The sequence below is a fragment of the Enterococcus sp. 6D12_DIV0197 genome, from assembly GCF_002174385.1.
GTDB lineage: Bacteria > Bacillota > Bacilli > Lactobacillales > Enterococcaceae > Enterococcus_D > Enterococcus_D casseliflavus.
Map to the genome: position 1 here is coordinate 2,556,072 of NZ_NIBN01000001.1, position 57,671 is coordinate 2,613,742.

The 57,671-nt window shown below is 42.5% G+C and carries 42 protein-coding genes and 1 riboswitch; of the genes, 8 read left to right on the forward strand and 34 right to left on the reverse strand.

The window, feature by feature from the left end; translation table 11 throughout:
* Positions 1–581: 581 nt before the first annotated feature.
* Positions 582–2,318 (reverse strand): ABC transporter ATP-binding protein, encoded by a 1,737-nt coding sequence (locus tag A5867_RS11900; protein WP_034858408.1) that lies wholly within the window; start codon positions 2,316–2,318, stop codon positions 582–584.
* A 244-nt stretch (positions 2,319–2,562) separates the two neighbouring features.
* On the opposite strand from A5867_RS11900, the gene A5867_RS11910 reads away from it, so the two are divergent.
* Positions 2,563–3,297: an HAD family hydrolase gene (locus tag A5867_RS11910; protein WP_087627686.1), complete on the forward strand. Its 735-nt coding sequence runs from the start codon at positions 2,563–2,565 to the stop codon at positions 3,295–3,297.
* Between the two features lie 47 nt (positions 3,298–3,344).
* Here the strand turns inward: A5867_RS11910 and A5867_RS11915 are convergent, their stop codons facing one another.
* Genes A5867_RS11915 through A5867_RS11925 form a run of 3 tightly spaced genes read right to left on the reverse strand, consistent with a single transcriptional unit; the run spans position 3,345 to position 10,778 of the window.
* Positions 3,345–6,509 carry a DEAD/DEAH box helicase gene (locus A5867_RS11915; RefSeq protein ID WP_087627687.1) on the reverse strand — a complete coding sequence of 1,055 codons (3,165 nt, stop codon included), beginning with the start codon at positions 6,507–6,509 and terminating at the stop codon, positions 3,345–3,347.
* Between the two features lie 16 nt (positions 6,510–6,525).
* On the reverse strand, positions 6,526–9,654 hold the full coding sequence (locus A5867_RS11920) for an AAA family ATPase (protein ID WP_087627688.1): 3,129 nt from the start codon (positions 9,652–9,654) through the stop codon (positions 6,526–6,528).
* A gap of 2 nt (positions 9,655–9,656) precedes the next feature.
* The gene (locus A5867_RS11925) at positions 9,657–10,778 is read right to left on the reverse strand and encodes an exonuclease SbcCD subunit D (RefSeq protein ID WP_087627689.1); all 1,122 of its coding nucleotides are present in this window, start codon (positions 10,776–10,778) and stop codon (positions 9,657–9,659) included.
* A 254-nt stretch (positions 10,779–11,032) separates the two neighbouring features.
* Between A5867_RS11925 and anmK the strand changes: the two genes are divergently transcribed.
* From anmK to A5867_RS11940, 3 genes are all read left to right on the forward strand, one after another.
* A complete protein-coding gene (anmK, locus tag A5867_RS11930; RefSeq protein WP_087627690.1) occupies positions 11,033–12,193 on the forward strand; it encodes an anhydro-N-acetylmuramic acid kinase AnmK in 1,161 nt (386 codons plus the stop codon).
* Between the two features lie 21 nt (positions 12,194–12,214).
* Positions 12,215–13,510, forward strand: coding sequence for a PTS sugar transporter subunit IIC (locus A5867_RS11935; RefSeq protein ID WP_016610823.1), 1,296 nt, complete (start codon positions 12,215–12,217; stop codon positions 13,508–13,510).
* A 117-nt stretch (positions 13,511–13,627) separates the two neighbouring features.
* Positions 13,628–14,719, forward strand: a complete 1,092-nt coding sequence (locus A5867_RS11940; RefSeq protein ID WP_087627691.1) for a MupG family TIM beta-alpha barrel fold protein — start codon at positions 13,628–13,630, stop codon at positions 14,717–14,719.
* Between the two features lie 53 nt (positions 14,720–14,772).
* On the opposite strand, the gene A5867_RS11945 is transcribed toward A5867_RS11940, so the two are convergent.
* Positions 14,773–15,408 (reverse strand): 1-acyl-sn-glycerol-3-phosphate acyltransferase, encoded by a 636-nt coding sequence (locus A5867_RS11945; protein WP_005229679.1) that lies wholly within the window; start codon positions 15,406–15,408, stop codon positions 14,773–14,775.
* Between the two features lie 137 nt (positions 15,409–15,545).
* Here A5867_RS11945 and A5867_RS11950 point away from each other — a divergent pair, with 137 nt between their 5' ends.
* Positions 15,546–16,280 carry a tRNA1(Val) (adenine(37)-N6)-methyltransferase gene (locus A5867_RS11950; protein WP_087627692.1) on the forward strand — a complete coding sequence of 245 codons (735 nt, stop codon included), beginning with the start codon at positions 15,546–15,548 and terminating at the stop codon, positions 16,278–16,280.
* A complete protein-coding gene (locus tag A5867_RS11955) occupies positions 16,270–16,548 on the forward strand; it encodes a GIY-YIG nuclease family protein (protein ID WP_005229675.1) in 279 nt (92 codons plus the stop codon). The genes A5867_RS11950 and A5867_RS11955 overlap by 11 nt, the downstream gene beginning before the upstream one ends.
* An 85-nt stretch (positions 16,549–16,633) precedes the next feature.
* On the opposite strand, the gene A5867_RS11960 is transcribed toward A5867_RS11955, so the two are convergent.
* The gene (locus A5867_RS11960) at positions 16,634–17,326 is read right to left on the reverse strand and encodes a hypothetical protein (RefSeq protein ID WP_087627693.1); all 693 of its coding nucleotides are present in this window, start codon (positions 17,324–17,326) and stop codon (positions 16,634–16,636) included.
* A gap of 231 nt (positions 17,327–17,557) precedes the next feature.
* Positions 17,558–17,630: riboswitch (Fluoride riboswitch) on the forward strand.
* A 92-nt stretch (positions 17,631–17,722) separates the two neighbouring features.
* Between A5867_RS11960 and A5867_RS11970 the strand changes: the two genes are divergently transcribed.
* Positions 17,723–18,934, forward strand: coding sequence for a chloride channel protein (locus A5867_RS11970; RefSeq protein ID WP_087627694.1), 1,212 nt, complete (start codon positions 17,723–17,725; stop codon positions 18,932–18,934).
* A 59-nt stretch (positions 18,935–18,993) separates the two neighbouring features.
* On the opposite strand, the gene efp is transcribed toward A5867_RS11970, so the two are convergent.
* From efp to parE, 18 genes are all read right to left on the reverse strand, one after another.
* Positions 18,994–19,554 (reverse strand): elongation factor P, encoded by a 561-nt coding sequence (efp, locus tag A5867_RS11975; protein ID WP_005229668.1) that lies wholly within the window; start codon positions 19,552–19,554, stop codon positions 18,994–18,996.
* 74 nt (positions 19,555–19,628) lie between these two features.
* Entirely contained in the window at positions 19,629–20,588 is a 960-nt protein-coding gene (locus tag A5867_RS11980) for a cation diffusion facilitator family transporter (protein WP_016610815.1), read from the reverse strand.
* 82 nt (positions 20,589–20,670) lie between these two features.
* Entirely contained in the window at positions 20,671–21,240 is a 570-nt protein-coding gene (locus A5867_RS11985; protein ID WP_005229664.1) for a DUF2179 domain-containing protein, read from the reverse strand.
* A gap of 362 nt (positions 21,241–21,602) precedes the next feature.
* Positions 21,603–24,602, reverse strand: a complete 3,000-nt coding sequence (locus A5867_RS11990; protein ID WP_087627695.1) for a WxL domain-containing protein — start codon at positions 24,600–24,602, stop codon at positions 21,603–21,605.
* 424 nt (positions 24,603–25,026) lie between these two features.
* The gene (locus A5867_RS11995) at positions 25,027–25,788 is read right to left on the reverse strand and encodes a hypothetical protein (RefSeq protein WP_087627696.1); all 762 of its coding nucleotides are present in this window, start codon (positions 25,786–25,788) and stop codon (positions 25,027–25,029) included.
* Between the two features lie 81 nt (positions 25,789–25,869).
* Positions 25,870–28,323 (reverse strand): glycogen/starch/alpha-glucan phosphorylase, encoded by a 2,454-nt coding sequence (locus tag A5867_RS12000; RefSeq protein WP_087627697.1) that lies wholly within the window; start codon positions 28,321–28,323, stop codon positions 25,870–25,872.
* A gap of 117 nt (positions 28,324–28,440) precedes the next feature.
* Positions 28,441–29,874 carry a glycogen synthase GlgA gene (glgA, locus tag A5867_RS12005; RefSeq protein WP_010749405.1) on the reverse strand — a complete coding sequence of 478 codons (1,434 nt, stop codon included), beginning with the start codon at positions 29,872–29,874 and terminating at the stop codon, positions 28,441–28,443.
* The gene (gene glgD / locus A5867_RS12010) at positions 29,871–31,022 is read right to left on the reverse strand and encodes a glucose-1-phosphate adenylyltransferase subunit GlgD (RefSeq protein WP_016610808.1); all 1,152 of its coding nucleotides are present in this window, start codon (positions 31,020–31,022) and stop codon (positions 29,871–29,873) included. Before glgD ends, glgA begins: the two co-directional genes overlap by 4 nt.
* Positions 31,012–32,154, reverse strand: coding sequence for a glucose-1-phosphate adenylyltransferase (locus tag A5867_RS12015; protein ID WP_016610807.1), 1,143 nt, complete (start codon positions 32,152–32,154; stop codon positions 31,012–31,014). The genes glgD and A5867_RS12015 overlap by 11 nt, the downstream gene beginning before the upstream one ends.
* Positions 32,155–32,185: 31 nt before the next feature.
* Positions 32,186–34,132 carry a 1,4-alpha-glucan branching protein GlgB gene (gene glgB, locus A5867_RS12020; protein WP_087628179.1) on the reverse strand — a complete coding sequence of 649 codons (1,947 nt, stop codon included), beginning with the start codon at positions 34,130–34,132 and terminating at the stop codon, positions 32,186–32,188.
* A gap of 178 nt (positions 34,133–34,310) precedes the next feature.
* Positions 34,311–34,718: a hypothetical protein gene (locus A5867_RS12025; protein WP_005229650.1), complete on the reverse strand. Its 408-nt coding sequence runs from the start codon at positions 34,716–34,718 to the stop codon at positions 34,311–34,313.
* Positions 34,719–34,816: 98 nt separating this feature from the next.
* Positions 34,817–35,263 (reverse strand): hypothetical protein, encoded by a 447-nt coding sequence (locus A5867_RS12030; RefSeq protein ID WP_087627698.1) that lies wholly within the window; start codon positions 35,261–35,263, stop codon positions 34,817–34,819.
* Positions 35,264–35,460: 197 nt separating this feature from the next.
* Complete coding sequence (locus A5867_RS12035) at positions 35,461–36,270, reverse strand: DUF1803 domain-containing protein (protein WP_087627699.1); 810 nt, start codon at positions 36,268–36,270, stop codon at positions 35,461–35,463.
* 88 nt (positions 36,271–36,358) lie between these two features.
* The gene (locus A5867_RS12040; RefSeq protein WP_087627700.1) at positions 36,359–37,288 is read right to left on the reverse strand and encodes a manganese-dependent inorganic pyrophosphatase; all 930 of its coding nucleotides are present in this window, start codon (positions 37,286–37,288) and stop codon (positions 36,359–36,361) included.
* A 94-nt stretch (positions 37,289–37,382) separates the two neighbouring features.
* Positions 37,383–38,138: a pyruvate formate-lyase-activating protein gene (pflA, locus tag A5867_RS12045; protein ID WP_008379682.1), complete on the reverse strand. Its 756-nt coding sequence runs from the start codon at positions 38,136–38,138 to the stop codon at positions 37,383–37,385.
* A gap of 104 nt (positions 38,139–38,242) precedes the next feature.
* On the reverse strand, positions 38,243–40,471 hold the full coding sequence (gene pflB, locus A5867_RS12050) for a formate C-acetyltransferase (protein WP_008379680.1): 2,229 nt from the start codon (positions 40,469–40,471) through the stop codon (positions 38,243–38,245).
* Between the two features lie 329 nt (positions 40,472–40,800).
* Positions 40,801–43,263 carry a DNA topoisomerase IV subunit A gene (gene parC / locus A5867_RS12055; RefSeq protein WP_087627701.1) on the reverse strand — a complete coding sequence of 821 codons (2,463 nt, stop codon included), beginning with the start codon at positions 43,261–43,263 and terminating at the stop codon, positions 40,801–40,803.
* Between the two features lie 11 nt (positions 43,264–43,274).
* Complete coding sequence (gene parE, locus A5867_RS12060; protein ID WP_087627702.1) at positions 43,275–45,302, reverse strand: DNA topoisomerase IV subunit B; 2,028 nt, start codon at positions 45,300–45,302, stop codon at positions 43,275–43,277.
* A gap of 284 nt (positions 45,303–45,586) precedes the next feature.
* Here parE and plsY point away from each other — a divergent pair, with 284 nt between their 5' ends.
* Positions 45,587–46,225: a glycerol-3-phosphate 1-O-acyltransferase PlsY gene (plsY, locus tag A5867_RS12065; protein ID WP_015510003.1), complete on the forward strand. Its 639-nt coding sequence runs from the start codon at positions 45,587–45,589 to the stop codon at positions 46,223–46,225.
* Between the two features lie 52 nt (positions 46,226–46,277).
* Here plsY and A5867_RS12070 read toward each other — a convergent pair whose 3' ends face one another.
* The 10 genes from A5867_RS12070 to dprA form a co-directional block, all read right to left on the reverse strand.
* Positions 46,278–47,153, reverse strand: coding sequence for an aldose 1-epimerase family protein (locus A5867_RS12070; protein WP_087627703.1), 876 nt, complete (start codon positions 47,151–47,153; stop codon positions 46,278–46,280).
* An 11-nt stretch (positions 47,154–47,164) separates the two neighbouring features.
* Positions 47,165–47,956, reverse strand: coding sequence for a GTP-sensing pleiotropic transcriptional regulator CodY (gene codY, locus A5867_RS12075; protein ID WP_005236817.1), 792 nt, complete (start codon positions 47,954–47,956; stop codon positions 47,165–47,167).
* Between the two features lie 13 nt (positions 47,957–47,969).
* Positions 47,970–49,367 (reverse strand): ATP-dependent protease ATPase subunit HslU, encoded by a 1,398-nt coding sequence (hslU, locus tag A5867_RS12080; RefSeq protein ID WP_005236820.1) that lies wholly within the window; start codon positions 49,365–49,367, stop codon positions 47,970–47,972.
* 14 nt (positions 49,368–49,381) lie between these two features.
* A complete protein-coding gene (hslV, locus tag A5867_RS12085) occupies positions 49,382–49,924 on the reverse strand; it encodes an ATP-dependent protease subunit HslV (RefSeq protein WP_005229630.1) in 543 nt (180 codons plus the stop codon).
* A gap of 22 nt (positions 49,925–49,946) precedes the next feature.
* The gene (gene xerC, locus A5867_RS12090) at positions 49,947–50,846 is read right to left on the reverse strand and encodes a tyrosine recombinase XerC (RefSeq protein WP_034872208.1); all 900 of its coding nucleotides are present in this window, start codon (positions 50,844–50,846) and stop codon (positions 49,947–49,949) included.
* A gap of 235 nt (positions 50,847–51,081) precedes the next feature.
* Positions 51,082–52,518: an SPFH domain-containing protein gene (locus tag A5867_RS12095; RefSeq protein WP_087627704.1), complete on the reverse strand. Its 1,437-nt coding sequence runs from the start codon at positions 52,516–52,518 to the stop codon at positions 51,082–51,084.
* A 13-nt stretch (positions 52,519–52,531) separates the two neighbouring features.
* The gene (locus A5867_RS12100) at positions 52,532–52,957 is read right to left on the reverse strand and encodes a hypothetical protein (protein WP_010749390.1); all 426 of its coding nucleotides are present in this window, start codon (positions 52,955–52,957) and stop codon (positions 52,532–52,534) included.
* 119 nt (positions 52,958–53,076) lie between these two features.
* Complete coding sequence (gene trmFO, locus A5867_RS12105; RefSeq protein WP_005229622.1) at positions 53,077–54,378, reverse strand: FADH(2)-oxidizing methylenetetrahydrofolate--tRNA-(uracil(54)-C(5))-methyltransferase TrmFO; 1,302 nt, start codon at positions 54,376–54,378, stop codon at positions 53,077–53,079.
* A gap of 151 nt (positions 54,379–54,529) precedes the next feature.
* On the reverse strand, positions 54,530–56,608 hold the full coding sequence (topA, locus tag A5867_RS12110) for a type I DNA topoisomerase (protein ID WP_005229621.1): 2,079 nt from the start codon (positions 56,606–56,608) through the stop codon (positions 54,530–54,532).
* Between the two features lie 142 nt (positions 56,609–56,750).
* A complete protein-coding gene (gene dprA, locus A5867_RS12115) occupies positions 56,751–57,629 on the reverse strand; it encodes a DNA-processing protein DprA (RefSeq protein WP_087627705.1) in 879 nt (292 codons plus the stop codon).
* Between the last annotated feature and the right edge of the window lie 42 nt (positions 57,630–57,671).

Consider the following 57,671-nt stretch of genomic DNA (forward strand, 5'->3'; position numbering starts at 1 on the left):
TTAAAAGCGAAACCTTTAAGGCAAAAGGTTTCCTTCAAAAAGTTTATTTTTAAATGAGAAAACTCAAATTTTTTTTTAATATTACTCCTTTTATACAACAGTGTGTCAAAGGTGTATCAAAAAGATGTCAGAATATTAAAATATTCTTTTAACAGAAGGCAACGTTTTTTAATTTTACTACGACAATTACAGATGTAATCAAAAACTGAGAGAAAAACCAAGGCAGTCGCTCAATCGTTTTCAAAAGAACTTTTTCACGATCCTTCCTTTGCCGAGAAACGATCGCGCTACAATGAAAATGAATGTTATTTTTTTGTGCTAGTAATCGCAACCACTCTCTTTCTTCTTGGTTTTATTGTATCACATTCCTTTTTAATCAGAAAACCATAGAAGCATTTCTGTCATAATCTGCTATAAAACAGCAGCAGAAATGAACATCTGCTTATAAATGAAAAGGGTTTCTCACAAAAAACTCAGTAAAAAACGATCAATCCAAGAAGCCAGCCAATTTGTTGCTTGGTCACTGACAAAGCATAATAGACTGTACTATTCTTGAACTGATCGTTTGCCATGTCTTTCTTCTAAGCGAGTGTTGGTTCTCGGTCACGAGCAAATTGAGCATCATGCAATGCACGATAATGCCCTTTTCTCGCCATCAACTCTTCATGGGTTCCTTCTTCTAAGATCCCCTTCTCACTAACGACAATGATTCGTGTCGCATGTTTGATCGTTGCGAGGCGATGGGCAATGATCAAGGTTGTACGCCCATCTGCCAAAGAATTCAATGATTCTTGGATCACTTGTTCCGTTTCGGTATCTAACGCTGAAGTTGCTTCATCTAGAATCAAAATCGGCGGGTTTTTCAAGAACATCCGAGCAATCGCTACCCGCTGCTTTTGGCCACCCGATAATTTGACGCCTCGTTCACCGATGACCGTATCCAAGCCATCCGTCATTTGATCAATGACTTTTTCTAAGTGTGCCAATTTGACTGCCTTTAAAATCTCCTCTTCTGTTGCATCAAGTTTGCCATAAGCAATATTTTCTCGAATCGTTCCTGGGAAAAGAAAAACATCTTGCTGCACCGTACCAATCTGCTGACGTAAAGATGCCAAGGTCATCTCCTGAATATTGATGCCATCAATCGTAATGGCGCCTTCCGTGACTTCATAAAACCGCGGCAACAAGTTGCATAACGTTGTTTTCCCTGAACCACTTTGTCCAACGAAGGCGATCGTCTCACCCGCTTTGATCGACAAGTCGATGTGATTCAAGACTTTCGTCGCATCCGCATAGGAAAAAGAAACATCATGGTAGACGATGTCTCCCTTTAAGGAAGTTACTGCCCGTGCCCCTGGCTTGTCTTTGATCGTCGGTTCTTTATCCAACTCTTCGGTCAAGCGTTTGAAGCCAGCGATGCCTTTCGGATAGCTTTCGATCATCGTATTAACCTTCTCAATTGGTCTAACAAAGACATTTGACAATAAAATAAACCCTACGAACTGACCGTTCGTCAGTTCACCACGAATCACGTAGTAGGCACCAAAGATCAGAGCAAACAAGTTGATCAACCGAATCAAGAAATAATTGTACGCTGAACTGATTGCCATTACCTTATAAAAAAGGATCTTAGACTGCCGATAAATCTCACTTAACCCGTCAAAGCGTTTATGTTCAAACGTTTCATTGGCAAATGATTGTGTCACTCGAATGCCACTGACAGATGCTTCCACTCCGGCGTTGAACTCACCGAGATTATCATAGATCTGTGTGTTGACTTTGGTCATTTTCTTATTGAAAAAAACCAAGGCGATCGTGATCAAGGGAATCAACGCAAATGTTGCCACAGCTAATTGAACATGCATATTTAACATCAATAGGAATGAACCGACCAAAGTCATGATGGTAATAAAAACATCTTCTGGCCCATGGTGAGCGACTTCAGAAATCTCAAAGAGATCCGTAGTCAAACGACTGATCAGCTTGCCAGTCTTTTGATTATCATAATATTCAAAAGATTGCGTTTGCAGATGTCGAAATAACTCTTGACGCATATCAGTTTCAATATTGACCCCAAGTTTATGACCATAAAAAACCACGATATATTGCAACACAGTATTGATCACATAAAACAAGAACAAGCCTAAGCATGCCAACAGTATTAGGCGAAAGTTGTTCTGGGGCATGATCTTATCGATTACTTGGTTGACGGCAACTGGAAAGGCTAGTTCCAATAAACCAGCAAATACCGCACAAGTAAAGTCAAGTATAAATAGTGACCGATACGGTCGATAATAACGAAAAAACCTTTTTAACACATTTCCCCCTCCTCAATAGCTTTCATTATAAGCAACTCTCAGTAGAAATGCAAAATGAGAAACATGTGAAAATGGGTAAAATTCACTATAATTTTGAAAACCTATAAAGACGCGGATTTCTAAAAACAGTAAATAAAACCTTTATTTTACAGGGATTTCCCTCTTTTTTTTACAGGAATAATGGCTTATGATTGATTCGAAAACAAACTGAAAATTTTCACTAACTCTGAAAGGCGTGTCTTTTTTGATCACTAGTATTCTTTTTGATGTCGATGATACCTTATATGACCAGCAACAACCATTTCGCAATGCCGTAACCTCATGTTTCCCACAAATAGCCCACAAAGATTTAACTGCTCTTTACTTACGGTTTCGGGTGCACAGTGATGAGCAGTTTGGACGGGTATTGGCAAATGAATGGACGCTAGATCATTTTCGTTATTTTCGACTGACCCATTCATTAACGGATTTAGGGTACTTACCTATTACAATGGAAGAAAGCTGTATGTTTCAGCTGTGTTATGAACAAGAACTAGATGCCATCACACTGCATCCTGAAGTTGAGTCAACTTTGAACTATTTGTCCACATTGCCAGTCAAACTAGGAATTATTACCAATGGTCCCACTGACCACCAGCAAAAAAAATTGGATCAGTTGCAACTGACTCGATGGATCAAACCAGAGCATATGATCATTTCACAAGCAACTGGTTATCAAAAGCCGCAACTAGAAATTTTCCAATTGGCAGAAACCGCCTTTGCTCTTGATCCGGAAACCACACTGTACGTTGGTGATAATTTTGATAATGACGTGGTTGGCTGTAAGAAAGCCGGTTGGCAAGCTTTGTGGTTCAATCATCGTCTCCGTCAAGCGCCTAGTGGATTGGAAGACTTACCAGATGCATCGATCACTGCTTTTTCACAGCTGCAAGACAGTATTGACACACTGATGCAAGTGCCTGCATACATGTATAACTAAAAAAAGATGGACCTTTGCTCCTGCGGCAGGTCCATCTTTTTGATTGGCTAACTTTCTTCGCCGATACTCAATATCAAGCGAATATCTTCTTCTGTCATTTGTTGAAGCTGTGTTTCATTGCCTTGGATCACTTTTTGGAAAAGCTCACGTTTTTCTTGTTGCAACGCATCCATTCGTTCTTCAATGGTTCCTTCAGCAATCATTCGCCAGACTTCGACAACATTTTTTTGACCGATCCGATGGGCTCGTCCAGCGGCTTGTTCTTCTACCGCCGGGTTCCACCACAAATCGTATAAGATCACGGTGTCTGCGCCGGTCAGATTCAGTCCTGTTCCTCCTGCTTTTAACGAGATCAAGAAGACGTCCTTTTCTCCACTATTGAAGGCATCGACCATCGTCAAACGATCTTGCGGCGGTGTGCTGCCTCGCAAGTAAAAGGACTCAAACCCTTCTTGTGCTAGCTCTTCTTCAATGATCGAAAGCATGCTAGTAAACTGAGAAAATAACAGCACACGACGCCCATTTTCTTTGGCTGCTAAGAGTAAATCTTTGACCTGTTCAAGTTTCCCAGAAGACCCTTCATAATCCTCCACGAATAATCGTGGGTCACAACAGATTTGCCGCAGTCGAGTCAAACCAGCTAAGATACTGATTCGATTTTTACGAAAAGACGTAGAATCCATTTGCGCGATTTCTTCCCGCATTTGCCGCAAGTACGCCAAATAGATTTTCTTTTGTTCTTCTGTTAAAACACTGTAATAATTTGTTTCCAATTTTTGCGGCAAATCATGCAGCACGGATTTTTTGTCTCTTCGCAAAATAAAGGGTTTGATCATTTTCGCAATTTCTTGCGTAGACAGCTCTTTAAATTTCTGCTTGTTCGGGAAAAAGCCTGGCATGATCATTTGGAACAAGGACCACAATTCTTCTAAATTATTCTCGATCGGTGTGCCGCTGAGGGCGAACCGCTGTGGAACTTCCAAGGAGCGCAAGGCCTGTGCCGTTTTGGTCGCACTGTTTTTGACCATTTGCGCTTCATCTAAAATCAAACAAGTCAGATCTAGTGCTTGATAAGCATCAATGTCTTGCCGCAAGCTTGCATAAGAAGTGATGCGGACGTCCGCTGACTGCGCCATCTGCCCTTCGCGCTCTTCTTTCGTTCCGCTGATGACAGACGCAGAAATCGTCGGCGCAAACCGTTTGATTTCTTGTTGCCAGTTGAATGTTAGACTCGCCGGTGCCACGATCAATGCATTCAATTTTTGTTTCTCTTGTTTTTCTGAAAGTAAATAGCTGATCGTCTGAACGGTCTTCCCTAACCCCATTTCATCGGCAAGGATACCGCCAAATTGATAGTGGCTCAACATTTTTAACCAACGGAAGCCAACTTCTTGGTATTGTCGCAACTCAGCATGCAAGTTTTCTGGCAGCTGCGCCTCAAAGTTTTCTGGGTGGATCAAGTCTTCCGTCATTTGCTGAAAACCGGCGCTAAAGCTGGCTTGATCAGCAAACTGCTCTTGCAGGAGCAGCCCTTGATTCAAAGGAACTTGGATCGCCCCATCTTTCGCTTCTAATGAAAGACGCAATTTTTTCAGGGCAGCACTTGCTTCTTGAAACTCTTCCGATTCCAATGAAAGGACTTGCCCATTTTCAGTGGTATAATATTGTGCAGACTGTAACAGGCTGCGCAAGACCTCATTGATCTCTGACTCTTGAATGCCGCTGACATCAAACTTGATATCCAACCAAGAACCATTTTCTTCGATAACGATTTCTGGTCGATGGTGTTGGGCGTCAAGGTAAAGTTCCCGCAGCTTCTTGCCGATACGGACTTCACCTAATTGCCTTAAAACAGGGATCTCCCTTGTAAAAAAGGTATAAAGTTGTTCCCCCGCAGGTAAGCTTTTTTGCCAATTTTTAGTGCTCGCTTGATAGCCAAAGGTTTCAATAATCGCTTCAATTCGTGCTTCTTGTTGAAAATCACGTAAAATCTCGGGATGATTTTCTGGCATATAGTGATGTTTTTCATCACTTGAAAAAACGACTTCTCCATAAGTGAAGTCTACTTGTAAATCGACTTGTCCTTTGATTTTCCGTAACGAAAAGACAGCTTTCAATTCAGACTCTTCGATTTCATTTTGAACTTCAGGTGCTACTTGGACACGCCCGATTTTTCGCAAATAAGGCAATACTTTCATAAAAAGATTCGCTAGTTCTTCTTTCGGATAGTCGATGACTGGCTGTTCAAATCGTTTAAACAACTGTTGCATCGTGACATAGATTTCCTTTTGTTCGACAGTCAGTTCATAAAAGGTTCCATCCAGCAGACCCCAATTATAATAGCTAAGTAAATGGTCAAAATCTTTCACGAATTCCAGCGGAAAATGATCCTCTTGTTTTGTGACTGAAAACGACAAAGGTTCACCGATTTGAAAATCGGCTTCATTGACTTTTGTTTCACCAATGGTTATTTGCGTATAGACTTCGTTTAACTGTAACAACAATTCTTTGCCGAACTCAACTGGTAGCAGCAAATACTTTTTGTCAAGTTTACCACTGATCTGAATGCCTGCTTGCCCGATTAACTGTTGCGTTTGCGCGATTCCTGCCAATCGATTCAACAAGGCTCGATTTTTCTCATCAAAGGCATCCGCAGATAGAAAGAAGGTCTGCTGCTTATTCGCTGCGTACTGCTTGTTTTCTTGGTACATCTGCAAAAATTTATAAATGTTTTTAACGACATAGGTCCGTGCGGTGCCACGATGGCCGACTTTGAGGGAAATCCCTAAGATATCCATTTCTTGATGGTAAGGATTGGTGGCGATGGTATCTATCCGAAATTCAACCTGTAAGGGTTGGCTCGTTTCTTTTTCGCTCCCTAAGCGGGCAAAGCCGTTGGAAAACATCTCTGAAGCAGAAAAGGCTTTTTTGATGGGGGTTTGCTCATTGATTTTTCGTGTTTTCCCTTGTTTGCGTAGATAAAGTTCGACTGCCACCGTGTGTTTGCAATAATGATGCTCTTCCCAGTACGGACATTGGCAATAATCTACCTCTTTGGCTGTAGCATCTAAGGTCACTAAATACAATTCTGTCCCCAATACTTCTGCGTGCCACACATTTTTTTCTTTGTCTGGTGTGACAGATAAGACGCGATCTTCGTTGACATACGTTCTGCCACGCTCAATTACTTTTTCTGGAATACTCCACTTCATAAGAGCCCTCCTCTCCTTATTCTTTTATTCGGATCCGGCTTTGCCCGCTGCCGTTAGTTTCTACGAAAACTTGCTGCAGGATTCTTGCCCGCAGTTCTCGAACATGACTGATGATCCCAATCATGCGCCCTTCATTTTCGATCATTTCTAATGCTTCCATCGCCATTTCCAATGATTCTTCATCAAGCGATCCAAAGCCCTCATCAATAAAGAGGGCTTCGATCTCGATCCCACCAGCTCGTTGCTGGATCACATCCGCCAAAGAGATCGCCAACGCTAAGGCAGCAATAAAGCTTTCGCCGCCTGAAAGTGTATGAGCTCTTCTGACTTGTCCCGCATTATCGTCATATATGTCAATTTCTAAGCCTGTTGAGCTTCGATAGCTCCCGACTTTATCCGCTAATTCAAATTGATAGCGGCCACGAGTCAACCGAGCCAAGCGTTCATTGGCGACTTCTAAGATCTCTGTCAGAAATTGCTGCAGTACATACCGTTCCAAGCTGGTTTTTTTGACGTTTTCGCCGTTGATGGTTTCTGCCAACTGCTGAAGTTGGCCTAATTGGGCCAGTTCTTCGACATTTTGCTGATAAATGACCTGCAGCTCGTCAAACAACCGTTGATTGCCGTTGACTTTCTCCTGTTTGCGAACTGTTTCTTGCTGTAGTTCCTCCATGACGGTCTGCAACTGAAGGTAGTCAGCTTCCAATTGGTTTAAATCGATCGCAGCTTGCTCTTTTAACTGTGCATCTAACAATGCTAGCCGTTGCTGAACAAACACCGTTTCTTGCTCATAGGTTTTGATTTCTTCTGAGAGAACGGTTGTTTGAGCGGCTTGGGCAATCAATTCCCGCATCGTTTCCTCAGTCATACCAGCTTCTTGAAGTCGCTGCGTCAGTCGTTGTTCTGCTTTTGTCTTAGCCGCTTGCTTTTCTTCAAAAAATTGCTGCAGATTTTTCAGCTTCTCTGAAAGAATCGCTTGCTGTTCGTTTAGCTGCGCTTCTTGTCGGGCATCAGCCTCAATTTGTTGCGTATATTCCCTCAGTAAACCATTGGTTTTTGCTAAATCGGCTTGTAATTGTTCATACGTTGCGCCTGCAAGTTGTTCCTGTAAAGAAGCCAATTTCCCCTCCGCAAGCTGGCGCGCTTCTTGGGCTTTTTTCGCTTGCTCACTGACTAGCTGATAGGACTCATTTAACGTTGCTAATTTCTCATTTACTGCCTGATGTTTCTTCTGCGCGTCTTCATAAGAAGCGGCTTTTTGTTGATTGAAAGATTGCCGTTTCTTTAGTTCCGCTACCGTCGTTTCCTCGGTAATCGTCTCTTGGTTTTCTATCGGCTGTAAGGCAGCAAATGCCTGTTGAACTGCAGTCCAAGCGAATGCCACTTGCTTCTGCGCAGCAACACTGGTGGCTTGCCATTCGCTGATTCGCAATGCGGCTTGCTCCTGCAGCGTTTGATTTGCCGATACTTGCTGCTGGATCTTCGTCAATTTTTCTTGTGTTTGCTCAAGTCTTTGTTCACTGGCAATGATGTCCTCGATGCGATAGGTCGTGTGCTCCTGTGTATTCGGATGATCCAATGATCCACAAACCGGACAGGGTTCATTTTCTTCCAGCAAAAGACGAAGCCGAGCAATTTGCATTCGAGCATTTTGACTGGTTTCTTGTTTTAACGTTTTTTGCAGCTCCAGCAAGGATGCTGCTAATTGCTGATGTTCAAGAACCAACTCCGAATGAATTTGTTGCTGTTCCCCTGCTTTTTGCTCGGCTTCACGAAACTGCGCTTTTGCTTGCTGCCATTTTTCTACCAGAGCCTGCGTTTCTACTAATTTCACCGTTTCTGCTTGAAACCCTCGCAATGCTTCGATTTCTTCTGCCAGATGCTGCGCTTGCGCTTTGGCACTTGCTTGCTCTTGGTTTATCTTCGTTAATTCGGTGGTCTGTTTTTGTGCGGCTTTTTCAAGTTGCACCACTTCTTCTTGCTGCGCTTGTGTGCGCTGTGCTAGCGGGATCTGCTGCTGGATTCGTTGAACTTTTTGACTAGCAGCTTCCTGTTTTTTCTTGATGCCGTCAATCAACGCTCGTTGGTCTTGCCAGCTTACTTGTTGCTGCTGAATTTCTTGCAGCTGCTGCTTTGTTTCGTTGATTTGCTGAGTAGCTTGCTGTGCTTCTTTCACTCGTTCTTCTTTTTGCTGCATGATTTCTTGATGTTCAAGCGCCCACACCAACTGGTTCAACTGTGCTTTTTTCTGAGCGATCTCGTTTTTTTTAGCATGCAGCTCTCGGGCTTTTTCTTGTAGACCTTGCCATTCGATCCGTGCATTTTCAATTTCTTTTGCACGGTAAAAAGCGTCTTGCGCAGCTTTCATTTCTTGGATCGCTTGGTCTTTTTTGTGCAATAACTGCTGAAGCTGCGCCTGTTGTTTTTCTAAATCCTGCGCCCACAAAGTCAGACCTTCCGCAACCGTTAAAACCTCCTGCGCTTCTTCCCATTCAAAGCGCTCCATGATTTGCGAGGCGAGCAGCTGCTGATGCTCAAGCTTTTTACTTTGTGCTTTGACTTGCTCTTTCAACCATTCATTAAATTGTTGATACATTTCCGTGCCAAATAAATTCCGTAAAACGCGTTCTTTCTCATTGCTGCTGGCAATCAAAAAATTACGAAATTCTCCTTGCGGCAACATCATGATTTGAAAAAACTGTTTGGCATCCAGCTGCAGCAGATCCTTGATAAATGCATCAACTTCTGTGCGTTTACTGATCTGCTTTTTCTCTTTGCCCTCGGCGTCAAAAATTGTCAGCTGGACTTTTGCCGTTTGGTTGGTGACCCCGTCACCACGTTTTTTTGCTAAGGTCTGTTCCGGTTTCCGTTGGATCTGGTAAGTAAAACGCTGATGTTCAAAAGTAAAGGTGACGCTGGTCTCTTCGGTTGGTGAAGCAAACATCGAGCGCATTTCTTTGCCTGAGCGCAGATTCCCCGATGTTTCACCGAACAAGGCAAACGTCATGCCATCGAAAATCGTCGTTTTTCCTGCACCCGTTTTGCCGCTGATCAAAAACAAACCACCAGCTTGCAACTGACTAAAATCCAATTTTTCATCAATGAATGGACCAAAATTTTTCATTTGTAAAGACTTAGGTTGCATGACTATTCCCTCTTTTCCACGACAAATGCTTCATTTAATCCTTGTTCGATCCACTTGGTTTGTGCATCGAGCAATGAATCTCCCGTCATCTCTTGAAAAAAATGACTGATCAAGGCCTGCGGGTCGGTTTCTCGTGTCGTTAGCTGTCTTTTTTTCGTCTGTTCTCGACCATTCAACCGTTCGACAGACAAAATAAATGGATAGATCTTTCGCAACTGATTCATCATATTTGGAATCACAGCACGATCCGTCAGTAGAAAATGCCAAAACGCCTCACGATCCAGCTCACGGTAAAAAACCGGATCGATCAACTCCTCAAAGGAGGCTGTCAGTTGCTGGATATCCCTTTTTGGTGTCAGGGGAATAAATTCATTTGTGTCTTTTACAGTATCCACAAGATAGACCCCTTTTTGGTTCGTCCGTTCAGAAAGGGAAAATTTCAGCGGAGAGCCACTGTACCCGATTTTCGGATGTTTCAGGGCGGTATTGGCATGTAAATGCCCCAAAACGACTCGATCAAAAGGCGCAAAAGCTGTGGTCGGCACGCTGTCCAATCCGCCAACTTGAATTTTCGTTTCAGAATCCGTTTGGCTAGCGCCCGCCACAAAAAAATGGGTCACTAACACTTGTTTTTTTGACGAATCAAAGTGCTTGGTCATCTCCTCGATCACTCTTTGGACACTATCTGAAATTTTCGTTAACGGTTCGTCAAAAAATAAACGCGCCTCGATCGGTTCAAAATAAGGCAGCAAAAAGAATTGCGTATCGTCAAACTCGACCGGTTGTAAACTTTGTTCGATGCTGGTGGACAGATAAAAACGTGTTTGCTGAAACCACTGACTACCAGTTTCTAGCCGCGCTGGGCTATCATGGTTTCCTGAGATAGCCAATAAAGGCAGTTCATTCGTTAGATTAATTTCTGCGATTTTTTCATTCAATAATTTGACCGCATCGACAGCGGGAACGGAACGATCATACAGATCACCTGCAATGACGATGGCAGCGGCTTTTTCTTCTAAAGCGATCGCAATGATTTGATCAATAATTGCTCGCTGGTCTTCCAGCAAATCATAGCCATGTAGTTTTTTTCCGATGTGCCAATCAGCTGTATGTATAAAGCGCATTTCTTCACCTTCTTAAAAAATATCCTTCCAATCATTATACCACTTTCCCTGATCGTTAGACATCTCTCTGCCAGCAAAATTTCACTTACCACCCATTTTTGATAAAAAGAGCGAAGACCTGACATCATTATGTTGAAATGTTTTTTCAATTATAAATTTATATCTTGAAATATAATTACACTTCATTTACAATGAGTGTGAAATCGAATTCAACAATCGCTTTCATCACTATTCTAAAAGAAAGGAGAAACGCTATGCTTGCAATAGGACTAATGTCAGGAACCAGTTTGGATGGGATCGACGCTGCTTTAGTAAAAATCAATGGCTACGGCACCGAAACTGTTGTACAGCTGATGGAAATGGTCACGCTGCCAATTGATGAAGAATTGAAGGAACGAATAAAAACCGCTTGTGATCCGGTGGAATCAAATGTTCCCCTCATCTGCCAATTAAATACTGAATTAGGATATCAATTTTTGAAAGCGTGTCAAATCCTCTGCCAAAAAGCTGGTATTGAAGAAAAAAGCATTGATTTTGTTGCCAGCCACGGACAAACGATCTGGCACTCCCCCGATTCTGATCCAGCGAAAAACAGCACCTTGCAAATTGGCGAACCTTCGATTATCGCTTATGGCTTACAAACGAAAGTCGTCGCCGATTTTCGAGTGATGGATATGGCTGCTGGCGGTCAAGGCGCCCCTCTTGTTCCTTATACAGATTATCTGCTCTATCAATCAGACAGCAAAAATCGTTTGCTGCAAAACATTGGCGGCATCGGCAATGTTACTGTACTACCAAAAAGTGGCAGCTTAAACGAGCTGTATGCCTTTGATACAGGTCCGGGAAACATGGTCATCGATGAATTAATGGTTCAGTTATTCGGCCAGCCTTATGATGCGTTTGGTGAAACAGCCCGTGCGGGAGCAATTATACCCACCTTGCAAAAGGATTTAAGAACTCATTTTTATTTGTCCCAGCAACCGCCGAAAAGCACCGGGCGTGAGCTTTTTGGAAAACATTTCGTGCAGCAGTTATTGACCAAGTATCCCGAAGCAGCACCTGAAGACTTGGTGAGGACTTTAACCGATTTCACCGCTTTTTCCATCGCTGACAGTTACCAACGGTTCATTTTTCCTCAGTTGGGAACAAACGATCTGGAGGTGATTCTCTCGGGCGGCGGTGCCCACAATCCTCTGCTGATTGAACTGATCCAAGGCTATTTACCAGAATCAGTAGCCGTTGGAACACAAGATGACATTGGCGGTTCCAACGATGCCAAAGAAGCGGTGGCTTTTGCCATCTTAGGAAATGAAACCCTTCACAGCCGTGTCAATAATGCCCCTGCAGCAACCGGGGCAGCCCAAGGCGTGATTTTAGGGAAAATCATTCCGAATCCATGGGAAGCAAAAATGTAAAACACCTTAGGAGGATAAACCATGTTAGATAAATTCACTCAATTCATCGAGCGCCATTTGGCAGGACCGATGGAAAAACTTGGCAGCCAGCGTCACTTGCGGGCGGTTCGTGACGGGATCGTTTCAACCTTGCCATTGATCATCGTCAGTTCGTTCTTTATGATTTTAGCCTTTCCACCGCTGCCTCAAAGTTGGGGTATCTATCAATTCTTGTCTAGCAATGCCACAACGATCTTATTGCCTTATCGAATGACGATGTACATTATGAGCTTGTATGCGGCATTCGGGATCGGATACAGTCTTTCTCGCTCTTATAAGCTTGATGGTCTTTCTGGCGGGATCCTAGCTACGACCGCCTTCTTACTGACCTTCACCCCTGTCAATATCCCAGCAGAAGCCTTGGATGCTGCTGGAACGGTCGGCTTTGTCTTGCCAATGGCCAATTTAGGGAGTGCTGGTATGTTCGTGGCGATCATCACCTCGATTCTTGCCGTTGAAATCTATCGGTTAACGGACAAATCGAAATTTAAAATCACGATGCCAGAACAAGTCCCACCTGCAGTCGCTCGTTCTTTCGAAGCCTTGACCCCTACCTTAGTCATTATTTTAGGAATGGGTGCGATCACTTACTATATCGGCTTTGACTGGCACACGATCGTGGCAAAAGTCGTTGATCCTTTAGTCAGTGCCGCAGACACCTTGCCAAGTGTGCTTTTGATCACCTTCTTGACGACCTTCTTCTGGTCATTCGGGATCCATGGTGCTTCTATCGTTGGTTCACTGGCTCGTCCATTATGGTTGCAGTTATTGGAAGGAAATACGACTGCGCTTGCTTCAGGAGATATGATTCCCAATATCGCAGCCGAACCATTTTATCAATGGTTCATCTGGATCGGTGGGGCTGGTTCAACGATTGGTTTGGCTATCTTGTTAGCGTTTCGCACCAAATCGGAATTCGGTTCAAAACTAGGAAAAACAGCCTTGATTCCAGCTATTTTCAACATCAACGAACCACTGATTTTCGGTACACCGATCGTTTTGAACCCAATCTTGATCCCACCTTTCATCATTGCACCACTGATCAATGGCGTCATTGCGTGGGTCGCTACCTCAGCTGGTTTAGTCAATGCAGTTACGGTCAATGCCCCTTGGACATTGCCTGGACCAATTGGCGCTTTCTTAGCGACTGGCGGCGATTGGCGTGCGATCGTGCTGAATGTTCTTTTGATTCTTTTATCGATCCTGATCTATTACCCATTCGTAAAAATCTATGACAAAAACGAATTGGAAAAAGAAAATCAACCAGTCGTACAATAATGTGTAAATAAAGGTCGTACGAAGCACCCACCAAGACAAACAGAAGAAGCCTTCCTCACCAGCTTTTTCCAATGCCAAGAGGTGCTTCGTGCGGTTTTTTAGAAAGAAGGAAAACCATTGAAACGAGAAATTGGCCTTTCGATTTACCCCGACCATAGCGATCCTTTACTGGATCAAGACTATTTAAAAAAAGCTGCTGCCCTTGGTTACTCTCGCTTATTTATGAGTATGCTAGAAGTCAGTGAAGGCAAAGAGACCGTCAGAAAAAAATTCTCTTCGATTATCGGCTTTGCCAAGAACCTTGGCTTTGAAACGATATTAGATATTTCGCCTGCTGTTTTTAGTGATCTGGCGATCTCTTATGACGATCTTAGCTTCTTTGCAGAATTAGGTGCGGACGGTATCCGCTTGGATCAAGGGTTTGATGGCAGTAAAGAAGCCCAGCTGACCTTTAATCCATTTGGCTTGGCGATTGAATTGAATATGAGTAATGATGTGAACTATTTAGAAAATATCCTTTCTTATCAAGCCAATGAACCTTTTTTATATGGCTGCCACAATTTTTACCCCCAACGAGGCACAGGCTTAACGGAGGCTTTTTTCCGCAGCTGCAGCCAACGTTTTAAAAAATATGGGTTGAAAACAGCCGCCTTCATCACTAGTCAATCAGCCAAAATCGGCCCTTGGGAAGTCAATGATGGCTTACCGACCTTAGAATCTTGTCGAGATTTACCATTGGCACTGCAAGGGAAGCTGCTTTTTGCTTCTGGGTTGATCGATACCGTGATTATCGGCAATGCTTATGCGTCGGATGCAGAGCTGAAAGCTCTGGCGGCGATCGATCGTTACAAGCTGACCTTTGGCGTTTTCGTAGAAGCAGAGGCCAGCGAAATCGAACGGAGAATATTAGCCGAAACCAATCATTTTCGTCGTGGTGACAGTAATGCGTTAGTCGCTCGTTCCACACAGTCACGGGTGAAGTACCGTCCCATCGAAAACCTCCCTCATACAAACCAAGAACCTTTTGCCTATGGGGATATCGTTATCGGCAATGATACCTTTGGCCAATACAAAAACGAATTGCAGATCGTTTTGACCCCTCACCAAGACACACGAAAAAACAAAGTCGGCGCCATTTCAAATGACGAGCTGCCTTTGTTGGAATATTTAAAACCGTGGACCAAATTTGCTTTCGAATTATTGAATTAACTCATTAGAAAAAAGCCGCTGATCACAAAAGGGTCAGCGGCTTTTCTTAGGTATTAATCTTCTCTTTTGGACTCATCAATTTGATAAACAAATGACGGATCAATCGCTTGATCCAGTGTGTCAAATGCACCCTGGATGCGCCGTTCGACTTCCGCCAAGCCCTCTTTGTCCATCTTTTTGATGTCACTGATGTCAATGGGCTCCCCAAAGCGGACGGTTACTCGTTTGCGTTTAAAAAGATCTTTTAACGTCAGCGGTCCTTGATAAACAGAGGGAACGATCTTGACCTTAGCCATTTTTGCGATCAACGCCATGCCGCCTTTTAAAGCCGTTGCGTGTCTCGTACCACTTGGAAACATGATCAAGCTAAGATCCGTTTCCTTCAAAATTTTGACTGGCGTCTTTACCGCGCTCGGTCCCGGTTTGTCTCGTTTGACTGGAAAAGCATTGGCATGGATCAATATGAACCGTAAAATCGGGTTTTTGAACAGCTCTTCTTTCGCCATAAAACTAAATTTCTTTGGTCGAGCAGCCACTGCTAGGTACAATGGATCCCACCAGGTTCGGTGAGGAGCCACTAAAATGTAGTTTTCATTTTTAGGTAAAACCTCTTTGTTTTGATAACGAGCATTGCCGTTGATCAAAAATAATACTACGCGAACCACACCGCGCATAAAGCGAAAAAACATACTCATTTTCCTTTCTATTTCTCTCCTATTCAAGTATGCAAAAAAACGATTTAAATGACAAGCATTTTTTAGCGTTTCCCATTATTCTTAATCGTAGTATAATACATTGTAATGAATTTAGAACAGGAGTATGCTTCATGTTGCAACCGAACGAACGCATCGACCAATTGTATGCCGATGACATCAAGATCATTCAAAGTTCCGAAGTTTTTTCTTTTTCATTAGATGCTGTCTTATTAGCAAATTACGCTAGAGTGCCAAAAAGAGGTGTAATCGTTGACCTTTGTACAGGGAATGGCGCAGTCGGTTTATTTATCAGCAAAAAAACGACCGCTCATATTTATCAAATCGAATTGCAGGAACGCTTAGCGGATATGGCGCAGCGCAGTATCGAATTAAACGACTTGCAAGACCAGCTGACGGTCTATCCTATGGACTTGAAGAACCTCTTTCAAAAAATCAAACCTGATTCCGTTGATCTATTGGTCTGCAATCCCCCTTATTTTAAAAATGTACCGACGGCGATCAAAAACCCGAATCCCTATTTAGCGATCGCTCGGCACGAGATCACCACAACTTTAGATGAAGTGATCCAAACCGCTAGCAAAGCGTTAAAAATGAACGGACGGTTTGCGATGGTTCATCGCCCGGATCGCTTTCTCGATATTTTGGACCATATGCGCGCCCATCGAATCGCACCAAAGCGCGTCCGCTTCGTCTATCCGAAAGTAGGCAAAGAGGCCAATATTTTATTGATTGAAGGAATCAAGGATGGCAAGGCGGATGGCTTTAAAATTGATTCCCCTCTCATTACCTATGATGAAACGGGTGCCTATAGTCCCGAAGTGAAGGCGATGCTCTATGGCTGCTGAGAATCATTATTTTTATGTCTTGCGTTGCAACGATCAATCCTTCTACGGTGGTTATACCACTGATTTGAGCCGCCGCTTATTAGAGCACAACAAAGGGATCGGAGCAAAATATACCCGTCCTGCTAGTCGCAGACCATTACAAATGATCCATGCGGAAAGCTTTTCCACTCGCAGTGAAGCCACTCAAGCAGAAGCCGCCTTCAAAAAATTGTCTCGCAAAAAGAAAGAGGACTACCTGAGCAGCCATAGCGAGAGTAATGTTATCTGACCAAGCATACAAAAAACTACCTGCGCACGGAAGATTCCTGCTTGAAGGAGCTTTCTTTCGTGACTTAGGTAGTTTTCTTTTATGGTTATTCATTCCTATTTGGTAACGCCCATTGGGTTTGACTTTTCCCAAATTCTTTCGGGATCACAGAATCGACGGATTGATATTCGAGGGTTTCTTGAGACTTTGGAATCGTAATTACCGTCAAATAGTTGTTGGTTTCGGAATAGAAGCCGATCGTTTCAAAGGAAGGATCAATCAAATGGTATTGAACCCCCTGCAGCTTAGCCGTTGTTTCCTCTTCCACAAATGTCGGTTGATAGCGAGCATAGTAAACCTGGGCGCCCATTTTAAAATATACGGAGTTATGAGCAGATCCAAGAAATTCAATCGCCCGTTCCACTGGTACTGCTTGATAGATCCCTAAAGTTTCAATCGCTTCATTGCTTTGGATGCGCTGATAAACTGCTGTAGTATCAGATTCGTAATATTTATAGCCTAAAAACATTTTTTCGCGGTCTCGGATATTTGGTGTGATCAGCGCATTGTACGTTTTGAATTCACCATACACTTGATCTCCAATAAAAAAGCCTAGCAGACACGCAACGACTATGCCGCCAAGCAATAGCGTCACTTTTGGGTTACGGTTTTCTCGATAAAGCAGAACCATCAGGAACCCTAATAATGCGATCAGACCAACCACCATGAGAATTGGTAGGATCACATAGTAAAAACGCTCACTTTGCAGCCATTTTTCGATCGTCATAAATGCAATCATTCTTTCTTCCCCTTCGATTCCTCACTACCTACTGTTTTTCCCTTGGTCAACCAGTAGAAGGATCGTCCTTTCATCCCTTTTCTTGCCAGTGACTCTCCCGACGCTCAATTCACATGTAAATTCTTATGAAATTAATTTTACCATAAGTATGTATAAAAGATAAGTATTCGTTGGATTGCTTTTCACGACCAGCATCCATTGACAAAACGAGGGTTTTATCAGATAATATTGATGCTAATAGGGAATGAATGTCTCCCTCAGTTCTTACTGAAACCGCAATTTTGCTAATGACTTCTACCACTTTTTTTTAGTGTGTAGTAGTCATTTTTTATTTTCACTCGTTCGTCATAGTTGCAAGAGCATTATTCCTATCTTTTTTAAAGGATCGTGATAGAAATGAAGAAACAAGAAACAACGTATTTTGAACTGACTGCATTAGGTTTGCTCAGTCTAGTGATTGGGGTGCTTGCTGGAGCTGTTGACACTTTCTTTGGCAAAATTTTGCTGTTCTTAAGTGCCTTCCGTGAAAGTCATTTTTTGCCATTGATTCTCTTCTTACCAATTATCGGTATTTGCTTTACTTACCTTTTCCAAAAGTATGGCGATCGGAGTCCTCAAGGAATGAACTTAGTGTTTTTAGTCGGGCAGGAAGAAGAAAAAGATATTCCGCTGCGTTTGATTCCTTTTGTAATGGTGGGAACCTGGCTGACGCATTTATTTGGAGGAAGCGCAGGCAGAGAAGGAGTTGCGGTTCAGTTAGGTGCCACCATCGCCAATCGTTTAGGAAATTGGCTGCGACTAGAAAAGTACGCCAGCACCCTGATCATGATTGGGATGGCTGCGGGATTTGCTGGTTTATTTGAAACCCCCATCGCTGCGACGTTCTTTGCATTGGAAGTGCTTGTCATCGGTAAATTCAGTCATCATGCCCTCTTACCTGCTTTGCTGGCTGCTTTCACTGCTAGTACGACTTCTCAATGGTTAGGCTTAGAAAAATTTAGTCTTATGTTGCCTCAATCCGTCGATTTGACGATACCTGTTTTTCTGAAATTACTTGTGATTGGGTTGATTTTTGGTATGGTTGGCGGCAGCTTTGCGGGCTGTTTAGAAACGATGAAACGCATCATGAAGCGGCGCTTCCCGAATCCACTGTGGCGTATTGGGATTGGCGCATTGGCGTTAGTCTTGCTTTTTGTTTTATTGTATCAAGGGCGTTATTCAGGCTTAGGAACAAATTTGATCAGCGCGAGTTTCACGAAGCAACCGATCTATTCTTATGATTGGCTGCTTAAGTTGGTGTTGACCGTATTAACCATCAGCATTGGTTTTTTGGGTGGAGAAGTCACCCCTTTGTTTGCGATTGGCTCTTCTTTGGGGGTCGTGTTGGCACCACTGTTCGGACTGCCTATCGAACTGGTAGCAGCACTAGGCTATGCCAGTGTTTTTGGCAGCGCCACTAGCACCTTATTTGCACCGATCTTTATTGGTGGAGAAGTCTTTGGCTTTCAAAATCTACCCTTCTTTGTGATCGTCTGCTCCGTCGCCTACTTTATCAGTAAACCTTATAGTATCTATCCGTTACAAAAAAGATCGGCAAAGGGACAATGAGCCACTTCTGAACACAACAAGAGCAAAGAAAAAACCGCGAACAAGTCGCGGTTTTTTTGCTATTTTGCACGTTTTAAATAAGTACCTTCAGCTGTATTGATTTCTAGCATTTCGCCTTCTTCAACAAAGTCAGGAACATTGACAACTAAGCCCGTTTCCATCGTTGCTGGCTTTCCTGAACCAGTCACAGTTGCCCCTTTGATCGATGGCTGTGTTTCAACAACTTTCAAGATTACACTTGAAGGTAATTGCACGCCGATTACTTCGCTGCCGAAGAATTGAATTTTTACTTCCATGTTTTCTAGAATGAACTTCATTTCTTCTTCAACCACTTCAACTGGAATTTCATATTGTTCATAGGTTTCCAGATCCATAAAGAATGCGGTATCGTCCATTGTATATAGGTATTGTACAGCTTTCGTATCGATATGCGCTTTTTCAAATTTTTCTTCTGGACGGAAGGTTGTATCGTAAGTAGAACCAGTCCGAACGTCACGTAATTTCATACGCATAACCGTATTTCCTTTACCTGGTTTGTGGTGGCTGGCATCTAATACTTTGATAAGTTTGCCGTCTTGAACAAACGTCATTCCAGCTCTTAAGTCACTTGCATTGATCATAATTTTGAAATCTCCTTCACTATGTGATAATCCTTGTCTATTGTATCAAAAAAAACAGCTTTATTCTAGCTAAATCAGTGGGAAGGTCGCACAAGTTTGCGCCGCTTCTCCATGTAGTGAGGATCGTACTCATCCGTTTCAATATAAATATAGACTTTTTTATCTGCCATTTGATGTCGAATCTCGGCTTCGATCTCATTAATGATCTCATAGCCGACCTCTTCTTGTTTTGCGGCAATATCGACTTTCGCTGCAATCAAAATTTCTGCTGGCCCTAAATGGACTGTTTTCACATCGATCAAGCGATCAACATCGGGACGTTCAAACGCTTGTTTGATCACCGCTAAATCACGTTTAGTAACACTTTCCCCAATCAGTAGACTGTAAAATTCGCGGGCTAAGAAGATCGCTGCTACCATCAATAAAAGACCAATCAATAAGCCGCTGAAGGCATCAAAAAATGCGTTCCCGGTAATCATTGTTAAAACCGTTCCGATCAGTGCGATCATCAGACCGATCACCGCACAAAAGTCTTCTGTGAAAATGATCAAAATCTCACTATGTCGACTTTCTTTCAAAAAACGATAGATTGGTTGACGTTCGACGTTTAGCTCGCGGATCTCCTTGATTGCGATCCACAACGAACTTCCTTCAACGATCATCCCGAAGATCAAGATAGCGATCACTAACCAAGTATTGCCGACTTCATGGGCGGGATGCAGCAGCTTTTCCACTGCTTCCATCACGCCTAATGCGCCCCCACCAAAGAAGAGCATCATCGCAACGATCGTGCTGAAAAAATATTTCGCCCGACCTTCACCAAACTGATGCAGTTCACTTTGTCCCTTTGTTGCCCGTTTATCACCGATCAATAAAAAGATCTGATTGCTGCAATCCACGACACTATGAATGCTTTCATTCAGCATGGCCGCACTACCGCTCAAGGCATAACCGACAAACTTACTGATCGCTACCAAAATGTTTGAGATCAGTGCAGCGATGACCGCCATCATGCCATTTGCTTTCTTTTCCACACCTAACGCTTCCTCTCATCAATAAACTCCCTGCTTATTATGCAACTATTCTTCACGAATGGATCAAGCTGCCTCTAGTTCCTCAATCAACAGGTGCTTGCTTTTTCAACTTCGCCTCTCTACGGCTGATTTTTTTGGTCCAAAAACCGCCCGAAATATACTTGGGTTCATAGCTGATGATAAACGCTCGCTCTTCCACCGCTTTGATCGTTTGATAGAGCTTTTTCTCACTTTTTCTTTGGGAAAGAATCTCTAAAATCAGTCGCGGGCCTTCCAATCCTTCACCAAAGCTTTGTGTCACACCATAACCCTCTTGTCGCAAAATCTTCGGCAAACTCTTTTCTTCATCCGTATTACTAGGTAGGATCACTGTGACCATTGTATAGCCCAGAGCCAGCTTATCTTCGATTTTGATCCCGATACTGACTCCTGCAGCATAGCCTAGTGCATAGAACAAGAGATTCAGCGGGTTATCCAAACGATCCAATACCATAGATAAGCCTAAAATATAGATCGTGATTTCGATCATACTCACTAATGGGGCAATCACGCGATACCCTTTCATTGTCAATAAAAATCGCAGTGTGTTCAATGTGACATAGGCGAGATTGATAAAGAAAATCATCGCCAGCATTTGTAGATCAACTTCCATCTTTGATTCCCCCTTGTTCTTAGCATATCAAAAGGCAAGCGAAAATTAAAATATTTGAGCAGGATTTAATTACTAAAATAGCTAATTAAAATTTATTCTGGAGAAGACACAGTGCTTAGGTGATTTTGTTGATGGCTACCATGTTATGATTTTGCTCATCGATACACTACCTGTGGTTTCACTCACTTCTATTGATTGAAAAGCGTATCTACCAAAGTGGGAAAAGTAGTGTAAACCACTACTCGTTTGTTTCAGACAAAAAAGAAGTCCAATGGCAAATGGACTTCTTTTTGTCTGATCAACTTTTACAGTGTTCGATCATATTCACGATTGCAGAACATACTTACTTGTTTTCCAAGGGGTTATTCGTCAGCACTAGGTACGAAACTCAGCTCCCAATGGATGGTTCCTTGATAACTTGTTGCTTGCGGCCTCGCGCCAATAGGGATTTCCAGCTCGACACTTTTTTGCATGGTATCCTCGTTTCCATAGCGTTGAATCCAAGTTCCCGCCCCTTGCTTTTCATTGGCACGTGCAATCACTTGGTTCTGCGGTCCCAGCTCGATTGCATCAAAGTAGTCTGGTGCTTCAGAGGGATTTTCTCTAGAGGTAACCATTTCAATATTCGTCAAATGCACACTCGCTCCTTTTAAGTGGTGCTTAAACGCATCCGTGCTAACGAACCCTTCCTCTGATAATCGGGCACTCAAGGTCCAGCCCTTTTGAAGAAATCGACGATCGGAAACCTGAATGTAGTTTGGTCGTTCGGTTGATTCATGATCATCCACTAAAGAAATTCGTTGCGGACGCGCCGGATAGCGGCTTGTCGACGAGCGAATCGGTACTGTACCAAAATCGAATTGTGAAACAAAGTCTATACTGATAAACCCGCGATTTTCTGGTATCAAGGGTGGATTTTCAGGTAGAATCGGTTGATCAGGATCAAGGGGATCTTTTGGGTCTACGTCACCAATGGGTTCCACAGTGGTTGATGCTTCTGCCCATTTGCCATCAAGAAATGCCTGAGCGGTGACCACCTCACCTTGAGTAAAATACTGGAAAGGTTCTAAATCAGATAGATCAAGTAAATAATGCCCGTTTTCATCCGCTTGGGTGTGAAAATACGTGCTATTGCCAGCACTATCGACTGTCGTTTCAAGCGTCGGTTCTGGCATCAGTCCCTCTCTTTGGAATCGAAGGTAGCTACCAGGATTGGCGGTTCCCGAAATCGTATAGGCCTTAGGTAAGGTTCTATCTTCTGTCAAAGGATCGATGGTCACCGTGACGTCTGGTATGTTCTCAAACAATAACCGTTGCGAACGAGAAGCAAACTGCGCGGCAAACCCTCGACTTGTTTCCTCATTTAGCGAAGATACATTGGTCACATTGGTATTGGTTCCTGAAATCGCCGCAGTCATGGACAGAATCGGTTGCCACTGAAAATCAACTGTCTCTCCTGTATTTCCATGCCGCCACTGGCGAATCGCCTGATTCTTTGCAGTGATTCCTCCCCCTTCAATTAGACCATTTGTGGTGGTCGTTATGGGGCGGGTTCTTTGCAAATTGACACGCTTGGCATCGTCGATCGTCAATCTTGCGGGATTGTTGGCACCGGTAAAGAAAAGTAGCCGTTGGACAGCTTGTGGGCTGTCCGAACGAATATCTAAGGTAGCGTCTTTGCCTACGTTGAGATTGCCAGTCGTGCCAGAGAAGTGGAAAATATTTGCGGTTGTATTTTGATTTGTTGCTTCAACCTCTAAGGTGCTGCTGTCTTCTAAGGTGACATGCGTATTGGCACTTAACCAGAAAATATGACTGTACAACGTTCGGTTTGCAGCAGTAACCGACAAGCGACTTTTTTCCATTAAGCGAATATCATGGGGCGTGCCTAATGTGATGACTGCCGGGCTGTTGTTTTGTGTATTTAATGCCAATTCCGCGCCTTTTCCTAACTCAATGCGTCCATTGCCAGCGACAAAGCGAATATTAGCACCGCCTGCTTCACCAGCTGAACCGTTGGCATTTAATGATAGTCGGGCATTATCCCCTAATACGAGACGCGCATTTGTATTATAAAAATCAAGATTTCCTGAGCTGATCGTCGACATTTCGACGTTTGCTCCCTCACGAAGCTCTATTTGGTTGATTTCAAAATTCGCCTGAGTATTTGTGTGAATCATCCAAGAAGCATTGAAGTCTGATGTATATCTAGGCGTTTGGTGCGAAACCGAATGTCCAGAAAAGCTGGCTCGAGAGTGCAACCCGTAAAACAACTGATTGCCCGTATGGTTGAGATTGTGGTACCGAATGATTGAACGCTGCTGATTTGACATATTCAAATCATGGTATTCAATTGCCCCCCAAAAGTTTCCATGGTAGAGTTTCAAATTTTGCAAAGTAATGTCCCACGGGGAGTCTGGATTGACACTCGAATCGCGAAAACAGATCGCTACGGCTCTAAGATCCATCTGATAGTTGTCGAGGCCATCGATGATTAACGTTCTTGAGACTTCCCTGGCATTGATATAAACATAGGCTAATCCGCCATTAGGATTGACGCTGCTGCTCCAGCCGTCAATTCCCGTAATGCCTAAACTAGGATTATCGTTCGTTTGAAAACTGGCTGTCAAATAAATATAATTGACCGTCGGATCGACCATTGCAGCCATAAATTCGATCCAATTAGCAACTCCTCTTTTTTTTACATCGTCGCCTAAAAGATAAAGATTGCCAGGATCAGATGCTGATGCCTCAGGAAGCTGGCTTTCTATTTCCTTCTCTTCTGCTAGTTGATCTTCTTGATCCAAATGATCCCATTGATCAGTGGAGTCACTCGAATCAGTTCGCTCATCCTCTTGTGTGTCCGTAGGGTTTGTCTCCCGTGCTTCCTTTATTTCAAGCATTATCATTGAATCTGCTGCTTCAAATGGAAACGATCCTGCTGTATCAACTATCAATGGAACCAAAAAATCACTTCTAGGGGTATCGGTCGTTAGTTTCCAACCGTTCTCCTCAGTGAGTGGCGTCATCTTGACTCCCTTTGGCAACTCCTCTTCAGCAATAACCGCAGCTTTCGGCAATCGGATCGCTATTTCACTAATGGGACGGTCCGTATGAAACGCAACCAGTAACAGGTCTCCTACAGTCCCGGATTTCGTTGATTCATCAAAATAAATGGCAACTCTTTCCTCAGCCTCTTGCTCTCGTATCGGATCGAATGATTCACTCGCAACCGTTTTTTCCTCCAGCTGCGCAGCAAAGAAAACGTTTGAAGAAAACACACTCATGGTTGAAAAAAAGTAGAGTCCTCCAAGTAAGCCAATAATGATGGTGAAATATACCTTTCTCTTTTTCTTGTTCATTTGTTGATGCCCCACCTTTCAGCGTATCTTTCCCTTGAAATCGATCAAGGATCAGGCCTTCCCAAAGAGCAGCTTTAGCCATCAGGACGCTTGCTTCCCTTTTTCAATTGCAGCTGATCAGAAAACCACTGTCCTGCCACCGTTTGACTTGCCATCGATTTTAAATGACAAAAAAAATCGCCAATTAAAATAACAAACATTATAAATAACGATGGTTTTGATCGTTTCACTTTATTCTATAGCCCACGCTATTGCTTAGTAAAATCAGAATATTCCTCAGGCGGTGAAAAATGTATTTCAACTAATCACTTTGTGAAATCGATAGTTTCGGCACACAAAAAAAACAGCTAGATGTTAGCCATCTAGCTGAAATCATTCATGGTTATGCTCAAAGGACCACTTCTATTAAGAGTAACTGTCACTGCTATTTAGAACGAAAATAGCCATTTGAAGATTCTTCTTGTTGATCGTCTTCAATCATTCCTTTTAATGATCGATCTAAAACGGAACGTTTTTTCTCACCATTTTTTTTATTGCTGGCTCGAAACTCACTGCGTGTCATCCCAACAGAGGGGTGGCGATTGAATTTTTTGACGGTCGGATCATTTTCTTCTTTGACTTGATAAGCTGCTGGTTCAGTATCAAACAACAAATAACTTTCTTGTTTTTTTGCCATTGCATCCATCAAATCGTTCGGCGTAATTTCAGGTTTTTGCTCATCTGGAATAATCGATGCAGGAATATATTTAGGCACGAAGTAAGAGCGCCCCGAATATTCTTTTTTCGAAGAAACAGGAACCTCAGCTTTTTCCTTCTTACTGGTTACTTGATAAGAAGAATGGTTCGCCTCTTTGCCAAAAAAGTTGGTTTTTCCTGTTGGCATCTGCTCTTTCACTGGACGTTTTCCGTACTGAGGCAAGTTGGCACGGTGATTGGCAAGCTCTTCTTTTTGACGAACATTGTGCCCCCGATCCCGTTGGCTGGACTGCACTTTGCGCTGCAAAGGTTGATTTTCATCCTTGTGAGAATGACTCACGGGATCTTTGATTTCGGTTAAAATCCAATCATCTGCTTTACTGAATGCGGGGCGATGCTCGGATTGCAGCTTCACACCATCTGTATCATCATAAGCAGGAAAACGGAAGTGTTTTCGTTTCACATCTAAATAATTTGCCACTGTACTCATCCTCTTACATGCATTTTTTTCATCATACCATAAATTAAGGAGAATTTCACGAAAGACTACACCATTTCAGATGAGGACACTTCAGCTAAATTCGGCTGGAGGCACCGTCTCAGTCAAGCTTGCTGCATTTGGTTCTTTGACATGGGCAAATAATGGATCGATCTGCCAAATATCTGCAGCATAATTTCGCACCGTTTCATCTGCCGAAAATTTGCCTGCATTCGCAATATTCATTAGGCTGACTTTACGCCAACGTTGCGTATCCTGATAGGCACTATCTACCCGATGCTGCGCGTCACAATAGGCATGAAAATCCTTTAATAAAAAGTATTCATCATTGTATTTCAAAAGGGAATCAAAGATTTCCCGACCTTCAACTTGAATATTCGGGATCGTCCCATCAATAAAGGCATTGACCACCCGTTGCAAGACTGGATCTGACTCATAGTAGGTGTAAGCAGAATAATTATGCTGGGCGTAATACTGATACACTTCTTCTTCCGTCAACCCAAAGATCGCAATGTTTTCATCACCGATCGCATCTCGAATCTCAATATTGGCACCATCTAAAGTCGCGATCGTTACTGCCCCATTTAGCATCAACTTCATATTGCTTGTCCCTGACGCTTCTTTAGAGGCCAATGAGATTTGTTCACTGACATCCGCTGCTGGAATGATTTTTTCTGCTAATGAAACGTTGTAATTTTCTAAAAATATAACCTTGATTTTATCATTGATGGTTTCATCATGATTGATCAGATTCGCCACTTCATTGATGACTTTAATGATCGATTTTGCGTAGTGATAGCTTGGTGCTGCTTTGGCACCAAAAATAAAGACTCTTGGATGAAACGCTGCAGTCGGATCGTCTTTGACCTCAAAGTAGAGCTTCAAGATATGCATTAGATTCAGCAGTTGTCGTTTGTACGCATGCAGGCGTTTGATCTGCACATCAAAAATTGCCGTTGGATCTACTGTAATGCCCGTTGCTTTTTGAATGTACTTTGCCAGTGCACGCTTGTTACTCATTTTTGCGTCAGCAATTTGTTGCAGAACGTTTTCGTCATCATAATAATTTTTGAGCAGCTGCAGATCCAAGGGGTCATTGCGCCAACTCGTACCGATCGACTGATCCAGCACTTTGGCTAATGGTTGATTGGCTAGCTGAAGCCAACGCCGTTGTGCGATGCCGTTGGTCTTATTGTTGAAACGGGCAGGATAAATGAGATAGAAGTCATGGAGTACCACTGATTTTAGTAAATCAGAATGGAGCTTGGCTACCCCATTGACACTATGGCTGCCGATGATGGCTAGATGTGCCATATGGACTTGATCATCAATAATGATTCGCGTCCGATCCAGTAAGGCTTGCGGATGGACCCCTTGCATTCCTTCGACAAAGCGCCGATCAATTTCTTTGATGATCTGATCCATTCTCGGCAACACTTCTTCAATCATGCGAACTGGCCATTTTTCTAAGGCTTCCGCCATGATCGTATGGTTCGTATAACTCATGACTTTCACGGTGATCGCCCACGCTTGTTCCCAAGCAAGGCCTTCTTCATCAACTAAAATACGCATCAGTTCTGGGACACAAAGCGCTGGGTGCGTGTCGTTGATATGGATTGCTACTCGTTCACTGAGCATCGCTAAAGGCAGATTCGATTTTTTATAATAGCGAATGATACTTTGAATGCCTGCAGAAACAAAAAAGTATTCTTGCATCAATCGTGTGCGTTTGCCGATCTCGTTTGAGTCATCTGGATATAAAACAGCAGTCAAATTTTCTAAGGCTTGCCGTGATTCCAATGTCGCATAATGCGCCTCATCTTCAGCAGGCACTTCGACACTCCACAAGCGCAGTGTGTTGATGTGTTGATTCTGATAACCAACCATCGCGGTGTCATACGGAACTGCCCGCCAGGTAAAGCCGCCTTCATAGACTGGCGCTAGTTTTCCGTCCTCTCCCGTAACGAGATAGACCTGCCCACCAAATCGAATAGGCACCGCTTTGCTTTCTTTGCGGACTTCCCAGACATTCCCAGAGCGTAACCAATCATCTGGTAATTCTACTTGATGGCCGTCAATAAATTTTTGTTTAAATAATCCATAGCGATAGCGAATCCCATTCCCATTTCCCGGCAAGCTTAATGAAGCCAGCGAGTCCATAAAACAAGAGGCCAAACGACCCAGGCCCCCGTTTCCTAAAGCCATGTCTTTTTCTGTATCCGCAACGTCATCAAGGGAAACGCCTAACTCTTCAAAAACGGCTTCCGCTTGCTCCAACAGCTGCATATTCAACAAATTGCTTTTTAGCATTTTGCCAGGCAAAAATTCGATTGAAAAATAGTACGCTTGTTTTTGATCCTCCAGCAAGAGATTTTTTCTGGTTTGACGCCAGTCTTCTGAATACATTTGCTTCACCACATTGGCTAGTGCTTGAAACAATTCCTGCAGTGAAGCTTCATCCACTTCAATCGCAAAGAGTTCATGAACACTGATTTCTAGCAGTTCACGCAATCGTTCTTTTGTCATAGGGTTACACTCCTTTTTGCATTCAATTTATAAAAAAGAAGAATCCTTGCCGCCAAAATTGCTAGTCATACAACTAGCAGTTCTGTTGCAGACAAGGATTCTTCTGTCTTAAAACAATCAAACTTTGATAGTATTATACAACTGGATATAAAGATCGGAACTTTGATTCCAGCTGAAATCTTTTGCCATTGCTTGCTTGACCAATACGTTCCACGTTGCCTGATCAGATTGATACAATTCGACCCCTTGCTTCAAGGCATTCATCAAGTAAAATGGTGAAAACTCTTGAAAGCCAAAGCCGGTACCTTGTTTCGTGATCGGATTATAGGAATCTACCGTATCTTTCAAGCCACCGATTTCGTGAACGACCGGTAATGTACCATAACGCATCGCGATCATCTGTGACAGTCCGCATGGTTCGAAGGCGGAAGGCATCAAGAAAAGATCCGCTGCTGCGTATAACTTTTGCGCCAATGCAATATCAAAAGAAATCGCGGCAGCACATTTGTCAGGATATCTCTGAGCAAAATAGCGAAAGCCTTCTTCAAAATCATGTTCGCCAGTCCCTAGTAAGATGAACTGAACATCAAATTGCAAGAGATTTTCCATTTCTTCAAGGACCAAATGGAACCCTTTTTGAGTGGTCAAACGGCTAACAACAGAAATCAATGGGACATCTTTACGGGTAGGCAAACCAAATTGTTCTTGTAGCGCTCGCTTGTTTTTAGCTTTTCCTGATAAATCTTCGACACTGAAAGGATAGTCCAAATGAGGATCGGTTTCTGGATCGTTCATTTCGTAATCAATTCCGTTTAAAATGCCGCTGAGTTTGCCGCTTTCCATACGTAAAATCACTTCAAGCCCACAGCCGAACTCAGAGGTTTTGATTTCTTCACTATAGGAAGGACTGACCGTCGTGATGCGGTCCGCATACAAGATTCCTGCTTTCATAAAGTTCAAGCAATCGTTTAAACGTAGTGTGCCATCATCGTATCTCTCAGTCCCCATACCAAAAAGATCTGGTAAAATATCGCGACTATACCACCCTTGAAACCCAATGTTATGGATCGTCAAAACGGTGCGTATGTTTTGATACGCTTGAATCCAATGATATTTTTCTTTGATCAAGAAGGGAATCATCGCCGTATGGTAATCATTGACATGCACGATGTCTGGAATAAATTCAATGCGTTCCATCATTTCGATCACGGCTAATTGGAAGAAAGCAAAACGTTCCCCATCATCATAAAAATCATAGAGCCGTTCGCGGCCAAAATAGTAGAGGTTGTCTATGAAATAATAGGTCACAGAGCCTAGAACTAATTTTTTGATCCCACAATATTGCTTGCGCCAACCGACCGCCACTTCAAAGGAAAAACAATCTTCCATTTGCTCCTGGTATTCAGCAGGCATTTTCGTGAAATAGGGTAAGACCACAATCGTCTCGACGCCTTTTTTGACCAATTCTTTTGGTAATGCCCCTGCAACATCCCCTAATCCGCCTGTTTTAAAAAATGGGGCGCATTCCGCTGCTGTAAACAGAACCTTCATGCGCTTGCCCCTCCAATAACGTCTTGGGTCACATGAGAATTTTTCTTAATGACGATTGGCGTTTCTTTGGTTCCTTGCACTTTGACACCTTCTGCGATGGTCACATTTTTATCTAGGATCGCATAAGAGACTTCGGCACCTGCTTTGATCTCATTATTTCCGAAGATGATCGCTCCTTTGACTTTTGCTTCAGGATGGATCTTCGTGCGGCGGGCAACGAGTGACTGTTCGACCGTTCCTTCCACGATGCAGCCAGAAGCAAAGTGGCTATTTTTCACGTCAGATGTTTCTGAATAATACGTTGGCACTTCGTTTTTCAGTTTGGTATAGATCTTTTGATTCGAATAAAGCAACGACGTAAATTTATGCACATCGAGCATATCCATATTTGTTTGATAGTAAGAAGAGATGTCATAAATGTTACTTAAGTAACCAGTGTACTCATATAGACCTGTATTTTCAACAGCGATCATTTCTCGTAAAAATTGACCGAGGTCTGCCGTTGCGCCAACTTTTTGCCCCTCTTTTAGCGCAGCGATCAGACGATCTGTTTGAATGATAAAAATATCCGTACATAAGTTGACAAGGTCACTGACCTCACCTTTTTTCGCTTGGATCGCTTCTTCTAAGTGACCTTCACTGTCTACATTGAACAACAGATCACTTTCGCAAACATTGTCACTGCTGATGCGTTTGTATACGACGGTCATTTCATTGCCTTGTAGCTGATGGATTTTCAGCAAGGCACGCAAATCAATGTTGCATAAGACTTTGCTGCCCATAAATACGGTATGATCCGATTTGGATTTTTCCAAATAGTCGATGACATTATAATAATACTCTTGTCCTTCAGCTTGCTTTTTCAATGAGTCTTGGAACAGGTGAATAAAGAAACGGTTTTGTACGCCGTCCAAGTTCCACTCTTTTCCGCCACCGATATGATCGAAGACCGACTGCGTTTCTCCTTCATTGAAAATCATATAGACTTGTTTGATATTAGCATTTTCGATACTTGAAAGATTAAAATCTAACAAGCGATATTTGCAGTCAAACAATAAAGTCGACAGCGGACGGTTTTCTGTTAATGGCATCAAGTCTTGGTATCGTTGCAGATTCCCTAAAATCGCACACATTTTATTAGTTCTCATCAATCGTCACCCCTAAAATTTCAGAATAGCCGACTACGGCAATTTCGTCTGTTCCATCGATCTCTGCATCGTCACCAATCACTGCATTTTCCCCAACGATCACTCGGTTTAATTTAACATTTCTACCGATCACCGCTCCAGGCATGATCACGCTGTCCTTGATCGTCGATCCTTCTTTCACCTGCACATTTTCTGATAAAATACTGTGCTCGATTTCCCCTGCAACATAACAGCCATCCATCACGAGAGAGTTTCTCGCAGCCCCGGTCTCAGTCACAAAATGTGGTGGTGCGATTGGGTTTTTAGAAAATACTTGCCAACTTTTATCCCGAATATTCAACTCCATTGCTGGATCAATAAATTCCATATTGGCTTCCCACAATGAATCGATCGTTCCTACGTCTTTCCAATAGCCAGAGAAGCGATAGGCAAAAACGTTGTCGCCGCTTTCGAGATAAGAAGGAATGACATGTTTCCCAAAATCGACCATTTCGCCGTCTTTTGTATAGTTACTCAACAGCATACTGCGCAGACGACTCCAATCGAAAATATAGATCCCCATTGAAGCGAGATTGCTTTTTGGTTCGGCTGGTTTTTCATCAAATTCGATGATACGGTCATTTTTATCGGTGTTCATGATTCCGAAACGCGAGGCATCTTTCATCGGTACTTCGAGAACTGCAACCGTCAATGAAGCATCATTTTCTTTGTGTTTTTCCAGCATTTCTTCATAATCCATTTTGTAGATATGGTCCCCTGATAAAATCAAGACATATTGCGGGTCCATCTCATCGATATAAGCGATGTTTTGATAGATCGCATGGGCGGTTCCTTCAAACCATTTTTCGCCTTCTGAATTTGAATATGGCTGTAAGATCGTCACACCGGTACTAATTCCATCCAATCCCCAGCTTGCACCATTTCCGATATGGTTGTTTAGTGCTAATGGCTGGTACTGAGTGACAACACCCACATTTTTGATTCCTGAATTGACACAATTACTCAACGTGAAATCGATGATCCGATATCTGCCACCAAATGGAACCGCTGGTTTAGCAATATTCTTTGTTAATTTCCCTAATCGAGTCCCTTGTCCCCCTGCGAGGATCATTGCTAACATCTCTGTTTTCATTTTGTTTGGTGATCTACTCACCGTTCCCCCTCTACTCTTTTTTTTGTGCTTTCTTTACTGCTTTTTTTCGAGTCATTTTGATTTTTTCTGGTTTGATGATTAAAGCCCCAAGTGCAGGCAAAATTGTTTTGATTTGATAGTCGTATTGCTTAAAAGGGGTATTACTGGTCTGGCAGTCTGGGTTATTCGCCACCCAAGTTCCACCAAATACATCCCGTTCCGTGTTTAAAATCTCGCGATACGTTCCTTCGTATGGCACGCCGATCGCAAAATCGTGACGCTCCACTGGTGTCAGATTGACAACCACGATCAAGAAATCTTTTTTCGTTTTTCCTTGTCGTAAGAAAGTCAATGTCGTTTCATCTAAGTTGTCTGCATCGATCACCATCAATGAATCTTCTTGATCATCCAATTCCCAAAGGGCTCGTTCTTCTTTGTATAATTCATTCAAGGTCTGGGTGAAGAACTGCATTTTTGCATTGAATGCGTCGTTTAAATCGACCCATTCAAGACCATGATCATATTTCCATTCTAAAAACTGTCCCCATTCACTACCCATGAATAACAGTTTTTTCCCTGGATGCATCATCATGTACGTATAGAGATTTCGTAGTTGTGAAAACTGTTTGTAGCGGTCTCCCCACATTTTGTGCATCAAACTTTTTTTGCCATGAACCACTTCGTCATGGGAGAGTGGCAAGATATAATTTTCTTGCATCCGATACATGAAAGAAAAAGATAAAAGGCTTAGATGATCTTTACGGAAAATCGGGTCCATTTCGTAAAAACGCAGGACATCATTCATCCAGCCCATATTCCATTTGTAGTCAAACCCGAGAGCGCCTCCTTCGACCATTCCTGTTATTTTGGTCTCGGAAGTACTTTCCTCTGCAATCATGACAACTGCAGGATGGGCTAACTTGATGACTGAATTGAGCTTTTGTAAGAAATAGTACCCTTCAAAATTCCGATTGCCCCCTTCGTGATTCGGTTCCCATGGACCTTCATCATAATCGCGATAGATCATGTTGGAAACGGCATCTACCCGAATACCATCAATGTGGTAAAATTCGATCCAGAACAATGCACTTGAGATCAGAAAGCTTTGGACTTGCGGTTTGCCTAGATCAAAGTTGATCGCACCCCAGCGAACATTTTTCGCACGGTTTTCATCCATGTATTCAAAGGTCGGCGTGCCATCATAATAGGCAAGACTGTCATCATTGACACAAAAATGTCCTGGCACCCAATCAACGAAGACACCTATATTTTCCAAATGACAAGCCTCTACAAAGTCTTGAAATTCTTCTGGTGTCCCATAATAGGAGCTAAGTGCAAAGTAACCAGTCAATTGATAGCCCCAGGAGGTTCCTAAGGGATGTTCCATCAAAGGCATAAATTCGATATGGGTGTAGCCCATTTTTTTCACGTAAGGAATAAGTTCATCTTTTAATTCGGAGAAGCGATAAGGGGTGCCATCTTCGTGGTGCTTCCAGGAGCTGGCATGAACTTCATAAATATTAAGAGGTCGATTAAATGTTTTTTGTCTTTTTTTCCGTCCTTGCCATAACCCATCCCGCCATTTTTTTTGTGGGATCGAATGCAACACGGCAGCAGTTCCTGGTCGAGCTTCAAAATGGACAGCAAAAGGATCGATCTTCAATACTTCTCGTCCATTTGATTGTTTTACTTTGTATTTGTAAAGCTGTCCTTCTTTTACTTGGTTGGTCTCAATTTCCCAAACACCGGATTCCGTCCTTTTGTTCATCGGCAAGGTATCCGTCCATTGGTTGAAGTCGCCAACAAGCCAAACTTGCTGAGCATTTGGTGCCCAAACGCGAAACACGTAGCCATCATCTACTTGATGGGCGCCTAAGAAATGCTGTACATAAAAATTTTCACCACTCAGAAAGTCTTTTTCCGCAGTCAGTACCTGTTGTTTGGTAACCACTCTCTCATCAGTCCTCCTCAAATTCATTTTGATCGTTGACTGAAATGCCAACGAACTTGTTACGCTCTTTCATCTTTTAGAAATCGTTTCAAAATCAACTACATCTCTATATCTAGCATAGCATAAAACACTGCGCTAGTAACGCAATAACCTTAGTTGCCAGCAAATAATCTTTGACAGAAAAAAACAGCTTGAACGTATCTGTTCAACCTGTTTCAGCTCTACTTTTTAGCTTTTGGAAAATGAAGTATGTGACTACCCATAACTGAAACAAACTTGCTAAAACAAGAATGAAAACTACCATCACTGGAAGTGTTTCAGTTAATTCAAAATATGCCAACAGTGTCCCAAATGCAGAAGAGGCGGAGCAAAAACACCAAAATCGAAACCCATAAAAACTGGTCACCACGGTATAAAGACTGATGATCCCCAACAAGAAGAGCTGAGTAAATCGGTCAAATACCGTATCGGTATAATAAATTTCACCTAACAAGGCTTGGATCGCACCAAAACTTGTCGGTACTTTATAAAGCGTCAGCAGAGCGCCGAGCAAGCTGAATGCACCAATCAGAAGATGACTGCCAGCTAAGCCGATTCGAATGTTTAGTTTCACGCGTCTTTCACAACCTTCAATCTAAAAAAATCCTTTTTCCGCTAACTACTGCTTACACAGTCGTTTTCCTTATTCACTAGAGCCGAAATCATCTGTACTTATTTTGCCTGCCAAAGCTCTTTTACTTGTCCATCCGTGTAAACTTTATAGACTTTATTTGCCGATGAGGTGGTGTTTGTGCGAGCAATCAAGTAGTAGTTCCCGTCACAATCAAACTCACCCTCACTTAATAATTTGTAACTCGTCACTGGCCCATTTGCCATTTTCTTTGCTAAGTAACGCATGGCATGAGCTGGATTCACCAGATAGTTTTGATTGATGAGCCAATCAATGATCACGGAAACGATCGTATTTGCCCCAAACCGTTCCTTTTGTTTTAACGCAAGAATGAGATCGCCATCAGAAAAACGCGTTTCATCGATCCCCGCTTTTGTAATTGCTTGCCGAGCAGCTTCTATTTCTGACATTGATACGAACGTGATCATTTCTGCTTTCGTTTTGTTTTGTTCCAACTGTTCAAAATCAACCGTTTTATATCCTTCCATTTTTATATCCCCTTTCAAAGTTCTAGAATCATCATATCATCAAGAAATCAAAACTCCAAACAAAACGATTGTTGTTTTTTAATTTTTATTCATCAAATTATCATTTGAAGAAATAAGAAAAAAAGCTGCTAGAATCGAATCTAGCAGCTTTTTAATAGTCAGAAAATTTAAAACAAATAACATAATTATTAGAAATTTTAATTATTATTGAAATAAAGTGTATTGTATGAACCTGATTTATTTGCCAAGTGAGCGATCACAAGGCGTTGGACGAACAGATCCTTTTCAGAAGACGGATAACGCTCGTTTTTTAGATTATCACAATTTATTTCTTCCAGCAACAAATGTAGCTCAGGGCTTATGATCTCGACCCGTTGAAGTGATTCCAGAAAAATACTCGGACGGACTTTTTTGTTTTTACGAATGCGTTCAAGGATCACACTCACTTGGTCTAAGTAATAGACTGGATCGACATCACCGATCAAATCCATTAATTCATCATAGATCGCAAGGGGACGCAACTGTTCATTCGCTTCAAAAAAAGCAGGCAGTGTTGGTGGCCACTGTGTTTCTGAGTAAGAGATCAACTGAAATTGTTCATGACTCAATGCATAGACCGCTCCTTGTTCAACTCCTTGCTGACAACCGTAAAAGTATTTATTTTCAACACTTGACGCAGCAAAACTTTTGATAAAACCAGCGATTTCTTGTGTTGACCAATTGCGCGCTGCTTGATAGAAATCATCACTTACTTGTATCTGCTGTTGATCATGTTCAGTATAGATGGGGAAGCCTAAATAATAGCGTCGTTCTTGACGGATGATCAACTTTTCTGCGATCAAGCGGTCAAGAATTTTATCAAAAGAACCATCTGTAAACTTCGCTTTTAATGCTCGTAGTGTCGGCGGCTCTTGGCTATTTAATAGCTCCTCTACCAATTCATGGAATTTCGAAGATTCCAGTATCGGTTGCAATGAGCGAAAGTGGGGACTATAAAAAAATTTCACTGTGTGTACTCCTTATTAAAAAAATCATGAAAAATGCTGGCTTGATCTACCAAAACAGATCTCACCAGCACTCTGACATTTATCCTAATTATCCTTCGAAAACCGCTGTTAATTGAGGAACGATTTGTTTTTTACGAGAAACAACGCCAGGTAAAAAGGCACGATGGTTCGTTAATGTCGTTTCAAACGCTGCTTCTACTGGGGCAATTGGTTCACCAACAACTAATAGCTCAGAATTACTGTCTAAGATATCAGTAGCAACAAGCAAGAACAAATCATAGCCATTTGCTGACATTGATTCTTTCATGGCAGCTTCCAATTCTGCTTGACGGTCAAAGACCTCTTTTAGGTCGACTGTATTGACTTGTCCGATACGGATGTTTTTCCCGCCCATTGGGAAGCTTTTTGCATCAAGATCCAGCAATTCTGCGGCTGATTTCGTCTCAAGATTTGTGCCGGCTTTCAACATATCCAATCCGTATGCTTCCAGTTCAACACCTGCTAAAACCGCTAATTCTTTTGCTGCCGCTACATCTTCATCGGTACATGTTGGCGATTTGAACAACAATGTATCGGAGATGATCGCTGAAAGCATGATTCCTGCGATCGCTTTTGGAATTTCCACTTGATTTTCTTTGTATAACTTCAATACGATCGTACTGGTACAACCAACAGGTTCTGCACGATAATACAACGGATTGGCTGTCTCAAAGTTAGCAATACGGTGATGATCAACCACTGCTAATACAGTAACATCCGCAATATCTGCTGCACTTTGTTGAAATTCGTTATGATCCACTAACATTACTTCTTGGGTTTCCTTTGCCACTGAATCGATCACACGAGGAGCAGCCAGGCTAAAGGTGTCTAGTGCAAATTGTGTTTCTTCATTCGGTGTACCTAGCGCTACTGCTTCACAGTCTTTCCCAAGTTGATTTTGTAAGTTCGCAAAGGCAATCGCTGCACCAATGGCATCGGTATCAGGATTTTGATGACCAAATACTAATATTTTCGACATTTCTTCATCGCTCCTATTTCAATTGATATTCACTTTCTAATCATAGTAAAAAAACAGGAAAGAAGCAATAGCAATCTCTTCTTTCCTGTTTTGATCAACGGGTTAAGTAGCCTTTATAGTCATCTACATGGAGCAAACGTTTGGCATTTTTCACCCGATCTTCGGTTGGTGGTTCGATCCCTTCAAGGGGATATTTCAAGCCTAGCTCATCCCACTTGTATTTCCCCATCGTGTGATAAGGTAAGATCTCAACTTTATCGACATTCTTCAACGTCTTGATAAATTCATCCAAACGGATCAAGAAGTCATCATAATCGCTTCTAAAAGGAACCAGCACATGACGAATCCAGACAGGTTGATTGATCTCTGAAAGATAATTTGCCATATCCAAAATATTATCATTGGATTGGGTGGTCAGCTCTTTATGGGCTTTGTTATCGATATGTTTGATATCAAACAACAGCAAATCAGTCACAGTCATCAACTCTTGAAACTTACTGAAAAAAGGCTCTTCTCGTGTAAATGGTTTTCCGCAAGTGTCCAGTGTTGTGCTGACCCCTTCTGCTTTGGCTTTACGAAACAGATCGATCAGAAAGTCCATTTGAAGTAACGGTTCCCCACCACTAACGGTGATCCCACCTTTTTGTCCCCAGAATTCGCGATATTTCAACGCCTCTTCTAAGACGTCATCAGTCGTTCGTTCGATACCCGTGCCAATCTTCCAAGTATCTGGATTATGACAAAACTGGCAACGCATGCGGCATCCTTGCATGAATACAATAAAACGGATACCTGGTCCATCTACTGATCCAAAACTTTCTGTTGAATGTACTTGTCCTGTTACTGCCATAATGCTCTTCCTTTCTTCGAAACGACGGATAACCATGCTCCGTCTGATACTCTCAAAACAAGAGGCGGCGGATTTTCCCGTCCGCCGCCTGAAGTTGTTGCTTATTACATTGCTTCGTGCATTGTACGAGCAATGACATCATCTTGTTGTTCTTTGGTTAATTTAATGAAGTTAACCGCATAACCAGAAACCCGAATCGTTAATTGTGGGTATTTTTCTGGGTGAGCTTGCGCATCAAGTAATGTATCACGGTTAAATACGTTGATATTTAAGTGGTGACCACCTTTTGCTGCATAGCCATCTAGCATTGTTGCTAGGTTTTCTTGTTGTGTCTCATCGTCACGACCTAATGCTTTAGGTACGATTGAGAAGGTGTTTGAAATACCATCTAATGAGTAATCATATGGTAATTTCGCAACTGACGAAAGACTTGCTAATGCACCATGCGTATCGCGGCCATGCATTGGGTTTGCACCTGGAGCAAATGGTGCACCTGCACGACGTCCATCAGGCGTGTTCCCTGTTTTCTTCCCATAAACCACATTAGAAGTGATTGTAAGGATCGAAGTTGTATGTTTTGCATCACGATATGTTTTTGTGCGTTTTACTTTCTTCATGAAAGCTTTCAACAAGTTGACTGCGATATCATCTACACGGTCATCATTGTTTCCGTATTTAGGATAATCGCCTTCGATTTCGTAATCTTCAACAATGCCGTTTTCATCACGAATCGTACGAACTTTGGCATATTTAATCGCTGATAATGAATCAACTGCAACAGAGAAACCAGCGATACCAGTAGCCATCGTACGTAGAATATCTGTATCTTGGAGCGCCATTTCAATGCGTTCATAAGAATATTTGTCATGCATGTAATGAATGATGTTCAATGTGTTCACATACAGATCACAAATCCAGTCCATCATTGTGTCATATTTTTCCATTACTTCGTTGTAATCCAAGTATTCAGAAGTAATTGGTTGGAATTTTGGTCCAACTTGTGCTTTTGATTTTTCATCGACCCCACCGTTGATTGCATACAACAATGTTTTCGCTAAGTTGGCACGAGCACCAAAGAATTGCATTTGTTTCCCGATGCGCATTGCGGATACACAACAAGCGATTCCGTAATCATCGCCCCAATGTCCACGCATCACATCATCGTTTTCATATTGAATCGCTGATGTTTGGATCGACATTTTCGCACAGAATGTTTTGAAGTTATGAGGCAAACGTGTTGACCATAAAACAGTCAAGTTTGGTTCTGGTGCTGGACCTAAGTTTGCTAGAGTGTGTAAGAAACGGAAGCTGTTTTTTGTTACCATGTGGCGTCCATCTTCACCCATACCAGCGATTGACTCAGTTACCCAAGTTGGGTCACCAGAGAACAATGCGTTGTAATCAGGCGTCCGAGCAAATTTCACAAGACGTAGTTTCATGACAAAATGGTCAACGATTTCTTGTGCTTCTTCTTCAGTGATCACGCCATTTTTTAAATCGCGTTCAACATAAATATCAAGGAAAGTTGACGTACGTCCCAATGACATTGCCGCACCATTTTGCTCTTTGATGGCTGCTAAGTAACCAAGATATAACCATTGGAATGCTTCTTTCGCCGTTTGAGCTGGTTTAGAAATATCAAATCCGTAAATGTTTCCTAATTCTTTCAATTCGCTTAAAGCGCGAATTTGTTCACTTAATTCTTCACGTTGGCGGATAATGTCTTCAGACATGGTTCCGTTTCCGCAATACAATAGGTCTTGTTGTTTTTCTTTGATCAAGAAATCCACTCCGTATAATGCAACACGACGGTAGTCACCAATGATCCGGCCACGGCCGTATGCATCAGGAAGACCTGTGATTACACCAGAACGACGAGCTGCTCTGATTTCAGGTGTATAGGCATCAAATACCCCTTGGTTATGTGTTTTACGGTAGTCGCGGAAAATGTGAGAAACTTCCGCATCGATTTCATAGCCGTAAGATTCTGCTGCTTGTTCTGACATGCGGATGCCGCCAAATGGTTGCAAGCTGCGTTTAAATGGTTTTTCCGTTTGGAAACCAACAACTGTTTCTAAGTTTTTGTCTAAGTAGCCAGGTCCATGAGAAGTAATCGTTGAAACGACTTTTGTATCCATATCCAATACGCCGCCAGCTTCACGCTCTTGCTTGTTCAGTTCCATGACTTGATCCCATAGCTTCGTCGTTGCTTCAGTAGCATCTGCTAGGAATTCATCTGTTCCGTCATAAGGTGTGTAGTTTTCTTGGATGAAGTCGCGTACGTTTACTTCTTCTTTCCAAGTTTTTCCTTTAAATCCATTCCATTGTTCCATCTGATGGACCTCCTTAAATTTTCTGTTCACTAATGTAACAGCTTTACGTGAACAGTATAACACACACCCTAATGACTGTCTCTTATACACATCTAGATGTGTATAAGAGACAGGTATAACACACACCCTAATGATTGCAAGTGTTTTCAAGAATTATTTTGAACAATTTAGTTTTTTTTAAGATTTTTATTATTAAAAACGTTGATTTATAAGCATTTATCAAATGTGAATCTTTTATTAAAGTGCGTTTTTTATTAATGTGAAAGATTAATTAAGAGGCAAAAAAGCAACCATTCTGTACTGGTACAGAATGGTTGTTTTGTTATAATTTATAGTACAGAATCCTCTGCGATTGCAGGACTGATTTGTGTTTTCACTTCGTAGATTTGCCCCCCTGTTTTCTCATCCATGATAAATGAGCCGTTGGAGGTCCGATCATTGATCGGGATTTGATTCGTGATGACTTCAAAGGCTTGTCCTTTTTGGTTGGTTACCAGTAGCTGCTGGTTCTCTCCATTCCCCATATAGACTACGCGATGAGGGTTTTTCTTCAATTCCCGTAAGACCATCAATCCACGCTTCGCCCGTCCTAATTGGGTGATCTCTTGGGCTAGCATGCGTTTTGCTGCGCCACGTTGGGTAATCAGAACGATCGGTGTATCCCCTTCTGAATAAACTAACAACCCATTGATAAGATAATCATCCGCTTTAAGGTTCATCGCTTTGACCCCAGCTGCTTTTGGTCCCACAACGGGCACTTCATTAAGCGAATACCGTAAGCCAAAGGCAAGATGACTGACTAAAAAGACATCCATTTCTTCTGTTTGATCAGTCAAAAAGACATTGACTAATTCATCTGATTCATCTTTCAGCTTCATGATCGTCATTGGCCGTGTCTTATAGGTGCGCCAAGGTTCAAATTCCGTCATTCGTGTTTGTTTAATCATGCCGTTTTTACTGATCAGCACAAAGTTTTTCAACGGATCGATCTCTTTGTAGGCAAAGACCCCAATGATCATTTCATCTTGCGCCAGTGTCATAACCGTTTGCGAAATATGTTCGCCTAGATCTTTCCATTTTAAATCAGGCAATTCATGAACCGGACGATAGATCGTGTTTCCTTTATTGGTTACCAATAACAGATGATCCAACGTATTCATTTGGTTGCTGTAAAGTAAAGAGTCGCCTTCTTTCATGCCGATCTCTTCTGGTTTTGAGGCACCGTAAGAACGCAAACTGCTGCGTTTGACATAACCGTCTCTTGTGACTGTCACGACGACTTCTTCTTGCGCGACTAAAACTTGTGTTTCGATCTTGATTTCTTGAATTTCGGCTTCGATCTCAGTCAATCGCGGTGTCGAATATTTTTTCTTGATCTCCCGCAATTCCTTTTTGATCACTTTCAGTAATTCACTTTCCTCATTTAAAATCGTTGTCAATTCAGCGATCGTTTCAGCAAGTTCTTTCGCCTCTGCTTGCAATTGTGTGATATCCGTATTGGTCAAGCGGTACAACTGTAAGTTCACAATGGCTTCTGCTTGCTCTTCCGTAAAACCGTGCTGAACAACCAGATTGTTTTTGGCATCTTTTTTGTCTTTACTGCCGCGAATGGTGGCGATCACTTCATCAAGAATCGATAAAGCTTTGATTAACCCATCGACGATATGCTGTCTCTTTTGGGCTTTTTGCAGTTCAAAACGACTGCGTTTTTCGATCACTTCACGCCGATGCTTGATGTAGCTTTCTAAAATCCGTTTCAAACCGACTTGTTGGGGGCGCATATTGTCGATAGCCACCATGTTGAAGTTGTAGTTGATCTGCAATTCGGTATTTTTAAATAAATAATTTAAAATTCCTTGTGCATTTGCTTCTTTTTTCAGCTCGACAACGATCTGCAAACCAGTACGGTCAGTTTCATCACGCACTTCAGCAATCCCGTCGATCCGTTTATTCAAACGAATCTCATCCATTTTTTTGACTAGATTGGCTTTATTGACCTCATAGGGAATCTCATTGATAACGATTTGCTGCTTGCCACCTTTGATGTCTTCGATCTTGGTTTTCGAACGCAAGATCACTTTGCCTTTGCCTGTTTCATACGCTTTTTTGATTTCTTCTTTCCCTTGTAAAATACCCCCTGTTGGAAAATCAGGGCCAGGAATGTACTTCATCAGCTGATCCAAAGAAGCTTGCGGATGGTCGATCAAATAGATCGTTCCATCGATGATTTCCCCTAAATTGTGGGTAGGGATCTCTGTTGCATAGCCAGCTGAGATCCCAGTTGAGCCATTGACTAACAGATTCGGGTATTTTGCTGGTAGAACAGTTGGTTCTTTTTCAGTATCATCAAAGTTCCAAACTAATTCCACGGTGTTTTTTTCAATATCTTTTAATAGCTCACCACTTAATTCCGAAAGCCGTGCTTCCGTATAACGCATGGCAGCTGGCGGATCACCATCCATACTCCCGTTGTTCCCGTGCATTTCAATCAAAATCTGACGTAGCTTCCAGTCTTGACTCATGCGGACCATTGCTTCATAGATACTCGAGTCACCATGGGGATGAAAGTTCCCCATGATATTCCCGACTGATTTCGCTGATTTGCGGAAGCCTTTGTCATACGTATTGCCGTCTTGGTTCATGGCAAACAAGATGCGCCGCTGAACCGGTTTTAACCCATCACGAATATCTGGCAATGCCCGTTCTTGAATAATGTATTTGGAATATCGACCGAAGCGATCTCCCATCACTTCTTCCAATGTCAATTCTTGTATATTGCTTCTGTGTTCCAAGAGACCACCTCCTATTCCTTAACTAACTGTTTGCTTTCTGCTTGTTCGGTATCCATTAACTTTTCATCAACTAATTCCGGTACCGTATCTTCTTTTTTATCCAAAATACTGCCATCTTCTTCTAAACTGAATTGAACATGGCTTTCGATCCACTTCCGACGAGGTTCTACCTTGTCCCCCATCAAAGTGGTGACGCGACGTTCTGCTTGAGCCGCATCATCGATTCTTACCCGAATCAGCGTCCGCGTTTCTGGGTCCATCGTCGTTTCCCACAATTGATCGGCATTCATTTCCCCCAACCCTTTGTAGCGCTGAAGCATATAGCCTTTACCGATTTTTTGGGTCAGTTTGCTTAGTTCATCATCCGTCCAAGCATATTCGACTACTGCCTTTTTCCCTAACCCTTTAGACACTTTATACAAAGGTGGCAAAGCAATGTATACTTTTCCCGCTTCGATCAAAGGTTTCATATACCGGTAGAAAAACGTTAAAAGCAGCACTTGGATGTGCGCCCCATCGGTATCCGCATCGGTCATGATAATGACTTTGTCATAATTGCAGTCTTCAATCGAAAACTCTGGGCCAACACCGGCACCGATAGTATAGATCATGGTATTGATCTCTTCATTTTTCAAAATATCCTGCATCTTGGCTTTTTCTGTATTGATAACTTTGCCTCGTAACGGTAAAATCGCTTGGAACTTGCGGTCACGGCCTTGCTTCGCTGACCCGCCGGCTGAGTCCCCCTCCACCAAATACAATTCATTTTTCTTAGGATTACGAGACTGAGCAGGCGTTAATTTTCCAGAAAGCAGTGACTCACCTTTTTTGCGTTTCTTTCCTGTGCGGCTTTCTTCTCTCGCCTTTCTGGCAGCTTCACGGGCCTCTCTTGCTTTGATCGCTTTACGAACCAGCATTTGACTCATTTCACTGTTTTCTTGCAGGTAATAGCCTAGTTGCTCGCCAATCACATTGTCTACAGCATTTCTTGCTAAGGGTGTTCCTAATTTCCCTTTGGTCTGTCCTTCAAATTGCAAAAGATTTTCTGGAACACGGATCGACAGCACGGCCGCTAAGCCTTCACGAAAATCACTACCTTCAAGGTTCTTATCTTTTTCCTTCAACAAATTGACCTTGCGGGCATATTCATTGAAAGCTTTCGTCATTGATGTTTTCATCCCAACTTCATGGGTACCACCATCTTTGGTACGTACATTGTTGACAAAGGACAAGACATTTTCCGAATAGCCATCATTGTATTGAAAGGCAAGTTCTACCTCGATTGCTTCTTTGGTACCGGAAAAATAAACCACCTGGGTCAAGGTATCTTTTTCTTCATTTAAATAATCAACGAATTCTTTGATGCCTTCTTCATATAAAAAAACTTCATGAATTGGTTCTTCCCCACGTTCATCCGTCAGGGAGATTTTGACCCCTTTTAGCAAGAAAGCCGATTCTCTTAAACGTTCTGCGAGAATTTCATAGGAGAATTTGGTTGTTGAAAAGATCGTGTCGTCAGGTTTAAAGGTGACTGTGGTTCCAGTTGGTTTACGAGTTTTGCCGATTTTTTTCAAAGTACCAGCTGGTTTCCCACCGTCTTTGAAGCTCTGTTTGTATTCGATGCCATCACGAACGATGACTACTTCCAGCCAGCTGGATAGAGCATTTACAACACTGGCACCAACCCCATGAAGGCCGCCAGAAGTTTTGTAGCCTCCTTGGCCAAACTTCCCGCCGGCATGTAGCACTGTGAAGATCACTTCAACAGTAGGGATTCCCGATGCATGTGTCCCGACCGGCATTCCTCGCCCATTGTCTCGAACACTGATACTATTGTCTTTGTGGATCGTAACATCGATTTCATTGCCGTATCCAGAGAGTGCCTCATCAACCGCATTATCGACGATTTCATACACTAAGTGATGTAAGCCGCGGCTATCGGTCGAGCCGATATACATTCCTGGCCGTTTTCTTACTGCTTCTAGGCCCTCTAAGACCTGAATGGAAGCATCATTATATTCTGTGGTTTTCTTTGCCAAACCCACCGCTCCTTTAATCTTGATCAGTCCTTTTCTAATGCTGAAAGGACTGCAAAAAAAATCTTAACACAAAATACGCTTTTTTCAAGCGAACATTTTTCTAAACTATCTTATCCTTTTTCCTTTGTTTGCACAAGCTAGAGTCGCAAAATGGCTTGTTTGTGTTTCACAGCTCTGAGAAAAGCTGTTTTTCTTCTTTGTCTGACCAGCGAAAGATTTTCTTATTGTTGGAAAGGCGTTTTCATGCTAAAATTGCCCTAGCCTTGCAAAGAAAGTTGGTTATTATGAATACGATTCTTTTATTTATTGTTGCTTACCTTTTAGGTTCGATCCCCTCTGGTGTTTGGATTGGCCAACTGTTTTTCAAAAAAGATATTCGCCAATTCGGCAGCGGCAATACGGGAACGACCAATACATTTCGCGTCTTAGGAAAAAAAGCCGGCATCGTTGTTTTATTGATGGATATCTTAAAAGGAACTTTGGCGACCAGCTTGCCAGTCATCTTTGGTCTCCATACTGTCAATCCGCTCTGGTTTGGGGTCTGTGCGATCTTAGGTCATACCTTCCCGATCTTTGCCAAATTTAAAGGCGGCAAAGCAGTGGCGACAAGTGCTGGGATGCTCTTAGGATACAATCCGCTCTTTTTCATTTATTCTTCATTGATTTTCGTTATCTGTCTTTATGTGACAAGTATGGTGAGCCTGACCAGTATGATCGCGGCGTGTTTGATCACCTTATCGACAATCGTCTTGCCTTTTATCGCACCTGCGATCTTGCCTGAGCAAAATTGGCTGCTGACCTTCATTGCGATCGGCGTAACGATTTTTATCTTTATTCGCCATCGTGAAAACATTACCCGCATCAAAGATGGGACCGAAAGTCGGGTACCCTTTGGACTGAATAAGGGTCAAACGAACAAATAAGCAGAAGCTGAGAAAAGTCATTGCGCTTTTCCCAGCTTCTTTTTTCATACGTTTATTTAACTGTAATGGAATACTTTGTTTCAAATAGTTCGTCAGGTGGAAGTGCTTGAATCCCCAGCTTTTCTGACAGCTCACCGGAGGCTTCTAGCGTATCTGCGATGCCGCACCATGGTTCAATACATAGAAATGGCGATTTCACTGGATATGTGGACCAAAAACCGACATACGGCATATTATTGTAGCTTAACGTGACACTATGAGGCGATTTTTCACTGCGAATCGAGTAGGAATGTAATCCTTTCGTTTCATAAACTAACGCATCATTTGCAAACATGTCATGGGTCAAGCGTAGATCCGTATTCGTTTGACCGAGTGTGCGTTGTTCATAATCAATATAATTGCCTTTTAATGGCAATTTCACTCGTGATTTTTTTGGAGAAAAAGAAAGGTAGTAGTCTTCAAATGTCAGCCCTTTTTCAAGTGGGACGTTGAATGCAGGGTGTCCTCCAATGGAGAAGAATAGTTCTTTTTGACCGCTATTCTTTACTTGGTATTTGACGACTAAGCCATCACCGCCTAATTCGTAACTGACATACAGCTGAAAATCAAACGGATACTTCACTTTGGTTTCAGTTGAACTTTCTAATAGAAACAAGGCATAGTCTGTACGTTTTTCAACGACAGTAAACACCATGTCTCTGGCAAACCCATGACGGGGCAAATGATAACTTTTGCCCTCATGCTGATAGGTGTCCTCTTTTAAGGCGCCAACAATCGGAAATAAGATTGGCGCATGCTTTCCCCAGTGGTTTGGATCAGCTTGCCAAATATATTCAAGGTCATTGCTTGTATCAACTAAGCTTTGTAGCTCAGCCCCTTTTTCTGCAATTTTTGCTTGCAGATGACCCGCCGTGATGGTAACTGTCATGGTCTCATCTCCTAATATTGATGTTTCGTCAATTCCTCTTTAAAGCGGCTGTTAAGCACTTTTAAATAGGTGCCTTTCATCCCCAAAGAGCGGGATTCTATAATGCCGGCAGACTCTAGTTTACGCAAAGCATTTACGATCACCGACCGTGTAATTCCAATGCGATCAGCGATACTTGACGCGGTCAGACGACCTTCGTCGCCTTCTAATGCCTCAAAGATCGCTTGAACAGCTTTCAACTCACTATAAGAAAGGGTGTTGATTGCCATTTGAACAGCTGTGGTACTGCGAACATCTTCTTCGATACTGCGGGATTTTTGGTACAAGAATTGCATACCAACAACTGTCGCACTGTATTCCGCTAATACCAAATCGTCGTCATCAAAGGACTTATCGATTCTGGAAAGAATGATCGTACCTAAACGTTCTCCTGCACCGTAAATCGGTACGATGGTCGTTAGTCCGTTGGGATACAACTCACGGCCTTCTACAGGAAAAGCGGTCATATCATCACTGATTGGCACATTAGCTTCTGTGGAAGTCAGGTGATCGACTAAATCTGTATAATTTTTAGGAAACTGTTTTTCAACAAACATTTTTTTGATGCGTTCATTATTGACATCATGGTTCTCAACAAAACCTAACACGCTACCGTCAATGCTAATAATATACGCATTGCTGTCTAGGATGTTTCCTAAAATGACAGCCATCTTGTCGTAAGGCAAATCAGAAGCTAAATTAAAGGTGTTTTTTTGCTGCAATAATTCGTTGATTTGTCTTGTCTTTTCTAATAATGTTTTCATTGGTCCGCTCCCTTTATAAAATATACCGGCTTAAGTCTTCATCTTTTGCGATGGACGCAAGTTTTTCTTCCACATACGCTTCTGTGATGGTGATTTCACCCATTTGCATCTCAGATGCTTCAAATAATAAGTCTTCAAGTAGTTTCTCTAGAATCGTATGCAAACGACGAGCACCAATATTGTCGGTATCGCGATTCACTTGATAAGCAATTTCGGCAATTTTCTCGATAGCTTCCATCGTAAAGACTACTTTGACATTTTCGGTTCCTAACAAGGCAATGTATTGCTTGACTAAGGCATTGTTGGGCTCCGTTAAAATTTTAACAAAGTCTTCTTTTGTCAAATCATCTAGTTCCACACGAATCGGGAAACGCCCTTGCAATTCAGGGATCAGATCGCTTGGTTTCGACAGGTGGAATGCCCCAGAAGCAATAAAAAGGATATGGTCTGTTTGTAGGGTTCCGTATTTCGTATTGACTTGCGATCCTTCAACGATCGGCAAGATATCTCTTTGCACCCCTTCACGAGAAACTTCTCCTGACTGCTGTGATTTCGAAGATACTTTGTCGATTTCATCTAGAAAAATGATGCCACTAGATTCTGCTAAACGTAATGCTTCACTATGAATATCCGCGTCGTTGACCAGTTTTGAGGATTCTTCTTGAATCAGCAATTCTCGTGCTTCTTTTACGGTTACTGTGCGTTCAATTTTCTTTTGCGGTTTCAATGCTCCTAAGGTTTCATTCAAATCGATCCCCATTTGTTCTAAGCCATTGTTCATCATCGGTGCTTGATTTTTCGGCTCATCGACTTGGATCGTCACTTCCCGGTTGTCTAAAAGGCCCTTTTCTAATTGCTCAAAAATGGCTTGACGGTTGCTGCGAATCTCATCCGTCAATTCTTCTTTTGGCTCTTCTGGTTGTTGTGCGGCGTTGAACATATTCATCATTTGTTCATAAGGATTGGTATTCTTTTTCTGTTCCTTTTTAATACCAGGAACTAAGACTTTTACTAAACGACGGTTGGCTTTTTTCTCTGCTTGGATCCGCACGTTTTTATATTGTTCTTTTTTCACGATTTGGATCGCATTCTCAACGAGGTCACGTACCATCGATTCTACGTCTCGACCGACATAGCCGACTTCCGTGAATTTCGTCGCTTCTAACTTAACGAAAGGTGCATCAACGATCTTTGCTAAGCGTCGCGCAATTTCCGTTTTACCAACCCCTGTTGGTCCGATCATCAAAATATTTTTTGGTGTGACATCTTGTTGCATCTTTTCATCTAATTGCAGCCGGCGGTAGCGATTTCTCAAAGCAACAGCCACTGATTTTTTGGCGTTGGTTTGTCCAACGATGTATTCATCTAACTCTTTCACGATTTCTCGTGGTGATTTGTTTTGGTTTGTCATATCGTCATCCCTCTTTAAAACTCTTCTACAATGATATTGTGATTCGTAAAGACACAAATGTCTGCGGCAATATTCAAGGCACCTTCAGCAATTTCTTTGGCAGATAGTTCACCGCCATAACGTTTCATCGCACGGGCTGCTGCCAAGGCATAGTTTCCACCTGAACCGATGGCTAAGATCCCTTCATCTGGCGAAATGACTTCGCCTGTCCCAGAGACCAAAAGCATCTCCTTATCATTCATGACGATCAGCATCGCCTCTAATTTTTGCATCGACTGCTGAGTCCGCCATTCTTGTGCCAATTCTACTGCAGCTCGTTGCAAATTTCCGTTGTATTCATTTAGTTTTCCTTCAAATTTTTCTTCCAAGGTAAAGGCATCTGCCACACTGCCGGCAAAACCAACGATCACTTCACCGTTGTAAATTCGACGGACTTTCCGAGCGGTTCCTTTCATAACGACCTGTTCTCCCATCGTTACTTGTCCGTCACCGGCCATGGCAAATTTCCCATCTTTTTCAACCGCACAGATGGTGGTTGAATGAAATTCTGACTTCATTTATGTTCCTCCTGTACCAATTTTACGCGCGTGGATGAAATTGGCGATAATTTTTTTGTAAACTGTCTTTGGTGACATGCGCATAAATCTGTGTCGTCGATAGATTGGCATGCCCCAACAATTCTTGAACGGTCCGCATATCGGCGCCGTTGTTTAATAAATGGGTTGCAAACGTATGCCGAAGCATATGAGGATGGATTTTACTGTCTAAACTGCTTTTTCGAATGATTTGATTCAAAACATATTCGATCCCAGTTGCAGTGATCCCGTCACCAAGATGATTCACGAAAAGGATCTCGTGTTCCTTGTTCTGCTTTTCCATCAGCTGTTTGCGTCCTGAGGAAAGATAGCGTTTGACTGCTGCTTGTGCGTAACTACCGAAAGGAACATAGCGATCCTTATTCCCCTTCCCATGGATCAGTAATACGCCACTTTCCCAATCGATTGCCCCCAGTGTGAGACTGCTGCACTCACTGACCCGCAAACCTGAACCATAAAGGACTTCTAACAATGCTTGATTGCGCTGTTGTAGTGGCTCATCGCCAGCAACACTTTGAAAGAGAGCATCCATTTCCTTCTCATAAAAAAAACGCGGCAATTTGGCGTTTTTCTTTTTTAAATGAATGTAGGCGAAAGGATTCTCTTTGACGATCTCATGCTTGGTTAGAAACTGATAAAAAGATCGCAAACTAGCCATTTTACGACTGATGGAATTACGGCTGTACTCTCGTTCCGTCAAATAGCTTAAATAGACGCGAACATCGCGGTATTCCACTGCTAATGGGTCTTCATTGCCAGACTCTTTTAAGAAGTGAAAAAAATCGCCCATATCTTCTTGATACGCTTTTTTTGTCTTTTCCGAATACCCTCTTTCAACAATAAGATAACGAAAAAACTCTTCTTGAAACTGATCTGTTTGCAAATTAACCCCCCTTTTCATGATTCGAAATAACTTTAGCATAGACCACAAAAAAAAACAAATGAATTGTCAGAATTTAATCAATATTTCAAAGTTTAGACATAATTGTGAAAACTTTCTAAGAATCTACGTAAGATTCTTATCATTGTTCAGAAAGATCCGTTAAATGCGCCAGAAAAACGTACCAGTCCCTCTCCTCAAAAGAAAGAGGGACTGATACGTTTCCACTTATTTGCTTTTATTCGATTGGATCAGTTGTTGTCTGATGCGAACCAGTGCTTTCAGATACAGCCTGAACTAGCTCTTTGTTTCCTTGTTTTGTGGACATCGTGTCATTGATTAACCCAACTAAGTCTAATCCGGTTGTCTCTTTGATCGTATCAAAGGTTCGCGCTAAACCAGCTTCCCCCATTGATTGAAGACCATCATTGCCGCCAAAGCTAACCACTTTATCAATATTGCTCAGTGGCGCATTGACCTCTTTCGCGATTTCAGGCAGCACTTTGATGAACTCCATCAAAATACCAGCTTCGTTCAGTTTGGTCAAAGCAATCGCCATCTTTTCACGGCTTTCCGCTTCGGCTTGACCGACTTTTGCGATCCGTTCCGCGTCGGCACTACCTAGTTTTTCAATTCGTTCGGCTTCTGCTTGGGCAGCTAATTTGACTTTTTCCGCTTCCGCTTGTGCTCGTGCGATTTCTCTTGCTTTGTCTGCTAAAGCGTTTTGTTCAACCACATATTTATCCGCTTCGGCTTTTTTACGGACAGTTGCATTCAATTCTTTTTCCGTCAACTCCGCTTGTTTTTCTTGAATCTCGATATTTTTTTCTTGTTCGATCAATTGAACTTTCATTTGTTCGCCGACCGCGATCTGTTCCGCTTTCGCATCCGCAACTTCGCGTTCTTGTTTGTATTGTGCTTGTTTCAATGCCATATCTTTCGTCGCTTCTGCAATTTCTGTTTGGCGACGGATCTCTTCATGCTGTGCCAATTGCTCATTCTCAGCTTGCTTGATTCGAGTTTCTCTTAAGGCATTGGATTCCGCTACTTCGGCATTTTTTTTCACTTCAGCAATCTGAGGGCGTCCTAACGCATCCAAGTAGCCATTGCTGTCGCTGACATCTTTGATCGTAAACGAAACGATCTCCAACCCCATTTTCTTCAAATCCGTAGAGGCAACTTCTTGCACTTGTTCCGCAAAATCATCGCGGTTTTTATAGATGGCTTCTACCGTCATCGTTCCTAGAATCGCCCGTAAGTGACCTTCTAAGACTTCTTGGGCTTCATCTTCCAATTCACCTGTGGATTTGCCTAAGTATTGCTCAGCAGCTGTCTTGATCGACTCGGTACTGTTGCCGACCTTTACAAGCACCGTCGCACTGGCTTTGATCGGTACGCCTTGTTCCGTATAAACTTCTGGTGTCCCAATCTCTAACTTGTGGGTCAATAAACTTAATTTATGGGCTTTTTGAACAATAGGAATCACAAACGTCCCACTGTTTTTTAAGATTTTGATGCCTTCTTTTCCTAAAAACGACCCCGTAACGATCAATGCTTCATCGGGTTTCCCAATGCGATAGCGTATCATCAAAAAAGCGATCAATAAAACAACGAGGACAACACCCCATAAAATCGGATTACTTAAAAAATCAACTGCTGATCCTGTATCCACCATAACCTAACACTTCCTATTCTATAAAATTTTTACTTTCAACCACCAACGCGATCCCTTTTTTATCAAAATCGACAATGATGACTTTGGTGCCGACTGGCAATCGAACATTGTTTTCACGATCTTCTTCTCGAAAAAAACGAGCAGGATAAACAGAACGTGCACCTTGACTCCCTATTTCCATGACTTCGCCGATTGTATCTCCGACAATCTTTTCCGTCAGTTCGCCGATCACAAACTCATTGCGGCTAATGACATTGCTGCGGTTTTTGTCTGTGATGCGATTGTAGAGCCACATAAAGGGCCCCAACAGCAAACTAAATGCAACAAAGACAACGAAAATGACCCCGACCAAGAGGATCAGCCAACCTAAAAATTGGATCACTGTAGGAAAACGCTGTAAATAGTTTTGAATCAAATGAATCCATTCTCCGATCACCATCTTCACCACCTTCTGTCATTGTTACTGTCTATCATAAGTCACCTTGATTAAAGTTTCAAGACAAATTAAAAAAAAACTTTCTCACCAATTATCAGTAAGAAAGTTTTCGATCATCGTGCTTATAATTGTTCCTTGGCTTTTTCTAAAGCAGCTAACGCTCGATTTGCCAATGCTTCATAACGGGATTTCTTGTCTCTGATTCGCTCTGGAAGTTCTGGCAACAACCCAAAGTTTGCATTCATTGGTTGGAAGTGTTTGCCTTCAGCATGGGTGATATAATACGCCATACTACCAATCGTCGTTTCTTGTGGCATAATGATCGGTGCTTCGCCTTTTGCAAGTTTGGCAGCGTTGATGCCAGCCATCAACCCGCTGGCTGCACTTTCCACATACCCTTCGACCCCTGTCATTTGTCCAGCAAAAAAGAGGTCCTCACGTTTTTTCGATTGATAGGTTTGTTGCAAAAGCTCAGGTGAATTCATAAAACTATTCCGATGCATCACGCCATAGCGCACAAATTCAGCCTCTTCCAAGCCAGGGATCATCCGGAATACCCGTTTTTGTTCGCCCCATTTCAAATGTGTTTGAAAGCCAACGATGTTGTAAAGAGAAGCCGCCGCATTGTCTTGGCGCAGCTGAATCACTGCGTAAGGACGCTTGCCAGTTTTCGGATCTTCTAACCCAACTGGTTTCATCGGACCAAACAACATGGTTTTCGGACCACGACCAGCCATGACTTCGATCGGCATACACCCTTCAAAGAATTTTTCTTTTTCGAATTCTTTCAAAGGAGCCACCTCTGCATTGACCAAGGCCTCACGAAACGCATAAAACTCCTCTTCATTCATCGGACAGTTCAGATAGGCTGCTTCACCTTTATCGTAACGAGATTTCAAATAAACTTTATCCATATTGATGGTTGATTTGTCAACGATTGGAGCTGCGGCATCATAGAAATAAAATCCTTCAGATCCGTTAAACGCTTGGATCGCTTTTGAGAGCGGTTCAGAAGTCAATGGACCTGTTGCGATCACAGTGATGCCTTCTGGAATTTCAGTGATCTCCTCTTCGATGACTGTAACTAAAGGATGCTCCTTGACACGTTTGGTGACCAACTCTGAAAAATCATCGCGATCCACAGCTAAGGCACCACCTGCTGGAACCGCTGTTTTGTCTGCAGAAGTGATAATCACTGAATCCAAGCGACGCATTTCTTCTTTCAAGACACCGACCGCATTCGTTAAATTGTTGCCTCGTAGTGAATTGGTACAAACAAGCTCGGCAAAATTATTTGTGTGATGGGCTTCTGTCGACTTCTTAGGACGCATTTCATAAAGATTTACTGCGACACCTGCTTGCGCTGCTTGCCACGCAGCCTCGCTTCCGGCTAAACCGGCACCAATAACATTGATTTCTTTCATAGTGCTCTCCTTTTATTTCAAAAGCTCGTCTCTTTTCATAAGAAACAGCTTGTATTAATCAAAAGGACCGGCGCTTTCTTTTGTCAGCCAACGATGAGGCTGACCGTTCAAGAGAATACGCCGATTCTTTTTTAACAGGATATCCTGCTAGTTATTTTTGCACATTTTCTTCATAGTCGCCTTTGATACAAACGACTTGTTTCCCGCCTTTGACTTTCTTTTCGACTAAATAATTATCACACTTCGGACAATTACGACCCACTGGTTTGTCCCAAGAAGTAAAGTCACATTCAGGGTAGCGGGTACAACCATAAAACAACCGGTTTTTCTTCGATTTGCGTTCAACGACTTGCCCTTGATGACAGACAGGGCACTCAACGCCGATTTCTTTCACGATTGGTTTTGTGTTGCGGCAATCTGGGAAATTACTGCAAGCATAAAACTTTCCGTAGCGGCCTAATTTGATCACCATCGGATGACCACAAAGATCGCAATCAAAGCCTGCAGGTTCATCTTTGATTTGAATTTTTTCGATACTTTCTTCTGCAGTCGTCAATTCTTTTTCAAATGGGCGATAAAACTGATCGACAACTTTGACCCATTCTTCTTTCCCAGCTTCAATGCTATCCAAGCTATTTTCCATTTCAGCAGTAAAATGCATATCAACAATTTGCGGGAAGAATTCCTCGATCAACGAATTGACGATCTCACCAAGTTCAGTTGGCTCAAAACGTTTTTGCGTCAATTTCACATAATAACGCCGCTGAATGGTTTCTAACGTCGGTGCATAGGTTGAAGGACGACCCACACCGTTTTCCTCAAGGGTTTTGATCAACGTTGCTTCGCTGTAACGAGCAGGTGGTTGGGTGAAATGCTGTTTCGGTTCGATCGATACGGATTGAACGACATCTCCTTCGACTAACTCTGGCAAGATGTTCTCTTTGTCTTCTTTGCCATCATCGCGTCCTTCCACATAGACCTGCATAAATCCTTTGAATTTGATCTTTGAACCATTGGCAATAAAGATGACACCATTTTGATCCAAAGTAACTTTCATCGTATCCAAAATGGCAGGCGTCATTTGACTAGCCACAAAGCGAGACCAGATCAAGCGATACAATTTTAATTGGTCTTTGTCTAAGAATTTCTCCATGGCTTCTGGCGTACGCAAAACACTGGTCGGTCTTACTGCTTCATGGGCATCCTGCGCCCCTTGTGCATTGGCGCGTTTTTTGCCACCGTGAGCGGAGAACTCTGAACCATAGGTGTTTTCGATAAATTCGGCTGCTTCCCCTTTGGCTGTGTCAGCGATTCGCGTCGAGTCGGTACGCATATAGGTAATCAAACCGACAGTCCCTTGTTTGCCAAGGGCGATCCCTTCATAGAGCTGCTGTGCGACCATCATGGTTTTCCGTGTTCGAAAATTCAGTTTGCGGGCTGCTTCTTGTTGCAAACTACTGGTGGTAAATGGTGCAGATGGATTCCGTTTGCGTTCTTTCTTTTCAACCTTTGTCACTTGAAAGTCTTTACCAGAAAGGCGATCGGTGACTTCTTTAATACTTTCAGCATTCGGTAATTTTTTCTTTTTGCCATCTAAGCCCCAAAAATTGGCTTTGAATTTCTTCGTGGCTTTTTTAAAGTTTCCATCAATGCTCCAATATTCTTCAGGAACAAAATCACGGATCTCTTTTTCACGATCAATAATGATCTTAAGCGCCACCGATTGAACACGTCCAGCACTTAACCCTTTTTTGACTTTGCGCCAAAGGATCGGACTCAATGAATACCCGACTAATCGGTCTAAGATCCGCCGTGCTTGTTGAGCATCGACGAGATCCACATCGATCGTTCTTGGCTCTTTGAAGGCTGCTTTGACCGCATCTTTAGTGATTTCATTAAAGACGACACGATTTTTATCTTTTAAATCTAGTCCAAGTAGAAAAGCTAAATGCCAAGCAATAGCTTCTCCTTCTCTATCCGGGTCACTTGCGAGGTAGACTTTTTCAGCTTTTTTCGCAGCAGAACGGAGACTTTTGATCACGTCACCTTTTCCACGGATGGAAATGTAATGAGGCTCATAATCATTTTCGACATCGATCCCCATCTTACTTTTAGGGAGATCACGAATATGACCGACACTTGCGACGACTTTGTAATTTCGTCCAAGGTATTTTTCAATGGTTTTCGCCTTTGCGGGCGATTCCACGATTACTAAATATTTATATGCCATATAAAGAATGGCTCCTTCCTGAATTTTTCCTACTATTATATTCTATCAATCAGTGAACCTATCGTATGCAGATGAAACATACAAATCGTAGCTTATCATAGCTTTCAAGAAAAGGTTTGTCAAGGAAGGTTGATTGGAAAAATCAAAAAAAGGCTAACTCTTGTAAAATATCCGACACGCTAATTGTACATTTTGCACCATCTTGAATCAAGCGGTGACAACCTTTTGACTGATCCGAAATCATTTCACCAGGCACTGCAAAAACTTCTCGTCCGTTTTCCATCGCTAACTGTGCCGTAATCAAAGAACCGCTTCTTTCCTTGGCTTCAATTACGCAGACCCCTTTTGAGATCCCAGCAATAATGCGATTGCGCAGCGGAAAGTGGTATCTTTGCGGTTGGGTATCGTGCGGATATTCGCTTAGCACCAGATGTTCTTGACGGATCTGCTGGAACAAACGGTAGGAAGATGACGGATAACAATGGTCCATCCCAGAAGCAATCACAGCAATGGTTTGTCCACGATTTCTGATGGCTGATTCATGGGCAAAGCTGTCGACACCATTGGCCAATCCGCTAACGATGGTATAATTTTCCGTCACTAGAGGTGGAATCAGCTTTTCGCAAACTTTTCGTGCGTATAAGGACGCCGTTCTTGCACCAACAAAGCCAATCATGGTCGTTTGTAGCAATTGCAGATTCCCTTCATAAAAAAGCATCAATGGCGGGTCCGCAATTTGTCGTAAAAGCATCGGATACTCCGCCGAGAAGAAAGTGAGGTAGTTTTGTGCGCCCATCTTTTGTGCGATGTGTTCGTCTGTCAATCGCTCCCATGATCGCCGAAAAACCGCACGGTGCTGTGGAAGGACCCCGATGGCAATCATCTCTTCCAGCGAACAATTCATCTCTTTTGTTTCCAACCAATGCCAAATGATCTTCCAACAACCTTGCAGACCAATTCCCTGACAGTAGTACAGTTTTATCAACTGTTTTTCAAAATCTGTTGCTTGTTGATACTTCATAAACAAAGCCCTCTTTTCTTAGTAATCTTACTTATAAGATTC

What these genes read in the sequence shown, in the direction of transcription:
- A5867_RS11915 (WP_087627687.1), bottom strand. Translation starts at nt 6,509, where the DNA reads ATGAAGTGGAGTATTCCAGAAAAAGTAATTGAGCGTGGCAGAACGTAT.
- A5867_RS11920 (WP_087627688.1), bottom strand. Translation starts at nt 9,654, where the DNA reads ATGCAACCTAAGTCTTTACAAATGAAAAATTTTGGTCCATTCATTGAT.
- A5867_RS11925 (WP_087627689.1), bottom strand. Translation starts at nt 10,778, where the DNA reads ATGCGCTTTATACATACAGCTGATTGGCACATCGGAAAAAAACTACAT.
- anmK (WP_087627690.1), top strand. Translation starts at nt 11,033, where the DNA reads ATGCTTGCAATAGGACTAATGTCAGGAACCAGTTTGGATGGGATCGAC.
- A5867_RS11935 (WP_016610823.1), top strand. Translation starts at nt 12,215, where the DNA reads ATGTTAGATAAATTCACTCAATTCATCGAGCGCCATTTGGCAGGACCG.
- A5867_RS11945 (WP_005229679.1), bottom strand. Translation starts at nt 15,408, where the DNA reads ATGTTTTTTCGCTTTATGCGCGGTGTGGTTCGCGTAGTATTATTTTTG.
- A5867_RS11950 (WP_087627692.1), top strand. Translation starts at nt 15,546, where the DNA reads ATGTTGCAACCGAACGAACGCATCGACCAATTGTATGCCGATGACATC.
- A5867_RS11955 (WP_005229675.1), top strand. Translation starts at nt 16,270, where the DNA reads ATGGCTGCTGAGAATCATTATTTTTATGTCTTGCGTTGCAACGATCAA.
- A5867_RS11960 (WP_087627693.1), bottom strand. Translation starts at nt 17,326, where the DNA reads ATGATTGCATTTATGACGATCGAAAAATGGCTGCAAAGTGAGCGTTTT.
- A5867_RS11970 (WP_087627694.1), top strand. Translation starts at nt 17,723, where the DNA reads ATGAAGAAACAAGAAACAACGTATTTTGAACTGACTGCATTAGGTTTG.
- efp (WP_005229668.1), bottom strand. Translation starts at nt 19,554, where the DNA reads ATGATCAATGCAAGTGACTTAAGAGCTGGAATGACGTTTGTTCAAGAC.
- A5867_RS11985 (WP_005229664.1), bottom strand. Translation starts at nt 21,240, where the DNA reads ATGGAAGTTGATCTACAAATGCTGGCGATGATTTTCTTTATCAATCTC.
- A5867_RS11990 (WP_087627695.1), bottom strand. Translation starts at nt 24,602, where the DNA reads ATGAACAAGAAAAAGAGAAAGGTATATTTCACCATCATTATTGGCTTA.
- A5867_RS11995 (WP_087627696.1), bottom strand. Translation starts at nt 25,788, where the DNA reads ATGAGTACAGTGGCAAATTATTTAGATGTGAAACGAAAACACTTCCGT.
- A5867_RS12000 (WP_087627697.1), bottom strand. Translation starts at nt 28,323, where the DNA reads ATGACAAAAGAACGATTGCGTGAACTGCTAGAAATCAGTGTTCATGAA.
- glgA (WP_010749405.1), bottom strand. Translation starts at nt 29,874, where the DNA reads ATGAAGGTTCTGTTTACAGCAGCGGAATGCGCCCCATTTTTTAAAACA.
- glgD (WP_016610808.1), bottom strand. Translation starts at nt 31,022, where the DNA reads ATGAGAACTAATAAAATGTGTGCGATTTTAGGGAATCTGCAACGATAC.
- A5867_RS12015 (WP_016610807.1), bottom strand. Translation starts at nt 32,154, where the DNA reads ATGAAAACAGAGATGTTAGCAATGATCCTCGCAGGGGGACAAGGGACT.
- glgB (WP_087628179.1), bottom strand. Translation starts at nt 34,132, where the DNA reads ATGAATTTGAGGAGGACTGATGAGAGAGTGGTTACCAAACAACAGGTA.
- A5867_RS12030 (WP_087627698.1), bottom strand. Translation starts at nt 35,263, where the DNA reads ATGGAAGGATATAAAACGGTTGATTTTGAACAGTTGGAACAAAACAAA.
- A5867_RS12040 (WP_087627700.1), bottom strand. Translation starts at nt 37,288, where the DNA reads ATGTCGAAAATATTAGTATTTGGTCATCAAAATCCTGATACCGATGCC.
- pflA (WP_008379682.1), bottom strand. Translation starts at nt 38,138, where the DNA reads ATGGCAGTAACAGGACAAGTACATTCAACAGAAAGTTTTGGATCAGTA.
- pflB (WP_008379680.1), bottom strand. Translation starts at nt 40,471, where the DNA reads ATGGAACAATGGAATGGATTTAAAGGAAAAACTTGGAAAGAAGAAGTA.
- plsY (WP_015510003.1), top strand. Translation starts at nt 45,587, where the DNA reads ATGAATACGATTCTTTTATTTATTGTTGCTTACCTTTTAGGTTCGATC.
- A5867_RS12070 (WP_087627703.1), bottom strand. Translation starts at nt 47,153, where the DNA reads ATGACAGTTACCATCACGGCGGGTCATCTGCAAGCAAAAATTGCAGAA.
- codY (WP_005236817.1), bottom strand. Translation starts at nt 47,956, where the DNA reads ATGAAAACATTATTAGAAAAGACAAGACAAATCAACGAATTATTGCAG.
- hslU (WP_005236820.1), bottom strand. Translation starts at nt 49,367, where the DNA reads ATGACAAACCAAAACAAATCACCACGAGAAATCGTGAAAGAGTTAGAT.
- hslV (WP_005229630.1), bottom strand. Translation starts at nt 49,924, where the DNA reads ATGAAGTCAGAATTTCATTCAACCACCATCTGTGCGGTTGAAAAAGAT.
- A5867_RS12095 (WP_087627704.1), bottom strand. Translation starts at nt 52,518, where the DNA reads ATGGTGGATACAGGATCAGCAGTTGATTTTTTAAGTAATCCGATTTTA.
- A5867_RS12100 (WP_010749390.1), bottom strand. Translation starts at nt 52,957, where the DNA reads ATGGTGATCGGAGAATGGATTCATTTGATTCAAAACTATTTACAGCGT.
- trmFO (WP_005229622.1), bottom strand. Translation starts at nt 54,378, where the DNA reads ATGAAAGAAATCAATGTTATTGGTGCCGGTTTAGCCGGAAGCGAGGCT.
- topA (WP_005229621.1), bottom strand. Translation starts at nt 56,608, where the DNA reads ATGGCATATAAATATTTAGTAATCGTGGAATCGCCCGCAAAGGCGAAA.
- dprA (WP_087627705.1), bottom strand. Translation starts at nt 57,629, where the DNA reads ATGAAGTATCAACAAGCAACAGATTTTGAAAAACAGTTGATAAAACTG.